Source organism: Streptomyces sp. NPDC057743 (assembly GCF_042798755.1).
Classification (GTDB): Bacteria; Actinomycetota; Actinomycetes; order Streptomycetales; family Streptomycetaceae; genus Streptomyces.
In genome coordinates this window covers 169,743-226,529 of sequence record NZ_JBHVJX010000003.1, presented here as the reverse complement: position 1 = coordinate 226,529, position 56,787 = coordinate 169,743, and the positions used below count along the sequence as shown (strand labels likewise).

The following is a 56,787-nucleotide window of genomic DNA, read 5'->3' as shown; positions in this document are numbered from 1 at the left end:
CGTATCCGGACAAGGCGTGGAGCACCCGCTGGGACCAGCAGATCAACACCATCGCCAAGGCGGTCGGCCAGCCGGCGAAGGGCACCGAGCTGATCAAGGGCATCAAGAAGCAGCTGGCCGATGCCGCCGCCGCCCACCCGAACTACAAGAACGCGACCTTCTCCTACATCTACACCTCGGGGCCGGGCACGTTGGGCGTGTTCAAGCCCGAAGAGCAGCGGGTGGAAATGGTCAAGTCCCTGGGGCTCAAGGTCGATCCGGTGGTCAACACCTTCAAGGAGACCGACGGCACCGCCTCGTCGCTGATCGGCCTGGAGAACGCGGACAAGCTGAACAAGAGCGACGTCCTGTTCACCTTCTACTCCGACGGCAAGACCCGGCAGGAGATCGAGAAGCAGTCGCTGTACGCGGCCATGCCGGCGGTCAAGAAGGGTGCCGTCGTGGCGAGTTCGGACAACTCCTTCGTCACCGCCTCCTCCATGATCAACCCGCTGACCGTGCCCTACAGCATCAAGCGCTACCTGCCGCTGATCGACGGCGCGGTGAAGAAGGCCGGCAAGTAGCGCGGGACGGGGTGCACACATGACCGCGACCATCGACACCGCGCAGCAGCGGACCCCGGTGCGCCGGCCCGGCCGACGCACCGCCGCCCTGCTGCTCCTCGCCCTGGCGGCCCTGGCCCTCGTCTGCCTGGCCAGCATCATGTTCGGCAGCAAGACCCTGGCCCCGGGCCAGGTGTGGGACGCCGTCACCGGCCACGGCGACGCCTACACCACCACCGTGGTCGAAAGCCGCTACCCGCGCACCGCGTTGGGAATCGTGGTGGGTCTCGGCCTCGCCGTGGCAGGCGTGCTGATGCAGACGGTGACCCGCAACCCACTGGCCGAACCGGGCCTGTTGGGCGTCAACACCGGGGCCGCCGCGAGCGTGGTGGCCGGCACCGCGTTCGCCGGCGCCGCCGGGCAGACCCAGACGCTGCTGTGGGCGCTGCCCGGCGCCCTGCTGACCGGCGTGTTCGTCTACGTCATCGGCACCCTCGGGCGGGGACTGAACCCGGTGCGGCTGGTGCTGGGCGGCGCGGTGCTCACCGCGGTGCTCAGCGCCTTCATCCAGGCCGTCACGCTCAGCCGCCCGCAGGTCTTCGACAGCTACCGCTACTGGGTCGTCGGCGCCCTCGGCGGCCACGACTGGGACGCCGTGCGGGGCGTGCTGCCGCTGGTAGTCGCCGGATTCGCGGTGGCCCTGTTCCTGGGCCGCGGCCTCAACATCGTTGCGCTGGGCGAGGATTCCGCCACCGCCCTCGGCGCCCGCCCGGAGCGGGTCAAGGCCGCCGCGCTGCTGACGGCCACCCTGCTGAGCGCCGCCGCCACCGCGGCCGCGGGGCCGATCGCCTTCGTCGGCCTGGCCGTTCCGCACCTGGCCCGCACCCTCCTCGGGGCCGACCTGCGGCGCCAGCTCGCGCTCAGCGCCTTGCTCGGCCCGACCCTGCTGCTGGCCGCCGACGTCATCGGACGGCTCCTGGTGCGCCCCCAGGAGCTGATGGTCGGTGTCGTCACCGCCTTCGCCGGAGCCCCCGCCCTTCTGATCGCCGTCCGTAGGATGCGAGCCGCCTCGTGACCCACTCCCTCACTCCCGCGCCCGCCGCCGCCGTTCGGCGGCCGCGGCCGGGCAGCCGAAAGTTCCTCCTTACCCTCGGGTCGAGGGTCGCTCTGCGGGTCCCGGTCCGGATGTTCTGGGTCGGCGTCGCCCTGTGCGTGGCCATCCTGGCGGCCTGCACCGCCACCCTCACCGTGGGCCGCCTCGGCATCGCCCTGCCGGACCTGCCCTCGGCGTTGACCGGCCATGCCACCGGCGTGAGCTCCTTCGTCCTGGACCGGTTGCGCGGACCGCGGCTGACGGTGGCGGTCGCCGCCGGCGCCGCCTTCGGACTGTCCGGCGCCCTCTTCCAGTCGGTGACCCGGAATCCGCTGGGCAGCCCGGACGTCATCGGCCTCGGCCCCGGAGCCGGTGCGGGTGCCGCACTGGTCGCCCTGCTCTTCCCGGGCGCACCGGTCGCGTTGGGGGCGCTCGGCGGGGCGCTGGTGGCCATGGCGGTGGTGTACCTGTCGACCGGGAGCGGCTTCCGTAACCCCACCCGACTGGTCATCGCGGGCATCGGGGTCTCGGCGATGGCCACCGCCTTCATCCAGTACATCGTCTACGCCATCGAACGCGACCAGGCCACCGTGCTCAGCTCGTACCTCAACGGCAGCCTCACCGCCCGCTCTTGGGACGACGCGGCAACCATCGGCGTGGTGCTGCTGCTCTGCGCGCCGTGCGCCGCGCTGCTGTCCCGCCCGCTGGGCATCAGCGAGATGGGCCGGACCACGGCGGCGGCCTTGGGCGCGCGGCCTGACCGCGCCTTCACTGGGGCCGTGCTGCTGACGATCGTGCTCTCCGCCGGCGCCGTCACGGTGGCCGGCCCGATCTCGTTCATCGCACTCACCGCACCCCAGATCGTCAAGCGGATCACCCGCGGCACCGGCCCACACCTGGCGCTCTCCGCACTCTCCGGCGCCCTGCTGCTCGTCCTCGCCGACCTGGCGGCCCAGAACGCTCCGGTCTTCGGCAAACTGCCCGTCGGCATCTGGACGATGGCGCTGGGCGGTGCGTATCTGGGCTACCTGCTGCTCCGCGAGTGGCGCCGCGGGGCCCTGTGACGGGCGGGCCACTAGGGCTTGTCTAGGCCGGGCGCCGTAGCACGACGCGGTGGGCGGCGGTCTTCTGCAAGAGGCCGTAGGCGAGGACCGGCAGCAGCAGATGCGGTTTGTCCGGGAGCGCCGTGCTGATCAGCACGGCGCTCGCGCTGCTGTTGTTCATGCCGCAGGCGAGCGTGAGCGACGAGGCCGCGGGCGGGTCCAGCCGCAACAGCCGGGCGGCGCACCGGCCGAGCACGAACGACAGCAGACAGACCAGCGCCGCCACGACGAGTGCCGCACCCAGCAGCAGGGGCCGCGGCCGGGCGAGGAACGAGCCCAGGGCGCCGCTGGCGTTGACGTACGTCAGGACCAGTGAGCCGGCCAGGGCCGCCGGCACGACGGTGCGCAGTCCCCGCTCCAACCAGGCCGTGGGCAGGGCGAGTCGGAGCAAAATGCCCGCGGCGCAGGGCAGCACCACGCCGGCGAGGGCGAAGCCGCCGCCCGCCGTGTGGCCGCTCGCGGCGAGGGAGTCGGCGTAGCCGCCGCTGAGCAGCGGGGACAGCAACGCGATCAGCGTGGGCGCGGTGAGCGGGCACAGGAGGGTGGAGGCGAGTACCAGCCCCACCATCGTGGGCTGGTCGCCGTCCCCCTTGCCGGTCCACACCGTGGCGCCGGCGGCGACGGGCATCGCGACGATCAGGATCATCGCGGTGACCAGCCCGCTGCCGCCGTCGGTGTCGGGCGACCGGTGCAGCAGGAACGCGACGACGGGGATGACCGCCAACGGGATCGCCAGGTGCAACGCGAGCCCCACGAGCAGCGCCCCCGGGTGTCGCAGTACCCGGCCGAGCTCACGGACGGGCACTTGGAGCCCCGCCGAGAACAGCACCAGCGACAGCAGGAACGGGGCGGTGGACAGCGGGAGTTGGGGCAGCGGACCGAGTGGCAGGGCGTGGGTGCGGCGCAGCCAGAGGCCGGGGCCCGGCAGGATCAGGGCGCCGGCGTAGGCCAGCAGCACGGCTCGGCCCAGACGGCGTCGCAGCCAGGCGGTCGCGCGGTCAAGGGGTGCGTGGGCGGTGGTCGGAGCGGGCAAGGCGGCCTTCTTCCGTCGTGGGGTCAGGGGCGGGACGGAGGGCCGCTATGTGGGGGCGAGGGAAGTGCGTGTGCATGGCGTCATGCTGCTCGTGCCGCGCGCGCGAGGGGAGCGGTACGCGGCGGCAGTCAGGATGCGTTCAGGTATCCGATGGGACGGTCGGGCACCCTGACCCGTGGGGCGCCTGTGAGGTGCCTGTGAGACTTCTGTGAGTCCGCGGCTCCGGGGACGCTCAGCCGGCCGGCAGCCGGACCGTGAAGCGTGCTCCGGGGGCGTGCGTGGCGTCGTAGGACACCTCGCCGTCGACGGCGCGGGCGAGGCGGCGCGCGAGCGACAACCCGAGCCCCGCGCCCTGGTGTCCGTCGCCGGCGTCCGCGCGCCGGCCCGGCTGGAACAGTTCGTCGACGAACGCGCTCGGGACGCCGGGGCCGTCGTCGACGATGTCGATCCGCACGGCGCCCGGGGCGTGCCGTGCGGAGGCGGTCACGTGGGAGCGGGCGTAGCGGACGGCGTTGGCCAGGAGGGGGCTGACGATGCGTTCGAGGAGCGCGGGCGCGACCCCGACCTCCAGCGCGGTGGCTTCGCTCTCGACCGTCGCCGTCAATCGGCCCTCCGCGTCGATGCGTTGGATCAGACGGTCGAGGACGGGGACGACGTCGGTGGTCCCGGGGGCCGTGGCCGGTGGGTGCAGCGCGCTCTCGCGGGCGTCGTCCAGCAGCGTGTCGCAGATCGTGCGCATCGACCGGGCGGCCTCGGCGAGCACCTCGTGGGTGGCGCGGGTCTCCGCCTCCGTGCGGGGGCGGGCCCGCCACCAGTCCAGCTCGATCACGATCCGGGTGAGCGGGGTGCGCAGCTCGTGGGAGAGCTCGCCGGTCAGTCGCTGTTCGTGGCGGAGCACGGTACGGATGCGGTCCAGGAGCGCATCCAACGAGGCGCCCAGGCGGGCGAGTTCGGCCGGCTGCGCGTCGGTGCCGAAGCGGGCGTCGGAGCGCACGGCGCTCCACTGCGTGGCCTGGTCGGTCATCGTCCGCACCGGACGCAGCGCCCGACCGACGGCGAGGCGGGTAAGGACATAGGTGCAGGCGAGCATGACCGCGTCCAGGGCCAGCGACCCCCAGAGCAGGGTGTCGGCCGAACTGAGGTAGGGGCCGAGGTCCAGGGCGGCGACGACCGTGGCGCTGCTGCGCCGACCGCTCAGGGGGCGGGAGCACAGGCGGAGGGTGGGGGCGTCGTGGGCGCGGAGGGTCGTGCACGCCGGGGCGCGCTGCGCGGCGAGTCGTTCGGCGGCCCGGGCCAGCGGGCTGTCGACCGACGTCGACGGCGGCTTTTCGAGCAGGCGGGCGCCGGCGTAGATCCACACATTGGCGTCGAGGAGGCGGTCGTTGGCGGTCTCCAGGACGCGCACCCGGGGGCCGCTGGTGTCGACGGTCGTGGCCACGGCTGCGGCCCGGCTGCGCAGTTCGCGGTCCGCCTGGTGCTGTAGGTGCCGGTCCGTCGCCGCGTTGAACACCACGGTCAGGACGGTCATCAACAGGCCGGCGGTGGTCAGCGCCACGAGGGAGAGCCGCCCGCGCAGGGTGCGGGGCGTCAGAGGGGGGAGGCGGCGGCCGAGCGTCACGACAGGTGGTGCCCGATCCCGCGCGCCGTACCGAGCGTCAGCGTGCTGCCGGCCTCGCGCAGCTTGCGGCGCAACCGCGTCAGGTACTGGTCCAGAGTGTTGTCACTCACGTGTGCGCCCTCGGGCCAGCCCGCCCTGACCAACTCCCGGCGGCGCACGGTGGATCCGTCCGCGGCGACGAGCGTGGCGAGCAGTCGGAACTCCGTCGGGGTCAGGGCGATGCGGTCGCCGCGCACGGTGGCGCTGTGGCCGACCGGGTCCAGGAGGAGGTCCCCGGTCGTGGCCGTCGGGGCCGGTGCGGCCCGCTTGAGGGCGGCGCGGAGCCGGGCGATGAGCTCGGCGAGGTGGAAGGGCTTGGGGAGGTAGTCGTCGCCGCCGGCGGAGAAGCCGGAGAGCCGGTCGCTGAGTTGGTGCCGGGCGGTCAGGAAGAGCACGGGGGCGAGGAAGCCGTTGGCGCGCATCGCCTGGCACACGTCCCGTCCGTCCGCGTCGGGCAGCCCGATGTCGAGGACGGCCGCCGCGATGTCGGCGGTGGCCAGCCGCAGGGCCGTTGCGCCGTCGGGCGCGAGCACCGGGGCGAAGTCCTCCTCGGTCAGGCCACGACGCAACACATCGCGCAGGGCGTGATCGTCCTCAACGACCAGGATCTGGTGGCGCATTGTTCTCCTGCGGCTCCTCGGCCAACCGTCGTGAGCGTGCCGGCGACGGATGGGGGCGTGTGCGGCAACGAGCGGGCGACGCGGGCACCCCGGTCGCGACTCGCCGGTCTAACGACCGTCGGCGCCCAGCGTATTGCCCGTGGCGGGGCGAAAGCCGGCTCTCCCGGCGCTGCCGGGCCACCCGTGGGCGCGCAACGGGCCGACCTCGTAGCCTCGTTGCCGGCAGTGCAAGAAGTGGGAGAAGTGGGACGAGAAGGCCGATGCGCTGCCCGCGGGGCGTCCCCGGCACCCTGTATGCCGTAGACGACAGCGCATCGGAGCTTGGAGCGGGACGAGCACCCGCCGGATGCGGGTGGGCGGGTGTCCCAGGGGGCGCCCTAACGAAGTTCGGGCGTGGAGGGGAGAGTCGGTGCCCGTCTTCACCGTCGGGAACACCGCGGAACCAGCCCCGCAGACCGCGCCCCGGTGGCCGGAAACGGAACCTTGACCGCACTATCGCGTCCCCCGGGCCCGAAAAACAGGGCGTGAAACCCGCGCACTCACACCAGGAACCCCACACACGTACCACCGGAGCACTGGTGGGAGGTTCAACTCGTCAGCGGCATAGGCGCATTGCCGTCGTGCGAAGCGGGCGCTGGAATCACATTAGGTGAGGCGCGCCCGGTGCGCGAGGGGCTGTGCAGAGCGGACTGGTAGGCGTGCTGGGCGGGGACCCGGCCGTGGCCTCACCGTCTATCCGAGCGAGCTCTTCACCACCGGAGAAGCCTTGCCGCCGGGCCGCGGCCTGGGGATGTACTGGTCGGCCCAGGCGCTGATGATGTGGGCGGCCCGCTGCGCCTGCCCCCGTGCGGTCAGCAGATGGTCCGCGCCTTCGAGCGAGACGAAGCTGCGCGGGTGTCTTGCCTCGCGGAAGATCTCCCCGGCGTTGTCGATGCTGACGGTCTGGTCGGTGGGCGAGTGCATGACGAGCAGCGGCAGGCTCAACTCGGGTATCCGGTCGCGGAGTTGTGCGCGGCGGACGTCTTCGACGAAGGCGCGCTTGAGAACCAGGGTCCGCCCGCCGACGAACCACTCGTGCGACCCCTCGCTGAGCACGCGATCCATCACCGCGTCGTACTGCCGCTCGACGTGACTGGGCTCGACGGGCGCCCCGATGGTGGCGAGCGCGCGGACGCCGGGTGCCTCGGTCGCCGCGGCGAGGGCGGCGGCGCCTCCCCACGAGTGGCCCACCAACAGGTCTGCCGGCGTTCCCCGCTCCGCCATCAGGGCCGCCGCGCGGAGCGTGTCCTGGACCTTGACGGTGAAGGAACCGTCGCCCCAGTCGCCGTCCGAGTCCCCGATCCCGAGGTTGTCGAAGCGCAGCATGCCGATCCCCTCGCGCGCCAGCTGCTTGCTGACGCGCGAGGCGGCCGGCGAGTCCTTGCCGAGCGTGAACCCGTGCACGAAGATCCCCCAGCCTCGGATCTCGCCGTCCGGCAGGTCGATGACTCCGGCCAGTTCGGGGCCGACGACGCTCTGGAATCTCACTTTTTCGGACATGTTGCGATCACCTAGGCAGGGGTTGTTCGTGTGCGGTGGAGCGAGGCCGGGCACCGGCTGGTGCTCGGCGCGTGCTCCGAGCGGGACAGCAGGAGAGCAGGTACGGAGTCGGCGGCTACGCGGAGGTCGGCTTGGTGGCGAGCAGCGCGGTGATCTCCTCGGTGAGCTGCGGGCCGAGTTCGCCCCAGCCGTCCTTGTAGCCGTAGACGCCGGCCAGGGTGCGGGCCTCGTAGTCGCCGTTCATGATCTCGATGTCGGCCGGCGTGATGAGCGCCGGGTGGGGAACGCCGACGGCCGCCGAGACCTTCATCAACTCCTTGCGCAGGGTGCGCAGGTAGACGGCGGCCCGGGTGGACTTCGAGGTCGGGTCGAGGCCGCGGGCCAGCCGCGGGTTCTGGGTGGCGACGCCGGTGGGGCACTTGTCGGTGTGGCACTTCTGCGACTGGATGCAGCCGATCGACAGCATCGCCTCACGGGCCACGTTGATCATGTCGGCACCCAGCGCGAAGGCGACCGCGGCGTTCTCGGGCAGGCCGAGCTTGCCGGAGGCGATGAAGGTCAGGTCGTCGGTCAACCCCAGCTCGGCGAAGGTGCCGTAGACCCGGGAGAAGCCCATCCGGAAGGGCAGCGACACCGAGTCGGAGAAGATCAGCGGGGCCGCCCCGGTGCCGCCCTCGCCGCCGTCGATGGTCACGAAGTCGACCCCGCGGTCACCGCGCGCCATCAGCGTGGCCAGCTCCTGCCAGAAGCCCATCTCGCCCACCGCGCTCTTGATCCCGACCGGCAGACCGGTCTCGGTGGCGAGCAGTTCGACGAAGTCGAGCATCGAGTCGACGTCGTTGAACGCGGTGTGCCGCGACGGGGAGGCGCAGTCCTTGCCGAGCGGAATGCCGCGGATCTCGGCGATCTCCGGGGTCACCTTCGAACCGGGCAGCATCCCGCCCAGCCCCGGCTTGGCACCCTGGGAGAGCTTGATCTCGATCGCCTTGACCGGGGCGCCGGCGACCACGTCCTTCAGCTTGTCGATGTTGAAGCTGCCGTCCTCGTTGCGGCAGCCGAAGTAGGCGGTACCGATCTGGAGGATGAGGTCGCCGCCGTTGCGGTGGTACGGCGAGAGGCCGCCCTCGCCGGTGTTCTGCATCGTGCCGGCCAGCGCCGCCCCCTTGTTGAGCGCCGTGATCGCCGCGCCGGAGAGCGAGCCGAAGCTCATCGCCGAGATGTTCACCACGCTCGCCGGCCGGAACGCCTTGGCGCGCCCGCGCGGCCCGCCCAGCACCTTGGCCGAGGGCAGCGGGGCCTGCGGGTCGTGCGCGTCGGGCAGCGGCGCGGCGGCGAACGTGCGCTGCTTCAGGTACGCGTGCCCCTGCATGTGCTCGATGTCGTTGTCGGTGCCGAACCCGAAGTAGTTGTTCTCGCCCTTCGCCGACGCGTAGATCCAGGTGCGCTGGTCACGACTGAACGGGCGCTCCTCGTCGTTGGAGGTCACGATGTACTGCCGCAGCTCCGGCCCGATCGTCTCCAGCAGGTACCGGGCGTGCCCGATCAGCGGGTAGTTCCGGAGCAGGGCGTGCTTCTTCTGGACCAGGTCACGAGCGGCCACCAGTGCCAGTGCGGTTGCGGTGGCCGTGGCGATGCTCCGGGCGCGCATGAACGTTCCTCTCCTCGATGCTCGACCCCCTCGCCATGCGGTGGAGCCGTCGTGTCGTGTCGTGCCGTAACGGGCGTTGGGCGGCGGGCACGACCACGTAGGCGTCAGCGTCCGTCGGAGAACGCGAGATGATATTAGGTGCTCGCCCGGAGGGCAGTGGGGGCAGGGTCGCCGGGTGGGCGGTCGCCCCGGCCCACCGAAACCGTGGGTGATCGCCCGGCACCATTACGCGACCAGGCGCAGCCGGGCGTCCGCGAGTGCCGCGTGACCGTCCGGCGTCGGATGCACGCCGTCCGCGGCGCACCGGATGGTTGGATAGGGTGCCAACTGGCCGCCGATCCCGATGACTTGGCCAAGTCGAGGGCCGGGAAGGCGAGTTCGGGACCGCACGGACTGCACAGGCTGCACGGCTGCCGGCTTCCGCGGCGGCATACGGCGGGGAGCCGGACACGACGGGGGGCTCGCGTTGGATCGCCTGGTCGGAACGCATCGAGGAGTCGGCCCTACCGCAGGCCGACCGGACGCGGTGGGCGCGTGACCGGCCGACCGGCGCCCGCGGTGCTGCCCCCCTCGCTGCGCGCCTGGCTCGGGCCGGTTGCGGTCCTCGCCGCACTGGTGGTCGTCGTGCTCGGGGTCCGGTATGCCGACCACAACAAGCCCGGCGCAGTGGACGGGTGGATCCGGGCGGCGGTGGACGGCGCGGGGCCGTCGTGGCGGTATGTCGCGCTGGCCATGGACTTCTTGGGGGAGCCCGCCGGATCGGCGGCGCTGGTCGTGGCCACCGTGGCGGGCTGCCGGTGGCTCGGGCGTCCTCGCGCAGCGGTGTTCGCGGTCGCCGGGATCGGCCTGACGGTAGGGACGGCGACGTTGCTCAAGTCCCTGGTGGGGCGCACCATTCACGGCGACAACCTGTCCTACCCCAGCGGACACACCGCCTTCCTCACCGCGCTCTTCCTCGTGGTGGCGCTGCTCGTGACCGGCCGCCTCGGCCTCGGCGGGGCGGCCGGCGCACTACTGGTGTTCGCCGCGGCGCTGGTGGCCGGTGCCGCGATGGGATGGGCCCAAGTCGCCCTGGGCGCGCACTACCCGACCGACGTCCTCGGCGGCTGGTGCACCGCGGTGGCGGTGACGTCAGCGACCGCGTGGCTGGTCGACCAGGCGGCCGACCGGCTGGTCGACCGGAGGGCCGACGCCGACCGGCACGAGCACCGCTGACGACACGCGTCACCTCATCTCACGTCACCTCACGCCAAGCGGCGGAACGCCGGCTGCACCGGCCGCCCGCCCAGCCAGGGCGTGGGGTCGGCGGCGTCCAGTGCCTTCCGGTACACCGCACATGCCTGGGCCACCACGTCGACGGTGCGGTTGATGTCGGCGTCGTCGAGCGCGCTGCTCACCACGAACGACGGGGCCAGCACTCCGCCCGCGAGGAGTTGGCGCAGGAACAGGGTGCGGTACCGCTGCGACGGCTGCCGGTTCTCGTCGAGGGTGGCGAAGACCAGGTTGCTGGCCCGGCCCCGGACGACGACATGGTCGCCGACGCCCGCGCCGGCCGCGGCATCGCGGACACCGGCGGCCAACCGCTCGCCGAGGGCGTGCAGTCGCGCGGTGATCCCCTCCTCGGCGTAGGTGGCCTGCACGGCCATCGCGGCCGCCAGCGCGTGCGTCTCCGCGCCGTGCGTGGTGGACAGCAGGAACACCCGGTCGTGGGAGTGCCGCAGCCCGCCCCGCTCCATCAGGTCGCGGCGCCCGGCCAGCGCGGAGACGGCGAACCCGTTCCCCAGCGCCTTGCCGAACGTGGAGAGGTCGGGAACGACGCCGTACAGGCCCTGGGCGCCCGCCTCGGACCAGCGGAAGCCGGTGATCATCTCGTCGAAGATCAGGACGCAGCCGTGTCGGTCGGCCAACTCGCGCAGGGCGGCGAGGTAGCCGGGCGGAGGCTCCGCCTGGCCCGCGGGTTCGAGGATCAGGCAGGCGACCTCGTCCTCGTACCGGGTCAGCAGCTCCTCCGTGGCGGCCAAGTCCCCATAGGGGAACGTCACGGTGAGCCCGGTGGTCGCCGCCGGGATGCCGGCGGACATCGGGGTGGTGCCGATGAACCAGTCGTCGACGGAGAAGAACGGATGGTCGCGGCAGAGAGCCACCCTCGGGCGGCCGGTGACGGCGCGGGCGAGGCGGACCGCGGCGGTGGTGGCGTCGGAGCCGTTCTTCGCGAACTTCACCATCTCGGCGGTGGGTACCGTGGCCAGGAAGCGTTCCGCGGCCTCGACCTCCACGACGGACGGCCGGACGAAGTTGCTGCCGCGGTCGAGTTCCCGCCGCACCGCCTCGATCACGCGCGGGTGGGCGTGCCCGAGGCTGACCGACCGCAGGCCGGAGCCGTACTCGACGTAGCGGTTGCCGTCGATGTCCCACACGTGGGCACCGCGGCCGTGGCTGATGACCGGGGCGAGGTCCTCGGGGTACTGGTCGTCGCCCTTGGCGTAGGTGTGCGCGCCCCCGGGGACCAGGTTGTGCAGCCGCTCGTTCGCCGCCCGCGACCGGGGCAGCCGGAACTCTTCGGTGGTCACGGCCGACCTCATTTCTCCGTGCTCCTGACACTGGATCGCTTTGCGTTGTCCGCACCGGGGACCTCGGCTGACCCGCTTGTCCTGCTGGGGGTCCGGGGGTTATCCCCCGGGAGATGCAGTAGGACGTCGGCGAGGCTCGGTGCCTCCCGGTCCCGCCGGGACATCGAGGTGACCGGCAGCGGCCAGGGAATGGCGAGCTCCGGGTCGTCGAAGGCGATCGTCATGTCCTCGGTCGGGTCGTGCGGACGGTCGATCCGGTACGAGGTGTCGGCGGTCTCGGTCAGCGCCTGGAAGCCGTGCGCGCACCCCGCCGGGACATACAGGGTCACCTGTGTCTCGCCGGACAGCTCGAAGAAGGCCCGGCCCAGGTAGGTCGGCGAGTCCGGCCGCAGGTCCACGACGACGTCGAAGATCCTCCCGTACGAGCACCGCACCAGCTTGGCCTCGCCGGCGCCGGAGCGCAGGTGCAGGCCGCGCAGCACGCCCCGGGCCGAGCGGGACACGCTGTCCTGGACGAAGGCGTCCGGGGCGAGGCCCACCGAGCGGAGCACGTCGGCGTCGAAGGTGCGGCAGAAGAAGCCGCGTTCGTCGGTGTGCGGCGTCGGCTCGAACAGGTACGCACCGGCGATCGCCGGCACTTCGGTCGCTTTGATGCCGGGCGCATTCATCGGGCCTCCCGTAAGGCGTGGGCGTGATGGGGCGCGGGGAACAGGGCCATGGTCAACGCGGCGAACTGGTCGTCGAGTTGGCGAGCGGCGACCGCGTTCCGCTCGGCGAGCACCCGGCGGAGTTCCGTCGCCTGCTGCTCCAACGCCCGGAATTGCTCCAGCAGCCGGTCGGCGTCGACTTCGCGGGCCGGGTGGCGGTAGGCGCAAAGCCCCATCCGGGCCATCAGCGCGTCGCTCTTCGCCGCGTAGCTGACCGCGAGCGTCGGCGTGCCGACCTTCAGCGCGCAGATCAGGTTGTGGTAGCGGATCGCCACCACGGTGTCGGCGGCCGCGGTCTCCTTCATCAGGTCGGCGAGCGAGGACGATTCGGCGGCGGTGACCAAGGGCGAGTCCACCGCGTCGAGGATCGCGGCGACCACCGGTGCGTCGCATGCGTCGCCGGTGAGCAGCCGGACCGGTCTGCCGTCCTCGACCAGCGCGCGGACGAAGCGCGTCGTCCCGTCGAGGTAGCGCCGGTGGATCTGCTCGGCCCGGGCGCGGTCGTCGTCGCTGCCGTGGAAGGCCATGACACCGACGCAGACCAGACCCGGCGGGACTGAGTCTTTGTGGGGTCCGGCCGCCTCCGGCGTCGGCAGGGCGAAGGCGAGGTCCGGGTAGACCTCGTCGCGCGCCGTGTCCACGCCCATCTCCCGCATCGCGTCGCGGGATGGGGCGTCCCGGTACGAGCGGTAGGCGGCCAGCCGCGCCGACCAGCGCACCAGGGCCCGGGTCGGCCGGCTGCCGATCGCGGCGGCGCCGACGCTGACCAGCGCCACCGGGGTGCGAAGCAGCCGGCCGGACGCGCAGAGCAGGAACAGCGCGTACGGGAAGCCCCACGGCCGCAGCGGCAGCGTGGCCTCCAAGACGCCCATGCCCGGCACGATCACCACGTCGTGCCGGCGCACCCAGGCGGCGGTGCGGACCGCGTCGACGAGCTTGCCCAGCCCCTTCGCCGCCATCGCGCCCGCGCGCGACGCGGTCCGGTACTCCCCGCGGTACCAGTGCAGCCGCGTCGCGGGAATCCCGTACCGGGCCGTGACGACGTCGGGGCCGCCGCACAGCGCGTCCACGACCGCGTCCGGGTGCGCGGCGCGGAGGTAGCCGAGCAGGGCCGCGAGCGACCCGTCGTTGCCGAGGTTGCCGGAGCCGAGCAGCCCGAACACCCCGACGCGCACCGGGGTTTGGTTCCCGGGCGTCATGCCTGCCTCCCCTCACGGCCTGCCACGAGGGCGTCGACGGAGACGCTGAGCCGGGCCGGGTCGACCGGGGCGCGGTCCTCGACCCGCTCGCCGGCGCCCGGCCGGACCCGGCTGGTCAGCCAGGCGGCGAGGTGGCGGTGGCACGCGCGCCGGTCGGCCGGGGACAGCGGCGCCCGCCGGATCGCCGAGGCGAAACCCCAGACGTACTCGGCGAGGAGACGGGGCGTCGGGTGCAGCGGGCCCGCCCGGCGCGGGTCCAGGTTGACGCACCGGGCGCGCTTGGAGGGGTTCGCCCGCTCGGCGCGGGTGGGGTGGTCGCGGCGGAAGTACAGCAGCTCCGGCACCTGGTGGAAGGGCCCGTGCAGGGTGATCTCGGCGACGAACGTGCGGTCCGCGTGGTGGTAGCTGCCGAGCGGCTTCACCCGGCGCAGCACATCGGCCCGCAGCACCCCGTAGAAGTCGTCGCCGCCCGGCTCGAACAGCAGACTGCGGAAGCGCTCCGGCGGGTGCGGCGAGTCGGTGGCCAGCTTGTACTCGTACGGGACCGTCAGCCGGCCCGCGCCGTCGATGATCGCCTGGCCGGCGTGCGCGAGGATCGCCTCAGGACGCTCGTCCAGTGCCTCCACGCAGCGCCGCAGCAGGTCGCGGGCGTAGAGGTCGTCGTGCGAGGCCCACTTGAACAGCTCGCCGCGGCACTCGGCGAACACCCGGTTGTGGTTCGGTGTGGCGCCGATGTTCCGGGGCAGCCGGAGGTACCGGATGCGCGGGTCCCGCGCCGCGTACGCGCGGCAGATGTCCTGGGTCCCGTCCGTCGAGGCGTTGTCGGAGATCACCAGCTCGAAGTCCTCGTAGGTCTGGCCGAGCAGGGCTTCGAGCGATTCGGCCAGGTACTCCTCGCCGTTGTATACAGGCAGGCCGATGGTCAGTCTTGGTGGAGCGGTCATGGGGTCCTCACTTCGGGGGTGGGGGAGTGGTGGCGCTCGCGCAGGGCGGAGTGCAGTTGCAGCCACCACACGGCCGAGCCGCTGACGGTCGCGGCGGCGACGCCCCAGGCCGAGCCGACGGTCCCGGCGGCCACCGCCCCGCCGAGCCCGCCGCCGACGTAACAGGCGGAGGCGAACAACTGGGAGCGCAGGCTGCGTTGGGCCGCGGCGAGGGCGCGCAACCCGGCCGCCGCGCCGGTGCCGAGACCGGCGCCCGCGACACCGAGCGTGATCGGCACGATGAGCTGCGCGGCGGAGGGCCAGACGCCGCCGAGCACCAGCGCGCCGAGCCGGTCCGGCACCATCAGCAGCGCCCCGCCCCAGAGCAGCGCGGCCGCGGCCTGACCGCCGCCCAACAGGAGGCAGAACCGTCCCAGTTGGTGCGGATCGCGCCGCAGCACCCGTGCCGCTTCCGGGACGGTGACCAGCGAAAGCCCCATCAGCACCGCGAGGAACGGGCCGAGCAGCAGCTCGGCGCCCCGGACCGCGCCCACCGCGCCGACCCCGACGATCGCGCCGAGCCCGTAGGCCCTCAGCTGGCTCGCGCCGCTGAGGGCGACGTTCTCGACCAAGTACCGGTAGCCCAGGTCGCGTTGCTCGCGCAGCCACCCGCGCGCCCGGGACATCCGGGGCCGGATGCCGGACTGGAGGCAGCCGTAACCCGCCGCCACCGCGGCGGACGCGCCCCAGGCGAGCACGAAGGCGGCCACGCTGCCCACCTGGGTCGCCACCACCATGGCCGGGACGAGCGCGACGCCGCAGACCACGTCGTTGACGAACGCCTTGCGCCCGGTGCCGGCGGCGAAGAACGCGAACCGCCAGGCGTCCTGCAGCAGCAGTGCCGGCAGCACGACGCCGAGGCAGGCGAACGCGGCCCCCACGCGCCCGCCGAGGGCGAGCCCGACCACCAGGCACCCCGCGCCGAGGGCGGTGCCGAGGCCGAGCGCGGTGCCCGTGGAGCGGGCTACCGCCGCGCGCCAGGACGCGGTCGGCACGCTGCTGAAGCGCACCACGAGCGGGTCGGTGGCCAGCCCGCGGGAGACGTTGAGCACCACGCCGTAGGTCACCCAGGCCAGGCTGAACACGCCGAACGCGGCCACCCCCAGCGAGCGGGCCACATAGATCCCCACGACGAAGTTGGACACGCTGGAGGCTGCCTGGTCGGCCAGTCCCCAGGACAGCCGGCCGACCATGGCCCGCTTGGCGGTCCGCCGGGCCGGGCCGGCCGGGGCCGCGGATGCCGTGGGTCGCCTCCCCCCGGTGGTCATCGGCGTCATGACGTGATCAGCCCGGCGGCGCGCAGGGCGTCGGCCGCTGCGGCGACGGTGTCGAAGGGCAGCCTGGACCGCTCGGCGACGTCCAGCAGACTGTGCTCGCCGTCGGAGAGGTTGAGCACCCACAGCATGGCCAGCTGGGTCCGCTTGGTGTCGCTGCGGCCGCCGAGCGCGTCGTACAACCCGCGGCGGCCGAGCTGCGGTTCGCCGTAGGGGCTGAGGTTGCGGTACCGCCGGTTGCGGTCCAGCACCGCACATGCCTCGCGGCAGACGGCGAGGGTGTCCGCCATCGCCTCCGGGGAGACGAAGTCCGGGTTGTCCGCCGAGGTGTGGTACTCGGGGTAGCCGGCGTACGGGGTGCGGCTGAGCGACCCCACACCGAGGTTGAATCCGGGCGAGCAGAACTGCCGCTCGTCGTAGCCGTACGGGGTGAACTCGTGGATGCGGTGCGGTCGTTCGGAGGCGGTGAGCACGTGCCGCATGACCCGGTCGATCTCCGCGTCGCCCCGTCTGCTCTGCTTGTACGTCAGTTGGCCCCGGTCTCCGGCGCAGGCCAGCACCAGGCCGTGCTTGACCCGGTCGATCCGCTCCGCGTTGCGGGCGAGCCAGGTGATCGCCCCGATGGTGCCGGGCGCGTAGAGGAACCGGTAGGTGTAGTACGGCGTTTGCGCCGCCAGCGACCGGGCCAGGAACGTCGCCACCGCGATGCCGGCCAGGTTGTCGTTGGCCAGCGACGGGTGGCAGACGTGGCAGGAGACGAGCACCTCGTCGGGGACCTGACCGCGGACCACGTGCTCGGCATAGGTGAGGTGGCCGTTCGCGAGGGTGGAGTCGATGCGCACCTCGTACGCGCCGTCCGGCAGCGCGTCCAGGGTCTCCTGGGCCAGGCAGAACCCCCAGTCCGGCGTGTAGTAGCTGGTGCGGTAGGGCACCCAGCTCGGGTGTTCCGGCAGGGTGTGCAGGTGGCCGCGCAGCTCGGCCAGTGGCATGGTCGCCGAGACCGGCACGCTGTAGCCGAGCACGTGCAGGCTGGACGCGGCGAAGTCGACGACCCGCTTGCCGGTGGCGTCGGCGATGTACGCGTCCCGGATGTTCCACTCCTGCGGCACCGTCCAGTCGAGCACCTGCGTCCCGGTCGGCACCTCGTGCACCGTGAGCGGGACGTACTCGCCGACGGTGGCCAGGGTGTCGCGCACACCGTCGCCGGTGATGCTCCGGCACAGCGGGTACAACCGCTCCACCAACGCGTGCATCGCGTCGCCGGGCCCGGTCATCGGCGCCGCCGCAGGGTGTCGTCGACCGCGCCGGCGTCGGACGCCGCGCGCAGCACGGCGAGCCGCGTGAAGCGCCGTTCGAAGTCCTCCGGGGTCAGCCCGAACTTCCGGTACGCGTCGGCGAGTTCGAGCGCACCCTGCTTCACCGTCCACGCACAGTCGAAGCCGGGGATCGCGGCACGGAAGGCGGAGAAGTCCACCCGGTACGAGCGCGGATCGGCGCCGTTCTCCCCGGTGATCCGCACCTTCGCGCCGGGCACCGCCCCGGCGACCTGCTCGGCGATCTCGGCGACCGTGACGTTGTTGGTCTCACTGCCGATGTTGAACGCCCGGTCGTGCACCGCGTCCCGCGGCGCGGTCAGCGCGGCCGCGAAGGCCCGGGCGATGTCGGCGGCGTGCACCAGCGGGCGCCAGGGGGTGCCGTCGGAGAGCACCAACACCTCGCCGGAGAGCAGCGCGTGGCCCACCAGGTTGTTCAGCACGATGTCGGCGCGCAGCCGGGGCGAGTAGCCGAAGGCGGTGGCGTTGCGCAGGTACACCGGGCTGAAGTCGCCGTCGGCCAGCGCGTGCAGGTCGTCCTCCACCCGCACCTTGGACTCCGCGTACGGCGTGACCGGGCGCAGCGGGGCGTCCTCGGCCACCAGGTCGTCACCGCCGGCGGCGCCGTAGACCGAACACGTCGACGCGTACAAAAAGCGCCGCACCCCGGCGTCGCGGGCCAGTTGGGCGAGGCGCACGGATGCGCGGTGGTTGATGTCGTAGGTGAGTTCCGGCGCCAGCGATCCCAACGGGTCGTTGGAGAGCGCGGCCAGGTGGATCACGGCGTCCACCCCGGCCACGTGTGCGGCCGTGACGTCGCGCAGGTCCACCCGGTGCCCCTGCGGGTCGGCGGGGGCCGGGCCGAGGACGCAGTCGGCGAACAGGCCGGCGTCCAGGCCGACGACCTCGTGCCCGGCGGCGGTCAGGACCGGGGCCATCACGGTGCCCAGGTAACCCTGGTGTCCGGTCAGCAGTACGCGCAAGGTTCATTCCCCCAGGTTGAGAGCGAGTTTGGTGACGGCGAACGCCTCGGCGTAGCGCGCATGGCATTCGATGCCGCGGATGCGGGCAAGGCCGAGGAAGGTCTCCCGGTCGTACCAGGGCCGGTGTCGCTGCGAGGGGTAGTGCTCCTGCAGCAGCCGCACCTTCTCCTCGGCGATCTCGGGCGACAGCGGCTGGTACGCCGCCGGACGGCCGAGATCGCCGTCCCACTTGACGATCTCGTAGCCGAGCACGAGGTGGTCGCGGAACGCGGTGGGTATCAGGCGGGCCAGGCCGCGGTGGTCCTGGTGCGCGTCGTCGGTGCGCGGGGCCAGGATCACATCCGGCTCGGTCCCCGCGCGCAGCTCCTCCACCGCGGCCTTGGCCTCGTCCCAGTGCACGGGCAGTCGGCCGTCCGGCAACTTGTCGACGGTCAGCCGCAGTTCGGCGCCCGGGCAGAAGGCGGCGAGCGCGGCCTGCTCCTCCTGCTCCCGCTCGGTGCCACCGCCGGAGAGCACCAGCGCGTCGACGCGGAGGCCCGGCTGCGCGTGACACAGCGTCAGCAGCGTGCCACCGGCGCCGATGGCGATGTCGTCGCAGTGCGCGCCCACCGCGACGATCCGGTCCAGGGGCCCGGCCCCGAGGCGGATCACGCGGTCCCCACGGCGACGGCGGCGCGCTCCCACACGGCCCACGGGCGCTCGCCGCGGGCGTACCCGGCGTCGAGCGCGGCCCGCTCCTTCACGGTGTCGGTCGGCTTCCAGAAGCCGCGGTGCTGATGCGCCACCAACCGTCCGCGCTTGGCCAGTTGGGCGCATCCGTCGGCGACCAGGTCCCCGTTCTCCGGTATGTGGTCGAAGACCTCCTGGCGGAGCACGAAGTAGCCGCCGTTCTCCCACAGCGGCAGTTCGCTCACCGCGGTGATGCCCCCCACCAGGCCGTCCTCGCCCAGGTCCACGCAGTGGAACGAGGACTGCGGCGGCACCACCATCATCGACGCACCGGCGTCGCGCCGGGCGAAGGAGTCGATCATCTGCGGCAGCGGGGCGTCGGTGAGCACATCGGCGTAGTTGGCGAGGAACATCTCGTCGCCGTCCAGGTGGTGTCGCACCCGGCGCAGCCGCTCCCCGATGGGCGACTCGATGCCGGTCTGCGCGAACGTGATCGTCCAGTCGGCGATGTCGGTGGACAGCAGCTCGGTCCGGCCGCCCCGCAACACGAAGTCGTTGGACGTCGTCTCTTCGTAGGTGAGGAAGAAGTCCTTGATGTGGTGCGCCCCGTACCCGAGGCAGAGGATGAACTCCGTGTGCCCGAAGTACGCGTAGTAGCGCATGACGTGCCAGATCAGCGGCCGCGGGCCGACCATCGCCATCGGCTTGGGCGCTTCATCGTAGGCGCCGGCTCCGCTGCGCATCCGCAGCCCGTAACCGCCGCAGAACAGAACGACCTTCATGCTGCGACCTCCTTCACGACGCGACCTCGACGACGCTCAGTTCCGGGATGGGGAAGACCAGCCGGCCGCCCCAGGCGTGCACGAAGGACAGCTGCTCGACCAGTTCGGCCCGCAGGTTCCACGGGAGGACGAGGACGTAGTCCGGCTGGTCGGCGGCTATCCGCTCGGGCGGCAGGATGGGGATGCGGGTGCCCGGGGTGAACCTGCCGTGCTTGTAGGGGTTGCGGTCGACCGTGTACGGCAGCAGGTCCGGGCGGATGCCGCAGTGGTTGAGCAGGGTGTTGCCCTTGCCCGGGGCGCCGTAGCCGACGACCGTCTCGCCGCGCTCGGCCGCCTCGATGAGGAACCGCAGCAGATCCCGGCGCACCTTGGCCACCCGGGCGGAGAACTCGGTGTACCCGGACAGCTCCTGCAACCCGGCGGCCTTCTCCCGGGCCAGCACGTCAGCCACTCGGGACGACGGCTCGCCGGCCACCTCGGCCGGTCGGGCCCACAGCCGGATCGAGCCGCCGTGCGTGGGCAGCAACTCGACGTCCACCAGCGCGAGTCCGCCGCTCGCCAGCGCCCGGGCCGCGGACGCGACCGTGTAGTACTGGAAGTGCTCGTGGTAGATCGTGTCGTACTGGTTCTCCTCGATCAGGGTCAGCAGGTGCTGCACCTCGATGGAGACCCAGCCGTCGTCGGCGACCAGGGCGCGCAGCCCCCGGGTGAACCCGACCACGTCCGGGATGTGCGCGTACACGTTGTTGGCCACCACCAGGTCCGCCGGGCCGTGTTCGGCGCGGACGGCCGAGCCGGTGGCCGGGTCCAGGAACGCCGTGCGCGTGGGCACGCCCTTCTCCCGCGCCGCGGCACCGACGTTCACCGACGGCTCGATGCCCAGGCAGCGGATCCCCCGGTCCACCAGGTGCCGCAGCAGGTACCCGTCGTTGCTCGCCACCTCGACCACGAACGCGTCGGCACCGAGCGCGAGTTGCCGCACGGCATCGGCGACGAACGTGCGCGCATGCGCCACCCAGGACGTCGAGAACGAGGAGAAGTACGCGTACTCACTGAACGTCTCCTCCGGCGTGATCAGCGGCGGGAGCTGCGCCAGCCAGCAGTCGGTGCAGACCCGCAGGTGCAGCGGGAACGCCGGCTCCGGCCGGTCCAGTTGGTCCACGGCCAGAAAGCTCTCACACGGCGGCGTCGCCCCCAGATCGACGACGCTCACCATCGCTTCCGAGCCGCAGAGTCGGCATCGTGTCATCTACTTCCCCCCATTGACTCCGTCCGCCCCGCGATCGCGGAGCGGTACGCATCCACCAGGCGCGCCAGGCCGACGGCCGGACTGAAGTCCCGCTCGTAACGGCGTCGGGCCGCCCGGCCCATCTCCCGGTTGCGGCCCGGCTCGGCCGCGATCCGGCGTATGCAGGACGCGAGCGAGGCGGGCTCGCCCGGCCGGTGCAGCAGCCCGGTGCCCCCGTCCTCGACGAGTTCGACGAAGGCGCCGTGACCGGCGGCGACGGTCGGCACCCCCGCCGCCATCGCCTCGACGACCACCAGGCCGAACGCCTCCAGCCACGTCGAGGGAGCCACCACGGCGACCGAGCGCGCAAGGGCCTGCCGGCACCGGGCCGGGTCCAACAGGCCGACGTAGCGCACGTCGTCACGGTCCGCCGCCCAGGCGGCCACCGCTCGCTCCAACGGCCCCGTGCCGGCGATCACGAGCGGGGCGCCCACCCCGCCGCTCGCGGCGAGCGCGTCCCACGCGGCCATGAGCAGCCGCACGCCCTTGGCCTCCGCGAGCCGACCGAGATAGAGCAGATGCTCGCCCGGGCCCGTGCGACGGACGCCCGGCTCCGGCACGAAGTTGTGCTTCACCGCCAGCCGTTCGGCCGGCATGCCGGCCCGCACCAGGACGTCGCGCTGCGCCGCGGAGATGCACAGGAACCGCTCCACCGCGGACCACCACCGTCGCCGGTTGACCGACAGGCTGACCGCGAGCGGCACCGTCGCGAGCCGGGAGCCCCGGTAGCAGCCGTGCCGGACGGCGGGCAGCGGCGTCGCCCCGACGCACTCGGTGCACGGCCGGCCGTCCCGTTGCAGCGTGCCCGGCGGGCAGACCTGGGTGTAGTTGTGCAGCGTGGCCACGGCGGGCACGCCGGCGTCGGCGCAGGCGGCCAGCACCGCGGGCGACAGGAGCGGGAAGACGTTGTGGATGTGCACCACGTCAGGGCGCAAGGTGCGCAGCTGGCCGGCGAGTTCCGCGCGGACCGCCGGGTTCCACGGCACCAGCAGTGGCACCGCGGCCTTGCCCAGCAGGGACCGGGCGGCGATGTCGTCGCTGCGCCGCTCAAACACCTCGACCCGATGGCCGGCCGCGCGCAGCAGCGCCGCTTCCTGGTCGACGACCTTGTTCTCCCCGCTCGGCTGCGCCGAGCCATAGCGGTTGTGCACCACGAGGACGCGCATGGTCAGGCCACCTCCGGTCGCCGGGCCCGCCGCGGGGCGCGGCGTCGAGTAACGTCGGGCGTCGGTACGGGCGTTGCCGCGGCAGGCGCCGTCAGCAGCGAGGCGGCGACCGCCAGATGCAGCAGGTACGGCGAGGCGTCGCCCAGCCCGGCCTCGGTGTACGACGCGATCGCGCAGTAGCTGATCAGGAAGAGCGCGCAGGCCCTCGGCAGCGACGGCGGCCGCAGCAACGCGACGCCGCCCAGCACGAGAAGGATCGCCGCCACGAGGGCGATGCCGATCAGACCCTGCTCGTTGTAGACGGCCAGCCAGCTGTTGTCGATCGGCAACCCGCCGAACGACTTGTCGCCCAGGCCCACGCCGAACAACTGCTCCGAGACCGTCCGCTCCGCTGCCAGCAGGGCGTCCCAGACCTTGGCCCGACCGGTGAGGCTGGAGAAGTTCTCCTGGCTCTGCCCGCGCAGGAACCACGCCTCCAGCACGGGACCGAGCGCCACCGCGGCCACCGCGGCGCCCAGCACCGCCCAGCCGAAGAACCGGCGGGCGGCCGCGCTGGTCAGGAGGAGCGAGCCGATCGCCAACGCCAGCCCGAGGAACAGGCCGAGCGTGGCCGTCCGGGTATGGGTCAGCGCGAGCAGGACCGCTGACGGCACGATGACGACGGCCGCGCTGGCCCGGTCGGTCCGGCGGCCCAGGACGAGCAGCACGGTGAGCCCGATGATCACCGCGGCGTACTGCCCGATCTGCGGCGGGGTGAGCGGCCACAGCGCGCCGACGAGGCGCCCGCCGTAGAGGTCGGGCAGGGCCGCCCCCGGTGAGACCACCAGGCCGGCGGCCACCGACCCGAGCACCGCGAAGTACATCCGGACGTGGTGCCGGACGAACGTCAAGCCGCCGTCCCACCAGCGACCGAGCAGCCACAACGTGCCCACGAAGAGGCCCAGTCGGACGCAGCGGAACAACGCGCCGAACCCGGACGCCAGCTGCGCGCTGGAGAGCACGCTCGTCACCAGCAGCAGGGTGAGCAGGAACAGGAAGGCGCTGGGGCGGACGCGCAGGCGGCGATTGAGGACGAGCGCCAGCGCGAACGCGGTGACCAGCGCGCCCATGGTGACCAGTTGGATGAGGGAGCGGGGCAGCGGAACGATGGTCTTCGCCCCGGCGGAGCCGAGCGTGTTGAGGACCAGCAACCCCCAGACGATCCCGACGAGTTTCGGCGCCCCGGCCATCTCAACCACCGGCCCGTGGGTCGAGGGTGCTGCCCGCGTCCTGCTGGTACGGCGTGCCCTGCCACTGCCCGGAGTCCAGCACCCGGCTGGGATCGTGGGCGACGAATCGCCACGGTCCGAGGTAGACGTTGTCGTGCCAGCGGTTGTGCTGCTTGCCGGTGATCGCCTCGGCCACCCGTTCCCCCTGGTACGGCGACCAGTCCGGGTACGTGCCGTAGTTGGCCAGCACCGCCATCCGAGCGCACGTGGCCGGGCACGGGACGACGGACTCGTCCAGCACGAAGCGGTTGCCGTGGATGTCCACCCGCTGGGTCTTCCACCGGCAGTCGCCGTAGAGCGGTGCGCGGGCGATCGCCGGCGCCGCGCAGCGAGTGATGTCGTGCACCAGCAGGGTGCAGGCACCGGACGAGGTGTTGGCCGGGCTGTTGCAGAACCGGTCGGCGTTCTCCCACAGGGTGATCCCGTTCCAGTTGTTCTCCAGCACGTTCCGGTAGATCTCGATCTTGTCGGTGCGGGCCCGGATCCGTGGTTCGCCACCGGACTCGGACAGATAGACGGCTCCGAACGGAAAGCCGTCGCCGCGGTCGGCCGCCCGGCGGCCCTCGACCCAGTTGTTCCGCCGGATCGTGTTGGTGCGGATGACCGCGTTGTAGCTGGTCTCGTAGATCAGGGCGGCACCGTCGTTGCCCTCGATCAGGTTGCCCTCGATGCGGAAGTCGTTGTTGTTGGTGTCCGCCCACAACCCCGCTCCGCGGTTGTCGTGCACCCAATTGCCGTGTACCTCGGCGTGGTTGACGGCCCAGAACTTCGCGCCCCCGGTGCAGCCGCAGCCCGGCCGGCGCCGTTCCCAGTCGTCGGTGTTGTTGCCCGCGATCTCGTTGCCCTCGACCACCAGGTCGCCGGAAGGGCCGCCGTTCTTGTACGCGTTCAGGCCGTACTGCCCGTTGTCGCGCAGGCAGTTGGCGCGGACCCGCTGGTGGGCACCGGCCATCAGCCCGGCCCCGGAGTTGTCCCGGATCGTCGCGTGCTCGATCACCCACCCGTCGGCCGAGTCGTGGTTGACCACGCCCTCGTTCTGCGGCGCGACGAAACTCCGCACGGTCAGATAGCGAAGGGTGACGTCGCGGGCGGAACCGCCGAACGCGTACTGGTTCTTCGCCTGGCCGTCGAGCACCGCGCCCGGCGCACCGAGATAGCGGTCCCCTTCCTTGGGGATGACCTGGGCGTAGCGGTCCGGGTCGAGCCGGTGCCTGCCCGGGCGGAGCCAGAACGTGGTGTGCGGGGGGTTGTTCTTGGTCTTCGTCGCCACGTCACCGACCACCGCGGGATCGACCGTCACCGCGCCCGCCGGCGCCCGGGTCGGCCCGGCCGCGGGTTCGGCGCACACCCGGGCCACGGACGTGGACGGCGCCCCGGGCGCGGTGGGCGCGGCGGTCGGCCTCGCCCGGGTGTCGTGCGTGCCCGCACAGCCGGCCGCCGCCAGCAGGGCCAGCGTCAGCGGTGCCGCCGCCCACGCCCGGTGCCGCCAGTTCATCCCCACGCGCCCCCCTAGCCCCGGAACGTGAGCACGGTGGCGAAGCCCGCCGAGCCGTCGACGAAGCCGGTACCGACCAGCGTGGTGGCGGGTTCCCTGCGCCCGAAGCCGGCGGAGTACCAGCCCAGCATGGGGTATCCCCTGCTCGAAGAGCTCGGGGAAGGATCGGTCTCGCCGCGGTGCGCCCGCCAGCGCAGCTGCCCAGGCAGGTCGAGCACCGCCCGGCGGTCCTCGCCGTCCCGGGTCCAGGTGAGCACCGCCCGGGTGCCCGCCAGGTCCGCGGTGATCGCCGGACCGAGGTGGAACGCCAGGCGCGCCGCGGCCCGGTGCCGGCCGCGCACCTCGTCCACGATCCTCAACTCCGCGCGCGCGGCCGTCAGTTCCACCCGACGGCGGTGCACGAAGCCCCGGTACCCGTCGTGCTCGGCACACCAGCGGGCCGTCCCACCGGTGGCGGCGCCCGACGCGTCCGCGGTCAGGACCCGGCTGCGGGCGTGCCGGGTCCACAGGAACGGGCCGCCGGAGTCGGACTGGTCCTTGCCGTCCAGTTGCAGGGTGTTGTGGCCGAGGGTCGACCGGAAGTACTGCCGCCACGTGGGCTGCCCGTGGTAGCAGTACGTCCCCGGGTCGGCGAGCACATCGACCCCGTCGTGCCGGACCTCCACGGACAGCGCGTCCGCGTGGGCGTGTGCGGCGATGGACAGAAAGCCGTGCGGGCCACCGTCGCAACGGCACCAGACCTCCGCCGGTCCGCGCAGGAGGGTCATGCCGGCGTCGGCGAAGTGCGCCGGCCGGCTCGCCGGGCGGGCCACCTCCCGCGCCTCGGGCGTGATGAGCGCGGCCAGCAACGGGGTGCGCACATCGGTGCCGGTCACCGTCGGCCACCAGGCGAGCCGACCGAACACGGCGTCCCCGGTGGCCAGTAGAGAGGCCCAGCGGTCGGTGCCCGCGCCGTCCACGACCAGACCGTGACCGTCGTCCGCGTCCCCCTGGCGCGGCGGCCGCAGCCGGTTGTCCACGACGGCCGCGAGCGCGTCGGTCATCCGCAGCAGCACCAGCCGGACGGTCGCGGGGACCGGCACCCCGGCGGCGCCGGCCTCGGCAAGCGCGGCCAGGCCGAGCTCCAGCACGAGCCCGTGGTACTCCGTCGCCAGCTCGCGATTGAGGCCGGAGGGGAAGGTGTTGCCACGCAGGTGCCGTTCCAACGACCGCAGCGCCTCGGCCCGCCAGCGCTCCGACGACGGGAACCAGCCGAACGCGCAGGCCGCGGCGAACTGCCCGGCGGCCTCGGCGAGGACGTGGTTGTTGGCCGAGGACCCCCGACTGGGGAAGGCGGCCAGCCAGCGCTGGTGGTGCCAAATCTGCTGCAGCGCCACCTGGTTACCCTCGAACAGCCCGGCCGCGCCCGGCCAGCCGTCGAGCAGCCGGCGGATCCACACCCAGGACAGCAGCCGGATGCCCAGCTCGATCCCGCTGAGCCACTGCACGCCGCGCAGCGGTGGGTTGGCCGCCCACCACGACCGCAGGTGCTCGGCCACCCGCTCGGCGTACCGCTCGTCCCCGGTGACCGCGTAGGCGGCGGCGAGCACGGTGAGGTACTGATGCCGGGACAGCTCCCAGATCTGCTTGATGTCCCCGACCGCGTCCTCGTTCCGGTACGGCACGTCGAAGGCGTAGCCCCAGGGAGCCCGGCGCCCGGTCTTCGGGTCGTACCGCCAGTCCGGGTCGGCCAGGTCGTCGCGGACCACCCCGAAGAACTCCGCGTGCCCGGCCATCAGCCGGTCCGCCTCGGCGAGGAGACGCTTCGCGGCGTCCGGCGGCACCGCGGCGATCGCCCCGGCGGGCAGTACCGCGGTGAACCGGGCGCCGGTCACGCTCGGGCAGTGCGGCCGCGCCGACCGCCACCGCCGCCTGCGCACCGCGTCGCCCACCCGGCCGCCGACCTCAGCCGGCCCCATCCGGGATAGCCGCCGCAGATACCAGCCCGCGCTCATGCTCATCGCGCCCCCGCCAACGTCACCGGCGCGCCGGTGGCCAGACCGGTCCGCACGGCGAGGGTGGCCGCCGTGGTGGCGACCAGCGACTCCAGCGGCACCGGCATCGGCCCGCCGGTGCGCACGGCCCTGAGGAACGCGGCCAGTTCGGCGGACTGGCCCTTGTCCCGAGCCCTGGGCAGCCGGGAACTGACCCACCGCTTGCGGCGGCCGTCGTATACCGAGGCACGCACGAAGTCGTCGAGCCGCAACACCTTGCCGTCCGCGACCAGATCCAGCGTCTCCTTGGGGAAGCCGGCTGCGCCGGTGGTGAGGTAGCTGACGGTGGCGGTGGAACCGTCCGGGTAGCGCAGCACGATCTGCAGGTTCTCGTTGCCGGCCGTGACGACCGCGTACACCGAGACCGGGTCGGCCCCCAGCAGCCAGCTCGCGGTGTCGATGAAGTGCCCGCCCTCGCCCTCGAACCGCGTGCCCTCGGTGCCCTGTTGGAGGTACCAGCTGCCGTGCTGCAGCCGGCCCGCATTGACCAGGTAGCGCAGGCTTGCCGAGCCGGTCCGGGCGCCGAACCGCTTCCTGGCCTGGTTCAGCAGCGGCGCGAACCGGCGGTTGAAGCCCACCTGCAGCCGGTCGTTGCCGGACTCCTCCACCGCGGCGAGCACGCCCGCCAACTCGTCCTCGGTGAGGGCCAGCGGCTTCTCGACGAACACCGTCTTGCCGGCCAGCAGCGCCTTCCGGGTCAGTTCGGCGTGCGAGCTGTGCCGGGTGACCACGAACACCGCGTCGAGGGACGCGTCGCCGAGCACGGCGTCGAGGTCGGTGGTCGCCCCGGCGAAGCCGAACTTCCGCTGCGCATTGGCCGCGGACAGCGCCGTCGTGGTGACGACGGTCGACAACTCCACGCCGTCGCGCCGGGCCAGGTGCGGCAGCAGCATGGACGTCGCGTAGTTCCCCGCACCGACGAACGCCAGCCGCACCGGCGTCTTGGCGACCCGGGCCGGCCTCCGCCGCACGGTCACCGTGGGCATCGTGACCGTCGGGACCTCGGCTTCCACCTCGTGTCCGGGGTACCGGAACAGCACGGCCACGGCCGTCAACTCGCCGTCCTTCAGGCGCCGGTAGGTCTCGGCGGCGTCGTCGAAGGCGGCGACGTGCGAGACCAACGGCTCCACGTCGACGCGGCCGCGGGCGACGAGATCGAGGAAGCACGCCAGGTTGCGGCGCTCGGTCCACCGCACATAGCCGATCGGGTAGTCCCGCCCCTCCAGCTCGTACTCAGGGTCGTAGCGCCCGGGGCCGTACGAACGGGAGAACCGGACGTCGAGCTCCTTCTCGTAGTAGGCGTTCCACGGCAGGTCCAGGCGGCACTTGCCGATGTCGACGACCCGGCCGCGGTCCCGGCAGAGCCGGGCGGCCAGCTCGACGGGTTGGTTGCTGCCGCCGCCGGCGGCCAGGTACACCTGGTCCACGCCGTGACCGCCGGTGAGTTCGGCGACGGCGGCCTCCACGGCCGCGGACGCGGGATCGCCGCAGGCCGTGGCGCCCAGGCGCTCGGCGAGCCCGCAGCGCGCCGGATCGGGGTCGACGCCGACGACGCGGACTCCCGAGGCCACGAGGAGCTGCACCACCAACTGCCCGATCAGCCCGAGGCCGATGACCAGCGCCGCGTCGCCGAGCCCCGGCTCGCCGCGGCGCACGCCCTGCATCGCGATCGAACCGACGGTGCCGAAGGCGGCGTGCCGCGCCGCGAGGCCGTCCGGCACCGGGGCGTAGAGGTTCCGCGGCACCCAGTTCAACTCGGCGTGCAGCGCGTGCTCGTTGCCGGCGCAGGCCACGAGGTCGCCGACCTTCACGTCGTCGATCCCGGTGCCGACCCGCTCGACCACCCCGCACAGCGAGTAGCCCAGCGGCGTGTAGGAGTCCAGCTTGCCCATCACCTTGCGGTAGGTGGCGGGCACCCCGTTGGTGGCCACGCTCTGCATGACCTTGGCCACTTGGTCCGGCCGGGAACGGGCCTTGCCCAGCATCGACATGCCGGCCTCGGACACCTTCATGAGCTCGGTCCCGGTGGATATCAGCGAGTAGGCGCTGCGGACCAGCACACCGCCCGGCTTGCACCCCGGCACCGGCACATCGAGCACCGTCAACTCGCCGCTCTTGTAGTTCTGCACGACCTGTTTCACCCGAAGTCCCCTTGTTCCTCAGCCGTCTACATGCCGTCGAGCGAGCGCTCGGATCGGACCCCGGAGGTAGCGCCGCGATACCAGTACTCAAGGGTCAGCACATGCCACAGATGCTTGGAGTAGTCCCGTTGCCCGGCGGCGTCCTCGGCGACCATGCGCGCCAGGGCATCGCGGCGCAGCAGCCCGGAGTTGACGAGCACGCCGTCGTGCACCACCTCGCGCACCAGCGGCGCCAGGTCCCGGCTCATCCAGGCCCGCAGCGGGGCGCTGAACAGGCCCTTGGGCCGGTAGACGACCTCCCGGGGCAGGACCGAGGCGGCCGCCTCCTTGAGGACGGCCTTGCCCTGCCGCCCGACGATCTTGCGATCCCCGGGCACCGCGAACGCCGCCCTGACCACCTCGACGTCCACGTACGGCACCCGCACCTCCATCGACGCGGCCATGCTGGCGCGGTCCGTGTAGGCGAGGTTCAGGCCCGGCAGGAACATCCGGGCGTCGCCCAGGCACATGCGGTTGACGAAGTCGTCGAGGTCGTTGTCGTGATAGATGTCCGCGTGCTCGGCGAGCACCTCCTCGACCGCCCCGGCCAGGTCCGGATCGAGCAGGGCGAGCAACTCGTCCTGGTCGTACAGGGTGTAGCTGCGCCGGAACGCGGTCTCCTCCGGCAGCTCGGCGAAGGAGAGGAACCGCTTCGCGAAGCGCACCGACCGGTACCCCCGGCGGGACGTGGCGACCGGCAGCCGGTCCACCGCCCGGGACAGGCCGCGCCGCAGGGGCCGCGGGACGCGCTGGTAGCGCAGCGCGATCAGGTTGGCCAGGTGCTTGCGGTACCCGGCGAACAGCTCGTCGGCACCCATACCCGAGAGCATCACCTTGACCCCGGCCTCCCGGGCGGCCGAGCAGATCAGGAACGTGTTGATCGCGGCGGGGTCGCCGATCGGCTCGTCCAGGTGGTGGGTCATCCGCGGCAGCAGGTCGAGCACGTTCGGAGCGATCTCGATCTCGTGCAGGTCGATGCCGAACCGCCCGGCCACCCGCCGGGCATGGCGCAGGTCGTCCGGCATCGCCTCGAACCTGGCGTCCTCGGCGCGGAACCCGATCGTGTAGGCGGAGATCCCGGGCCGATCGCGGGCCGCCAGCGCGGTCAGGTAACTGGAGTCCAGCCCGCCGGAGAGGAAGGTCGCCACGGGCACGTCGGCGCGCAGGTGACGCCGGGTCGACTCCTCGACGACGGCCGCGACATCCGGCCGTTCGCCGGCCAGGGCCCGCTCCCGGCCCTCGGCGGCGACGTCCCGCAGCTGCCAGAACCGGCCGCGCTCCACCCGGCCGTCGGGCCGGCACCTCAGCCAACTCCCCGGCGGCAGCTTCTCCGCTTCGCGGAACGCACACCGTGAGTCCGGCACCCAGTAGTACAGCAGCGAGGCCACCAGCGCCGCATGGTCCACCCGCAGCGAACCACCGGCCGCGGCGGCGAGCGCCTTGAGCTCGGAGGCGAACGCCAGGCCCGCACCCCGCCGGAGCAGGAACAGCGGCTTGATGCCCAACTGGTCGCGGGCGAGCACCAGTTCACCGGTCCGCTCGTCGAAGACCCCGAACGCGAACATGCCGCGCAGCCGAGGCAGGCAGTCCGTGCCCCAGCGCCGCCACGCCTCCAGCAGCACCTCGGTGTCGGAGGTTCCGCAGAAGCGCACCCCGGCGGCCGCCAACTCGGCCCGCAGCTCGGGTGCGTTGTACAGCTCGCCGTTGTAGGTCAGGGCGAGGCCGCCCGAGACCATCGGCTGGGCGCCGGTGTCGGACAGGTCGATGATGGCCAACCGGCGGTGCCCCAGACAGACTTCGGCGTCACCGACGGGGTGGTCGTACCGGCCGGCCCCGTCCGGACCGCGGTGGGCGAGGGCGCCGGTGAGCCGGTCGGTGACGACCTTCCCGTCCGGCCATCGGTAAGTCCCTGCGATGCCACACATGTCCTACCGAACCTCCTGGTCGTTGTTGGGGACCCGCGTCCACATCGGTTGCAGCTCGACCCGCCGCCGGCCTCCCCCCACTGCCTCAACGGCGTGGGAGGTACCCCCATCGTTCTGCCGGGCCGGCCGCTCGCTCAGGCCGCGCAGCGCGGTCCCCAGCCCGTCCCACAGCGTGCCGTCGGTGCGGTCCCGCGGATCGGGGTCGATCAGCACCACGCCGATCACCGCGATGTGCTGGTCGGCGAGTTGGCGCGCCACGGTGTGCAGCCAGGCGGCGCTGCCGTGCCCGGCCCGCACGACGAGCACGGTCTGCGTACCGAGGTACTGGAGGTCGGTCCACGCGGTGCCGGTAGCGACCGACCCGACGCCGAACCGGCGTTCCTCGTGCGCCCCGGCCGCGGCACGCTCGCCGCTGACCACGGTCGGACCTCCCGGCTCCGGGCGGCGGCCCGCGAGCCGCGCGCCGGGCAGACCGTCGACGATGACCACCGGCCCGTCCGCCGCCAGGGCCCCGGCGAGGTCCAGGGCGAGCACGCCCGTGCTGCGCGCACAGCCCAGTTCCAGCAGCGACACCGGTTCCGTGGAGCCGCGCACGGTGCGGGCCAGGGACGTGACGAGCCGTTCGCGCGCCGCCCGGGTCCGACGGCGCCGCCACAACCGGCCCGAGCGGCGGGGCAGCTCCGCGATGACCGAGGCGCCGAGGTTCGCCGCGATGTCCCGGCGCAGCACCGGGCGGTCCGCCACCACCGTGCCGACCGCGGCCACCGCGAGTCCGAGGGCGAGTCCGAGGGCGAACCCGATCGCGGCGTTGGTGGCCGCGGCCTTGGGCAGGGAGTGCCGCACCGGGTGCGGGGCGTCCACGACCTGGGTGCCCGCGATGAGTTGGGGCGTGCCGAGGTGTGCCTCCGCGGCGCGTCGGCCGAAATCGGAGATCCGCGAGGTGAGTTCGGCCCGGCGGGCGAAGAGCGACTCCAGGTCCGCCGACGCCTTCGGCCCGCTCTTCGGCGACCCCGCTCCGATCGCCTTGTTGAGCTGGGCGAGTTCGTCCTGTGTGCGGTCACGCTGGTCGAGCAGGGACCTGGCCTCGGCGTCCGCGGCGCCCTGTATCCGCCGCACATGGTCCGCGACAAAGGCATCGGCCAGCGCCTTGGCGCGGGCCACCGCCGCCGCGTCGCTGTCGCCCGTCACATCGATCTGCAGCAGGTTGTTGGTCAGGCCGGTGCCCTGGTAGTCCCGCAGGAAGTCCTCCGGTTTCTCCGAGGACTTGAGGGAACGCAGCGCCATACCGGCGATCCGTGTGGTTCCCAGCAGCGCGACGTCGGTGCGGATCAGCGTTCCGGGGTCGTTCGGCTGGTCCTCCTGGTGTGCGACCAGCACCTTGGCCACCGCGGTCGGCGGCGTCGGCAGCAGGACCGCCAACGCCGCGCCGACCAGCAGCCCCAGCAGCGCCATGGAGCACCACAGGCGCCGCAGCCTCCGCACCGCCACCACCAGCGCGTGCAGGTCCAGCAGCGGAGCGGCGGCCGGCGACTGGGGCGTCGTACGCGTCGTCATCCGGCGCCCCCCGTCGCATCGGCCCGCACCGCGAGCGCCGGCGCGGCGGCATCCCGAGGACGGCCGGCAGACCGCGTCGGAAGGGCCCGGACCACGGAGGCGACGACGACGCCGACGACCTCGTGCTGGGCGTCCACACACGCCTCGGCGATGCCGGCCAGCTCCTCCCGGGTCCAGTTGCCCGCGCTGAGCACGACCAGGACACCGGACTCGTGGTCGAGGTCCGGCACCATCGGCCGGTCCACCGAAACCCCCACCACCCGCAGTGCGGGGTACCCCCGGCTCGAAGAGCTAGGGGAAGCATCGCCCTGGGCCTCCGCGACGAGCCGCCCGGCGGCCCGGCGGGCGATCTCGTCGCCGTACGGGACGATGACCAACAGTCTTCGTGGAGAAGGCAGTTGATCCCGCAGCCGGGCACACACCCGCCGGTAGCGGAACTGCCTGCCGGCCTCGTCGGCGGATGTCCGCGGGGTGGGGAGGTCCCACCGGACGTCGAGGCCGAGCAGCCACCGGATCCGGGCCCGCGGGCCACGGCCTGCCGGCCGGTGCGCGGACCGTTCGTCGGGTACGTCGACGGTACCCAGCAGCGCCGAACCGAGCGCCGCGGCGATCTCCGGTTCGGCGCGCAGGCGCCGACTCATGCGTGCGGCGGTGAGATGGCCGACGACCGCGAGCAGGAAGAACAGCACCGCCCCGGCCGCGATGAGTTGCCGTCGCGTCGGTGGTGCCTCGCCGGCCGGTCGGGTCGCCGGCCCCATGACGACCATGGTGGCCTTGGTGGTCGCGGGGGCGGCCTGGTCCAGCTTGTTGCTGGCCTCCTGCAGCGCGGTGCGCAGCTTCGCGAGCTCGGTGCGGGTCTGTACGCTCTCCACGGTCCGCCCCGGATCGGCCGCCTCGGACAGCTCGGAGATGCGGCGGCTGGTCTGCACCACCGCCTGCCGCAGCGCCTCGGGCCGCGCCGCCGCCTCGGGGTCGGCGCTGTCGCCCGCGAGCCGCGCGGCGAACGTGACGAACTGATGGACCAACTGGTCGGCGAGCTGCTGCGCCCGCCTTGGGGTGTCGGCCGTGCCCGAGACCGTGATGATGTTCCCGTCGGCGGCCTTGGCGCTCACCCGATCCCGTAGCCCGCTGCCCCCGGTCCAGCCGAGCGTGGCGGCCGCGCGGTCGACCACCGTCGAACTGGTCGCGATGTCCACCTGGGTCAGCAGCTCGCGCTCCTCCCACTGCCCCGGCAGCAGGACCGATGCCGATGCCGTGTAACGCGGCGGAAGCAGCAGCGAGATGCCGTAGCCGACGAGGGCACCCACCATGGCGAGGGCGGTGAGGAGCCGCCAGCGCCGACGGATTATCCGCCCGATCGTGACCAGGCGTATCGAGTCATCGCTCAACGGCGGGGCCTCTTCCCCGCCCGGTTCGGATCGCCCGCCGACACCGGAGTGCGGTCACGGCAGGCAGCTGAGTACGCGGCGAGCAGCGACGCCTGCGAGTTCCGCCAGGAGAGCGGCCCATTGATCCGCTCCTGGCCGATCGTGCCCATCCGGGCCCGCTTCTCCGGATCGTCGAGCAACTGCGCGATGAGCCGGGCGAATTCGGCCTCGTCGTCGGCGGGCGCGTAGACGGCGGCGTCACCGGCGGAGACCCGCGCCTCCCGGAGGTCGAACGAGACGATGGGTCGGCCCATCGCCATGTACTCCAGGACCTTGTTCATGGTCGACACGTCGTTGAGCGGATTGCGCGGGTCGGGGGAGAGGCACACGTCCGCGGTGGACAGGTAGCGCACCAGGTCGGCGTCCGGAATGCGCCCGGTGAACTCCACCTGCTCCGAGAGCCCGAGCCGCCGGGACAGTGCCACCATCGCGTCGAACGCGTCGCCGGCGCCGACGAACACCGCATGCCAGTCGGCCCGCCCGAGCCCGTCGCGCAGCTTCGCCAGGGCCCGCAAGGCGTAGTCGACGCCGTCCTGCGGGCCCATGACGCCCAAGTAGCACAGCAGATGGGGCTTGCCGCGCTTCAACTCCGGCTCCGGCGGCACCGGTTGGAACCGGTCGGTCTGCGGTGCGCTGCGCACCACGAAGACGTCCGCCGGCCGCTTGCCGCCACGGCGCACCGCAACGTCCCGGTAGCTCTCGTTCGTGGCGAGCACGATGTCCGCGGCGCGGTAGGTCCGCCGCTCCAGCGCGCACACGGCGCGGTAGAGCAGGTCCTCGCCGCGGTCGAACCGGGAGAGGTACAACTCCGGTACCAGGTCGTGCTGGTCGAAGACGAACCGCGCGCCGCGCCGCTTCAGCCACAGCGCCGGCAGGAACAGGAGGTCGGGCGGGTTGCAGGCGTGCACCACGTCGACCGGGCCGACCCTGCGGGCCAGCCGGGCCGTGTGCCACAACGCCGACCCGTACTCCCGCAGGTAGCCGGCCGGCCCTCCGGTGGCCGCGCGCAACGGGTAGCGGTGGATCCGCACCCCGTCGATCACCGCCTCCGGCTCGGTGTCCCGCTTCTCCCCCCGGGGACAGATGACGTGCACCACCCAGCCCGCGTCGCGCAGCGTCGTGCACTCCTGCCACACCCGCCGGTCGAACGGCACCGACAGGTTCTCCACCAGGACCAGCGCGCGCCGGGCCGGCGCGGCACCGCCGGTCGCGTTACCAGGCAAGGCCCAGGTACCCCGGTTCGGCCCGGCGCGCCGCGGCGTCGGGGAGGCGGATGAGGTCGACGATCACCGGGGCGCCGCCATGGGGCAGCGCCGACAGCACGGCCGGGTCCCTGGTCCCGACCAGACACACCTCGGCGTGCTCCAGCACCTCGTCGACGGAGTCCGCGAGCAGCTGTGCGAGGTGCGGCAGCCGGGTCTCGATGTACTCGCGGTTCGCGCCGAGCAGCCGGGAGAGGCTCACGTTGGCGTCGTGGATCCGCAGGTCGTACCCCTTGCCGAAGAGCGCCTCCGCCAGCTCGACGAGCGGGCTCTCGCGGAGGTCGTCGGTGCCGGGTTTGAAGGACAGTCCGAACAGGCCCACCCGGCGCTTGCCGGTGCGCTCGACCAGGTCCACCGCGCGCTGCAGATGGTCGGAGTTGGAGGGCAGCACATGGGCGAGGATGGGCACCGAGACATCGGCTCGCCGCGCCGCGTGGACCAGGCTGCGCAGGTCCTTGGGCAGGCAGGAGCCACCGAAGGCGAAGCCGGGCCGCAGATAGGCGGGGCTGATGTTCAGCTTGCGGTCGGCCAGGAACACGTCCATCACCTGGTGCGAGTCCACCCCGAGTGCCTGGCACACCGCGCCCAGCTCGTTCGCGAAGCCGATCTTGAGGGCGTGGAAGGCGTTGTCCGCGTACTTGATCGCCTCGGCCGTCGGGATCGGCACCCGGAACACCTCGCCGGGCAGGCCGTCGTAGAGCGCCGCCACCGCATCGCCGCTCGCCCGGTCGAGCTCGCCGATGACGGTCTTGGGCGGGGCGAAGAAGTCCCGCACGCTGGTGCCCTCGCGCAGGAACTCCGGGTTGACCGCGACCCCGATGTCCACTCCGGCCGTGCCACCGACGTGCTTCTCCAGGATCGGCACCAGCAGGTTCAGGCAGGTGCCCGGGAGCATGGTGCTGCGGAACACGACGGTGTGCCGCCCGCCACGCGCACCGCGCTCCGCCAGCGCGGCGCCGATCTGTTCGGTGACCCGCTCCAAGTACGTGGTGCACAGGCTGCCGTTGGGCTCCGACGGCGTGCCCACGCAGACCAGCGACACCTCGCTGCCCATGATCGCCGCGCGGACGTCGCCGGTGGCCCGCAACGCCCCGGTCCGCACGACCTCGGCGATGAGCTCGCCGATCCGCTCCTCGACCACCGGTGCCCTGCCGTCGTTGACCAGGTCGACCTTCACCTGGTTCACGTCCACCCCGATGACCTCGTGTCCCATGCTGGCCAGGCACGCGGCCGACACGCAGCCCACGTAGCCGAGCCCCAAGACGCTTATTCTCATGACGCGTTCCTCCCCCCAGGCAGGCCCCTTCGGCCTGCGGTCCGTGCGCCGGCCGTACGACGTCGTCGCCGCTCGCGCATCAGTAGGCCCCCTGTCCCTGGAGCACCGCGCGCAACGTCTTCCACAAGATCACCGCATCGAGGGCGAGCGACCAGTCCTCCACGTACCGCAGGTCCAGTCGGACGGCCTCCTCCCACGGCAGGTCGCTGCGCCCGCTGATCTGCCACAGGCCGGTGAGCCCGGGCTTGACCAGCAGCCGCCGTCGGATGTCCGGGCCGTACGCGGCGGACTCCTCCGGCAGCGGCGGCCGCGGACCGACGAGCGACATCGATCCGGTCAACACGTTGAAGAGTTGCGGGAGTTCGTCGAGGGAGTACCGGCGCAGCACCGTGCCCACCCGGGTCACCCGCGGATCCCGGCGGAGCTTGAACATCAGGCCCGCGCCCTCGTTGCGGTCGGCCAGTGCGGCCCGCGCCCCGTCGGCCCCGGCGACCATGGTGCGGAACTTGACGATGGTGAACTCGCGGCCGTCCTTGCCGACCCGACGCTGGCGGTAGAACGCCCCGCCCCGACTGTCCACCAGCACAAGCAGTCCGACGAGCACCATCAGCGGCGCGAACAGCATCAGCAGGAGCGCCGCACCCATCCGATCGACGACCTCTTTGACCGCCCGGTGCCCCCCGGTGAAGGTCGGCATGCTGACCCGCAACAGCGGGATCCCGAGCACCGCGTCGACATGCAGCCGCGGTCCGGCCACCTCCATCAGCACGGGTGCCACGACCATCTCGGCGTCGCTGCCTTCGAGGTTCCAGGCCAGCCGCTGCAGCCGGTCCGGTGACCAGTGCGGATCCGGCGTGACCGCGACAACGCGGTAGCCGTCGCGGTGGACCTGGCCCGCGACGTCCGTCAGCCGGCCGACGACCGGCACTCCGTCCAGTTGGTCACCGTCGCCCCCGAGACCGTCCGGCGTGCACACCGCCTCCACCCGCCAGCCGAGATGCGGGAACTTGCGGGTCCGGGCGATCAGGTCGTGCACGGTGGCCGGGCTTCCGGCAGCGAGCACCGGCCGCAGGCACCGCCCTTCCTTCCGCTGTCTGTGCAGCCACAGCCGCAGCAGATACCGCGCGGTCATGGTGACCAGCGCGATCGTGGGGATCGCGACGAAGATCCAGAGCTTGATGTTGCGCGAGGCGAGGGCTATTCCGCCGAGTGCCAGGACGACGGTCGCCGTGAACAGCGCACGGCCGAGCCGGCGGAACTCCTCGGCGCCCTGGCCGAGTACGGCCGGAGCCCACGACCGGCTCACCGCGAGCGCCCCCAGCACCAGCAGCTCGGTGCCGAAGGCGAGGATTCCCCACTTCTCGTGCCAGTTCGCCGCGTCCCGGGCCCCGAAGAACTTGCCGATCGCCGCCACGACGAAGGCGGTGGCCACCGTATCGCTGGTGATCACGGTACGGCGGTAGCGCTGCTCCCAGTCGTTCGCCGGCTGGTTGACTGCCCCGTTCTCCGGACGCCCGCGCGCCGATAACAACGGGCTGACCAATTCCCCCTGTTGCACAGATCCCCCCCCAGGTCGTCAGTGGTCTCACCGCACTCGCCCCACACGCCTCGTCCCCTCAAGGAGGCCCCCGCGCCGCGCTGTTCCTCCCCCAAGAGGCCGGCCCTCCGCCGCATGACGTCCCGGCTGTTGCGGCGCAACGTGAACGCCCCACCCAAGCGGCAGCGGACTCGCATGTCGTGCCGGACTCCCGAGGTACGTGGAACCCGCCGACCCCTCGGGCTCCCACACCCAAGGCCCCCAAGGCCCCCTCTCGGGCTCCAAGAAAACGCCCCCGCCCACGTTTGACACCGACGACACGACTGCCGGATATCGGCAACGCTGGCCCTAAAGATCACGATTTGTCGCCTCGTGTCATGTGAAGCAGCGTCAATCTAGACCATCGAGGCCCGTCTGAAGAGGGGGATGTGTGTAACTCGTGGCCAAACCTTGAAGGTTGATCCACCAAACGGTCACCACATGAGGTGCCTTGCCGACGAAGGCACGCACGTGACCTGTGACGACGGGAGTTCCCGAGGGCTGCCACAGCAACGCCCCGCTAACAGAAGCAACTTGACGAGGAATTAGGCGATGGCTGGCGATGTTCAGTACATCTGTGCCGAGCCTGCGCATGGCGAGAAAGGCGCAGTCGACAGTGACGAGAGCGACGAGAGCGACGAGAGTGACGTGTGGTGCCGGCTGCCAGGCGCCGTCGCCGACAGCGCCGGCGAATGCGGCGGTTTCGGCGTATTCACGTTCACGACGGGGGAGTCCTCGGTGTTGGCTGCACGGTGGCGCGTTGTTCTCCGGCGCGTGTGCGCTCCTCGTGTCGCCATCGTCAGTGGTCGGCCAGGGTGGAGGCGCATGTCGACCGTGCTCTCGACACACCAACTCCCTTGCCCGGGAGTCGTGTTGTGGCGCGATGTGCGTGCGGTTGTGAAGAGTTCGGGTATGACTCTCGGGATTCGGTCACGGGAGCGGAAGACTCGGCGGGATCACTCGGCGCTTTCGGACAGGCCGAGCGCCGACCTACGCGAGGGGAGACCGATCAATGATGTGCACTCCGGTACGGAGCAGAGTGCGGAGGGCTGCGCTCGTGCTCTCGGCCGTCGTGGCCCTTGCCTTCGGCGCGACCGCCACGACCGGCGCAGCGGCGTTCCCCGCACCCGCGAAACAGCGGCCGACCTCGGTGGCGTACGTCGAGGTGAACAACAACAGCATGCTGAACGTCGGCAAATACACCCTCGCCAACGGCGGCGGCAATGTCTTCGACGTAGCCGTGATCTTCGCGGCGAACATCAACTACGACACCAACACGAAAGCGGCGCAGCTGTACTTCAACGAGAACGTGCAGCGCGTCCTCGACAACGCCGCCACGGAGATACGGCCGTTACAGCAGAAAGGCATCCACGTCGTCCTCTCGGTGCTGGGCAACCACCAGGGCGCGGGATTTGCCAACTTCCCGTCCCAATCGGCGGCTTCGGCATTCGCAAAGCAACTGTCGGACACCGTGGGCAAGTACGGCCTCGACGGCATCGACTTTGACGACGAGTACGCGGAGTACGGCAACAACGGAACCGGCCAGCCGAACGACAGCTCGTTCGTGCACCTGGTGACGGCGCTGCGTGCGAACATGCCGGACAAGATCATCAGCCTCTACAACATCGGCCCGGCCGCGTCGCGTCTCTCCTACGGCGGCGTCGACGTCTCGTCCAAGTTCGACTACGCCTGGAACCCGTACTACGGCACCTGGCAGGTCCCCGGCATCGCGCTGCCCAAGTCGAAGCTGTCGCCGGCGGCCGTCGAGATCGGCGGGACCTCGCAGAGTGCAGTCGCCGACCTCGCCCGCCGCACCGTCGGCGAGGGGTACGGCGTCTTTCTGACGTACAACCTCGACGGCGCCGACCGCAGCGCCGACGTGTCCGCGTTCACCAAGGAGTTGTACGGCAGTGACGCCGTCTACACGCCGTAGGGCGACCACACGCACCAGCGCGCGGCGCTCCCGCGGGGCTTGCCGCATCCCGTAGGGCAACGATCCGCGCAGACCGCGCCTTTGACAATGATGTCGGGGCGCGGTGCGCGGTGACCATTCACTTTCGTGCCCCCGCGATGCGGCTGCTGCGCTACTGCCGGGCGCGGACACGGCCTGCCGGTTGCCGATCCCGTGGTTCTGGAGGCCACGGCGCACATCGACACGTGGCGCGAGGAGCTGTTCGCGTTCCTGGACCCGCTGTGCGAGCAGGCAACCTGCACGTGCTGCCCGCCGACGAGCACACCCCCTGGCCCCGACTCCTGCTCTCGGTGCTCGCCGGATGGCCCGCTCGCGGATCGTTGGGCTGGGCAGGCCGACGGCGAACACGTCGAGCTACAAAAGGAGTTGGCGGCGCTGTCGCTCCGTATGATCTGCGGGTTCGCGCTCGGCGGCGCGGAAACCGACACCGACCGCAGCGACCTGATCGGGGCGCTTGTCGAGGCTGGGCAGAGTCCGGCGCGGATCCGGGACACCGTGGTGGTGACGCTGCTCGCCGCCCACCATCGGAAGGGTGGGTGAGGCCGCCAGCAGCCGACCTGCCGGTGACCGGTCGGTGCGGGCCCGGTCTACCGGTTCGCGGCTTCGCGAGAGGCGATCCGGTTCGTGCGACCGACCGCGCGGCCCACGGCGTTGCGCACCGCGAGGCCCGGCCGGGTGCGGGGCACCATGAGCCTGGAGAGCGGGCCGACGCGTCGCTGCCGCGGGCCTACCTCACGGCGGAGCCGCGACTCGTAGGCGGTGAAGGCGCGGGCGTGATCACTGGGATGGGCGGCGAGTTCTTCTGCGAGGGCGTACGCGCCCGCCATCGCCATGCTGGACCCGTCGCCGAGCAGGGCTGTCGCTGCCGCTGCGTCCCCGAGCAGTACGACCCGTCCGCGGGACCACGAGGGCATCCGGACGGTGGTCAGGGGGTCGAAGAACGGAGCCGGGTGGTCGAGGAACGCCGCCACGAGTTCCGGTGCCCGCCACCGCACGTCGGCGTAGGCGTCGGCCACGGTCTGCTTGTGAAGGGCGATGTTCTTGCGGTCGTGGGGCGCTAACTGCGCGGCCCGGAAGGTGAAGATGGCGAGCGGAGTGGTCCGCGAGGGGTGGAGGACCAGCATCCGGTTCGGCGCGGTGAGCATCGTCATCTCGTTCGGGTCCTCGATGGCGTCGGGTTCCAACGGGACGGTCGCGCCGTACAGGCCCAGGTCGCTCACGAACTGCCGCTCGGGTCCGAACACCAGGCGCCGTACGGTCGAGTGCATCCCGTCGGCACCGACGACCAAGTCGAAGCGCCGTGGCGCGGACCGCCGGAAGGTGACGTCCACCCCGCCTTCATCCTGGTCGAGAGCGGTGACCGTGTCGTCGAACAAGAACTCGGCCTCGGTCTGCGCCGACCGGTGGAGCACCTCGGACAGGTCGGCTCGGGTCACCTCGACCGTCGGGTTCTTGTCCGAGGTGAGCGGGAGTTGCAGGATCCGCCTGCCGCCGGGGTCGAGCAGGGTCAGCGACCGATTGCGGGTGGCGAGCCCGCGGAGCTGCGGAAGGATGCCCATGCGCTCGGCGACCGGGATCGCGGGCCCCTTCACGACGATCGCGCTACCGCCGGAGCGCAGCTGCCGGGCGTGTTCGACGACGGTTGGCCGGTATCCATTCCGGGACAGCCAGTACGCGAGTGCGGGCCCTGCGATTCCGGCACCGACTATCAGCACCTCGGGTTTCTTCATGACGATGACCTCTCGGAGTGTCGATGACCGGGTCCGCGGCGAGTGCCGGGGGCGGGGTTCGGGGAGCGGCGGCACGGAGCAGCGCTATCCGGTCAAGGTACGATCAGTTTCGTACCTCAGTGGAGCACATCCTTCAGGTACGATACAAGTCGTACCTGAAGGGGGTGCCGCGTGGCCGGGAGGAACCTGGTCGGCCCGGAGGCCGATGCGCTCGATCTGGGTGCGGTGTTTCGCGCCCTCGCCGACGAGCACCGGCGTTCGGTGATGAGGGAGTTGGCCGCCGACCGCAGCGACAGCGAGCGGGGCTGCAACTCGTTCAATCTGCCGATCTCGAAGCAGACCCAGACCCACCACTTCCGGGTCCTGCGCGAGGCAGGTCTCATTGACGAGATCGACTACGGCAACCGCAAGGGCATCCGACTACGACGAGCGGACATCGAGAAGAGATTCCCCGGCCTGCTCACGCTCCTGGGCGCAGAGCCCCCGGGCGGTACTGCTCCTCGCTGAACACAGCTGAGCACACCGGAAGGAGTCCGAGTCGGCCCTGAGCCGCGAGCTCGACCGGCTCCAGCTCGCGCCCGGCTCGCAGGTAGCCGAGCACGACGCGGAAACGAATGGATCGGTGCCGCTTCGACCACCGTCCCGCGCTCGTGATCGGCGCCGAGCACTTCCGCGCGCTCCCTCACGCCAACACCCACTGAGGTTTCCTCAACCTCCGTGCGGAGCAGGGCCACTGGGAGTGAGGGCGGGGTCCGGGCGTGGAGAAGCTCCTGGTAGACGGTGCGCTTCCTCGCCCGTGAGTTGACCGCACGTCGCCTTGCGCAAGGGACACGCTGGCGCCGGCTGGCGCCGAACGGCAGGCACTGCTCGTGCCGGCTCATCTACGATGCGGCCTGGCGCGGGCCAACGTGATCCACGGGCCGCACCCCGTGGACGTACAAATCTAAAGGTCGGGGCGCTGGCGAGGATCCCGCCATCGCACAGCACGGTGGAGGTCCGGCCTCGCCTGTCGTCGGCCAGCTCGTGCTTCCACCGCACCCGCGGGTCTGCCGATGTCGAGGGCGACGAGGTCGGTGCCGGCGCGGGGCGCCCCCGGGGTGTGATCGATGGAGGTGTACAACACCCCGTCACGGCCACCGGGCATCGAAGTCTCGGGGCGCAGGCCGACCGGGTTTCCCCAAGCCGCCCGCAAAGGCGACCTTTCGTACATGGACGCCCGTGCGGGCAGGAACCAGCTGATCGAAGGGGAGATCAGGCGTAGGCGTCCTCGACAACGACTTGCCGCACCGTACGCAGCGTCGACTGGAGACATTCCAGATCGGTCGAGCCCAGGGCCAGGCGGATCGCCTGCGGTGTGTGCATCGAGGTGGTGAACGGCTCGGCCGTGGATACCGAGATGTGCTGCCGCGCGAGGGTAGCGGTCAGGCGATCGGCGCGTGCCTCGTCGGGCAGTGGCAGCCACGCGAAGTAGGACGAGGGGTGACTGATCAACGGCAGGCCCGCCAGCTCTTGTCCGGCGAGTGCTTGGCGGGCCTTGGCGTCGTCTCGTTTCTGCGCCTCCAAGTGGTCCACCGTGCCGTCCTCAAGCCAGCGGCAGGCGATCGCGGCGGTGAGGGCCGGGGTGTTCCAGGTGGTCGCCCGAATCGCGCGTTCGAGCGACGGCACCACAGACGGCGGTGCGACGACGAAGCCGACCCGGAGGCCGGTAGCGACGCTCTTGGACAGCCCCGAGACGTAGACGGTGAGGTCCGGCGCGGTTGCAGCCAGAGGCGGTGGAGGGTCCTCCACCAAGTAGGCGTAGGAGGCGTCTTCGATGATGACCGGACCGTGCTGTCGAGCGATCTCGACGAGGCGGGTTCGGTCAGTCGCCGGCATGACCCAGCCCAGAGGGTTGTGCAAGGTGGGCATGGCGTAGATCGCACGCACGGGGCGGGTCGCGCACACCTTCTCAAGGACCTCAAGATCCGGTCCGTCGGCCGTTGCGGGGATGGGCTCCAGGTCGAGATGAAAGGCATGCGCGAGCACCTTGAAACCCGGGTAGGTGAGTGCGTCGACCGCGACCACGTCGCCGGCATTCAGCGTGGCCATGACGGTGATGGCCAGGCCGTGCTGCGCACCGTTGACGATGAGGATCTGATCCGCGTCAGTGGTGATACCCCGACGCCTCAGATGCCGCGCGATCGAGGCCCTGTCCTGGGGACGCCCTCGATGCGGTTGGTAGCGCAGCAGCGAGTCGATATCACCAGAGGTGGCCACCTCTCGCAGAGCCTGCCGAAGGAGATCGGATTGCCCGGGCAGCGACGGATAGTTGAAGTTGAGGTCGACCGCATCCGTAGCGACGACCTGCTGATCGATGCCGTGACCCGCGGGAACCGCGATATCACGCACGAACGTACCGCGGCCCTGTTCCCGGCTCACCAGCCCCATCGCTTCCAACTCGGCGTACACCCGGGTCGCGGTCACCACGGCGATGCCCTCACGAGCGGCGAGCCCACGGTGTGTCGGCAGTTGTGCACCCGCGGCGAGCCGTCCGGTCCGGATGTCGGATGCGAGCGCGTCGACCAGCATTTTGTACCGCGGGGCTGCCATGCACCGGATTGTATGCATGACAATTCTTTGACTGTCCTGTTCGTGGGTCCTTACCGTCAAGATCCACCCACCGAACCACCAGGAAGGACAGCCGCCGTGCACATCGCCATCCTCACCTTCGAGGGCTACAACGAGCTCGACTCCCTGATCGCACTCGGTGTCCTCAACCGGATCAAGTCCGACGACTGGCGCGTCACCATCGCCACCCCCAGCCCCCAGGTGACGTCGATGAACGGGGTGGTCATCGAGCAGATGTCCACCCTTGAGGAGGCGTGCGCCGCTGACGCCGTCATCGTCGGCAGTGGCATCGCCACCCGCGAGGTCGTCGAAGACCCAGCGATCATGGGCATCCTGCGCCGCCTGGACCCGTCGCGCCAACTCATCGCGGCACAGTGCTCGGGCGCGCTCGTCCTGGCCAAGCTCGGCCTGCTCAACGACATCCCCGCCTGCACCGACCTGACCACCAAGCCCTGGGTCGTCGCCGCCGGCGTCGAGATACTCAACCAGCCCTTCTACGCCAAGGACAACATCGCCACCGCCGGCGGCTGCCTGGCCTCGCACTACCTCGCTGCCTGGATCATCGCCCGCCTCCAGGGCAACGACGCCGCCGAAAGCGCACTGCACTATGTCGCCCCGGTCGGAGAGAAAGAGGAATACATCGAGCGCGCCTGGCGCAACACCACCCCCTACCTGCCCGCTCCCACCCCGGCGTTCGTCTGAACAACCAGTCGCAGGCCCGCTCGTCCACCATGATGCGACGTGGGGGATTCGGCTTCGCGTGGCAGGCGGCCCACCGTCGCCTTTCGCCACCCGGTCGGACACGTTCTCGGTGGCTGGCCGACCGTCACGGTGAACCGGCGGGCGAACTCGGCGCGGGACAAGGCCGTTACGGCGCCAGGCTGGACTCTGTCACGGCTGCCGCACCGTCCCTCACGGTCACACGGTCTGGAGGGCCAGCCGTAGGCAGCCTGCGAGCGCCGGGTGTTCGATGACGAGCGTGGTGCAGGCCGCCTACAACCTCCCCAAGGACGCCGGCACGAGCACCCACCGTCGCGATCGTCGACGCGAACGACGACCCGACGCCGAGAAGGGACTGGCGTCCTACCGCACCCAGTACGGCCTGCCGGAGTGCACCACCAGCAACGGCTGCTTCAAGAAGATCGACCAGGACGGCGGCACGAACTACCCGGCACCGGAAGCCGGTTGGGCCGGCGAGATCTCCCTCGACGTCGACATGGTCAGCGCGTCCTGCCCGCAGTGCCACATCCTGCTCGTCGAGGCCAAGTCCGCCAACATGGACGACGTCGGTGCGGCCGTGAACCAGGCCGCCAAGCAGGGCCCCATCCTGGCGCCTGATTCGCCCACCAGCACCACGCCCAGCCCACCGCCAACCGCTCCGCAGCACTGCCCGTCGCCGGTGCCCAACTCCTCGTCCAACTCGCCCTGGTGGGGTTGGTCGCCCTCGGTGCAGCCCTTACCCTCGACGCCCGACTGACCCCCGCCACCCTCCTCGCCGTCACGGTCGCCGCCACCCGCTTCGCCGAGCCCGACGGCCGCTGCGCGCGCATGTGGGCCGCCCCATCGGCGGCGCGGGACTGGCGGGTCCCCGGCGGCGGTCATCTGTCCGGCGACGTGCCCAGCGCGGCCGTGGGTGTCGCTGCCGCACCACTCACATGAATCACCGTTCATATGGACATAGATTTCATTTTCATTTAGCCTCGGTGTTCACGGCCCGCACTGGCCGCTGAATGAGGTGACTGCTCCATGAACGCTCTCGCTCCCCGCCCGGTGGAGCGCGGCCGCCTGGCCGGCCGGACCACGCGACAGCGCTCCGCCGTCATAAGGGTGCTCGACCACTGTGCCGACTTCGTCTCGGCGCAGGCCCTCCATGAACGCATGGCCACCGCGGACCTCCCGGTGGGGCTGGCCACGGTCTACCGCACGCTCCGCGAACTCGAACGGGCCGGATGTCTCGACGTCGTACGTGACGAGACCGGCGAACGCCGCTACCGCAAGCGGCCGGACGACGGGCACCGGCACTACCTCATCTGCCGCGCCTGCGGCCGTAGCAGACCGGTGGAGTCGCAGGCGGTGGAGGAGTGGGCCGAGCGCACCGGCCGGATCAGCGGCTACGCGGCCGTGGAGCACATCGTCGAACTCACCGGCATCTGCAGCCGCTGCCGGCCCGATACGCCCGAGCGACCCGATGGAGGAGACGGATGAAGCCGATCGGAGCCTGGCGGCCTCCAGGACAGCACCCCCGCACGGCAGAAGTGAAGGAGTCCGTACGACAGTTGCTCGGCCTCGGGGAGGACACGGCCTTCGTCGTGCGGGAGTTGGCGTGCAGCGATGAGGACTGCCCACCGCTGGAGACCGTCATCGCCGTACTGCCCATGGACGGCACGCCCCGCCGCTGGACCCTGCACCACCCCGTAACCGACCTCACCGAGGAACACCTGCGGGCGCTGCTCGCCCGCGAACCCGAAGGAGCCTGAACCACCATGTCCGCCAAGCGAGATGACCGGGTGCCCGTCACCGTACTGACCGGATTCCTCGGCTCGGGCAAGACCACCCTCCTCAACCGCATCCTCACCGAGAACCACGGACTGCGGATCGCCGTCATCGAGAACGAGTTCGGTGAGGTCGGCATCGACGACGCACTCGTCCTCGACTCCGAGGAAGAGATCTTCGAGATGAACAACGGCTGCATCTGCTGCACCGTGCGCGGCGACCTCATCCGCATCCTGGGCGCCCTGATGCGCCGCCGGGAGAAGTTCGACCACATCCTGATCGAGACGACCGGTCTGGCCGATCCGGCTCCCGTGGCCCAGACGTTCTTCATGGACGACGAGATCGCTGCTCGGCTCCGTCTGGACGCCATCGTCACCCTCGTCGACGCGGCGCACGTCCTCCCGCACCTGGACGAGCAGAAGCCGGACGGCGTGGAGAACGAGGCCGTCGAGCAGATCGCCTTCGCCGATCGCGTCGTCCTCAACAAGACCGACCTGGCCGACGAGCAGACCGTCGCCGAAGTCATCGCCCGTATCCGGGCCATCAACGCTCCGGTCGAGATCATCCCGGCGCGCCATGCCGAGGTGGAGCTGAGGCGCATCCTGGACGTCGGCGCCTTCGACCTTGCACGGGTCCTCAAGGACGATCCGCAGTTCCTCACCGACACCGAGCACCAGCACGACACCAGCGTCACCTCCGTCGGCATCGAGATCGACGGCGAGGTCGATGAAGGCCGCCTCAACGCCTGGCTCGGCGCGCTGCTGCGGGAAAAGGGGGCCGATATCTTCCGTTCCAAGGGCATCCTCGCCCTCGCCGGATGGGACCGGCGCTATGTCTTCCAGGGCGTCCATATGCTCTTCGTCGGTGAGAACGGAGCACCGTGGCGGGACGGCGAAGCGCGCCGCAACCGCCTGGTCTTCATCGGCCGCAACCTCGACCGCGAGGCCCTGACCCACGGCTTCGCCCGCTGCGTGGCCACCGCCGGAGCCGCCGTATGACCACCCTGACCAACTCCACCACCACGGTCGGTACGGCGTGGGAGATCGCTGTCGACGATGCGCCCGTTGCCCTCTCCGCCGCCGGGGACCTCGTCGCGGTGGCCGGGGCCGAGGGAAGCGTCGTCATCGCCGAGGCCGCCACAGGTAGGGAGGTCGGCCGGCTCGAACTCCCCGGCGGCGCACTCTCGGTGGCGATCGCCCGCGACGGGCAGCATCTCGCGGCCACCGGGCCCACCGGCTACGCCCTGTGGAGCCGATCGGGCGTCTCGGCACTCACCGTCGAGACCGGTGCCTGGTCGTCCACCGCGGCCTGGGCGGACAACGGCCGGGTCGCCGTGGCCTCCGGCCGCCGCGCCCTCGTCCTTGAACCGGCAGGCGAAACCCTCTGGTCCACCGAACCCGCCGCCTCCACCGTCACCGACCTCGCCTGGCTGCGCAACGGCCGCCGCCTCGCGGTCGCCGCATACGGAGCGGTGCGCGCCCACGAGCCGCACACCGAAAAGCCCGTCGTCACCTACCCGTACATCGGCTCGCACCTCGCGCTCGCCGTCGCGCCGACCGGCCGCTGGATCTGCAGCGGCAACCAGGACGCCTCCATCCACATCTGGCGCACCCGGGACGGCAGCGAACTGACCATGTCCGGCTACCGGGAGAAGGTCTCGCGCCTCGCCTTCGACGACACCGGCTACTGGCTCGCCGCCGACGGCGCGCCGGATGTGACGGTGTGGGACTTCTCCGGCAAGGGCCCGGCCGGCACCGCACCACGCTCGCTGCGCTGCCACGAGACGGTCACCGCTCTTGTGTGGCGGCCCGGCGGCGCGGGCCACCTGGCGAGCGGCGGCCAGGATGGCACCGTGGCGCTGTGGCGGGCCACCGCCGGCCGCCCCCAGGCGCGCCTGCAACCGGCCCGCACTCTCGACGGCGATGCGGCGGTGACGGCTCTCGCCTGGTCCGGCCCTGATCTGCTGCTCGCCGCCCACCGGGACGGCCGGGTACGCGCGCACCGGCTGCCGTCCCGGACCTCCCTGTGAACGGCCCGGACCGCAGTACGAGGATCGGCGCGGCCCGCGACCGCCCCTGCACGCTGGTGGTGTGCCGCGGCTGCTGCTGCGGGAACCCCCGCAAGCACCCCGGTACCGACCACGAGTGGCAGCTCACCCGACTCCGCGCCGCCGCGGCCGAGTCGGGCGGGCGCCTGGCGGTCCGTACGAGCGAATGCCTCGGGCCGTGCGGGCAGGCCAACATCGTCGTCGTCCAGCCCTCCGGGGAAGGTCGTCGCCGGGGCGGCCGGGCCATCTGGATCGGCTGGGCGCTCGGCGACGACAGCACGGACGACATCCTCACCTGGGCGACGGCCGGAGGGCCGGGCGTGGCCGATCCTCCACCCACCCTGGAGATGCAGTTCGTGCCCACGCCGGGCGAGGCCCAGGCGCGTTCCCGCGCCCGCGCTCGCGGACGCCGTGCACGCCGGTGAGCCGACGCGTGGCCCGTCCGCACAGGTCAGGGCCGCTCGTCTCGACAGCGCCACGGCTGCCGCGGTCGCTGCCACCCTCCAGGCCCTGGCCACCACGTCGCGGCTGATGATCCTCGCCACCCTGCGCGATAAGCCGCATCCGGTCGCCGACCTCGCCGCCACCATCGGCATGGAACCCTCCGCCGTCTCCCATCAACTGCGCTTGCTGCGCACGCTGGGCATGGTCGCCCGCCACCGCGAAGGGCGCCGCATCGTCTACACCCTCTACGACGATCACGTCGCCCAACTCCTCGACCAGGCTGTCCACCACAGCGAACACCTCAGGCTCGGCCTGGTGGAGACGCCATGAGGCCGAACCGGCTCCGCGGCTGTTCCGTACGCAACCGACTGATCGGTGTCGTTCTCCCGGCAGACCTTGGCGAACGGTCCCCAGCGCAGGCGGGCGCGGGTGTCTTGGGCGTCTTCGAGCTGGCGGTCGACGCCGGCTTCGAGGCCGAAGTGGTCAGAGGAGACGCGCAGGTAGGCGCCGGCGCTTGGGGGCGTATGCCGCCAGGTGGTCGTGGAGGTTGAGAGTGACCTGGCCGCCGCGGGCATGGGCGGGGACTTCGAAGTCTTCCCAGACGGTGTGGGCTGCTGTTGGCACGGTGTTGGCTCCTGGCGCTCGATGGCTCCCGATACCGGGCACACTTTCTGCCGAATTCAGGGGGGTTTGGTGGTGCCGTGGATCCGCTGTACGGTCCGCGGCCGCCGGTGTGGATACTGATCACCATGCGAGTTGACTTCGATCCTGCACACATGCCCCGCAACGAGTTCTACAAGCTGCTGACCGCCACGGTCGTGCCGCGGCCGATCGCCTGGGTGTCCACCGTTTCCGCGGACGGGACGGCCAACCTGGCACCGCATTCCTTCTTCAGCATCGCCAGCGTGACGCCGCCCGTGGTGCAGTTCAGCTCCGTCGGCCGCAAGGACACCCTCCGCAACATCGAGGCCACCGGCGAATTCGTGGTCAACTTCACGCCGGAGGAACTCTTTACGCAGATCAATGACACGGCTACCGACTTCCCGCATGGCGTGAGCGAGTTCGAGGCGGCGGCGATCGATGCCGAGCCGAGCCTGCGGGTGAAGCCGCCGCGGGTCGCGGCCTCGCCGGTGGCACTGGAATGCGAACTGCATAGCACTCTCCGGATCGGCGACGGGACCGTGGTGTTCGGACGCGTTCTGCATGCCGTCGTCTCGGACGACGTCCTGGTGGACGGACACCCGGAAATCAGCAAGTTGCGCCCGCTGTCGCGACTTGGCAAGAACGAGTGGGGGACGGTCAGCGGCGTGCGCGACCTCGCCCGCATTCGGCATGAGGACTGGCAGGGACCGGCAGCCGACCGCTAGGCAGCGCTGGGCGCTTACCTAGGCGAGAGGCGTCCGGAAGCGCGGGCGAACGAGTGAGGATTTGGCGCCAGATCATTTGGCGCCAGTTCACTTGAAGGGGCTTTCGGAGCTCGACAAGCTACGGGAGACTGGACCGTGACGGTTTCCCAACGCGAAGAAAACCGGCGGCAGTTGATCGACAACTGACGAGTGTCGGAGGTCGGCAGCTGGCGGTCGATTTCGGGAGTGACGTGTGGACGGTCACGGTGCTGGACGGACGGTATTCGGCCGGGGAACATCCCCTGATCTTGTTCCGTCACCAACGAATGACTCCCCCGATTCACTTCGGGCCGACGCAAACCCCCTCGCCCGCGCGGATTCCGATTCCCCGGAGCACTCGCCAGGCTCCGGGGGCGGTGACGAACGGGCATGGGGGCGGCCGTTCACAAGGCCGTTGAGCCGACGGCGCGTTCTGCGCGGAGTGGTCACCACAACGGTCGTCGGAGCGATGACCGCCGCGGCGACCGCCCCCGCGGCCGCCGCGCACAAAGACGCGTACGCCGCGACCGACGACGGCCGGCGCCCGCTTCGGGTGATGACGTTCAACCTGCGGTTCGCATCTGATAGTCGCCCGAATTCCTGGGGCGAACGCAGGCCGGCGATGCGCCAACTGCTGCGTCAGGAGGCGCCCCACCTGCTCGGCACGCAGGAAGGGCTCTACGGGCAGTTGCAGGACATCGCGGCCGATCTCGGGGAGCACTACGCCTGGATCGGCACCGGGAGAGCCGGCGGAAGTCGGGACGAATTCGCGGCGATCTTCTACGACGTGCGACGCCTCGCCCCCGCCGAGTATGACCACTTCTGGCTTTCCGACACGCCCTACCTGATCGGGTCGAAAACCTGGGGCAACACCGTGATCCGGATGGCGACTTGGGTGCGGTTCCGGGATCTGGGGAGGCGTGACGTCCGGGGCGAGGAGAGTGACGAATCCGCACGGGGCGGAGGAGGGGAAGGCGGACGGAGCACCTGGGGCTCTGGCGAGTTCTACGCCCTGAACACCCACCTCGATCACGCCGTGCAGTATGCGCGGGAGCGCTCGGCAGCACTGATCAACGACCGAATGGGCAAACTGAATCCCGCGCTGCCGCGGATCGTGACCGGAGACTTCAACGTCGCGGCGCACAAGAACCCCGTGTACGAGGCGATGCTCGGGGGCGGGCGACTCGTCGACAGCTGGGACGCGGCAGGCGAACGGAGCGCCCAATACGGAACCTTCCACGGGTATCGGCCCTTGGTTCCGGGCGGAGATCGGGTCGATTGGATCCTCACCTCGCCGGCAATGCGAACGCGGCGCGCATCGATCAACACATATGCCAGGAAAGGGCAGTTCCCCAGCGACCACCTGCCAGTACAGGCGCTGGTCGAGTGGTGAGACGCGCCGATACCGAAGGCCCGGCATTCCCACCACGCGGCTGCTCGCTGGACCTGCTGCTGCCCGTCGCCGACCCGTCGTTGACTTCGACCAGCGTGGGAGGAGGGGCGGGAATCGGAGCGGTTCTCCGGCATACCTTGCTCCGGAATACCTTGCTCCAGGAGGGAGTTGAGACCGGTGGGATGCCCCGTGCGTGGCCGCGCCCTCCTCGGGCGTCCGCCGAGCGATCCGCAAGGCGATCGTTCCGCCGGGGCGAGCGAAGGAAAGGTGCGAGATGAGGTCCGTCATCCGGACGGCTGCCGGCGGCGGCCCTGAGGTCCTGAAACTCGTCGAACGCCCGGTGCCCGAGCCCGGGCCCGGCGAGGTACGTGTGCGTGTGCAGGTCTCGGGCGTCAACCCCACTGACTGGCGCAGCCGCAGGCGCGCGTTGCCGCCAGGCATGAGCGAGCAGGTGCCCCATCAGGACGGCGCCGGGGTGATCGACGCCGTCGGACCGCAGGTTGACCCCGCGCGGGTCGGGGAACGGGTGTGGATCTGGGAGGCCGCCTGGGAACGCCGCTGGGGAACGGCGCAGCAGTACACGCTCGTCCCCGACCGACACGCCGTTGCGCTGCCCGACCACGCCTCGTTCGAGCTCGGCGCCGCCCTCGGCATTCCGGCCCTGACCGCCCACCGCGCACTGACCGTTCACGACGGCGGATCGGGACGTGTCGCGCCCGGTGCCCTGCGGGGTGCGACCGTGCTGGTGGCGGGCGGCGCGGGTGCGGTCGGCAACGCGGCCATCCAGCTTGCCCGTTGGGCCGACGCCCGCGTGGTCACGACCGTCAGCAGCCCCACCAAGGCTGCTCTGGCGGGCGCGGCCGGCGCCCACCAGGTGGTCAACTACCGTACGCAGGACGCGGCCGCCGAGATCCTGGCCTTCGCTCCCGAGGGCGTCGACATCGTCGTGGAGGTGGCACCAGGCACCAACGCCGCTCTCGACATCGCGGTGGCCGCGCCGGGTGCCGTAGTGGCCTACTACGCGGGCGGCGCGGACGAGCGGCTGTCCGTCCCGGTGCTCTCCTCCCTTCCGGCGAACCTGCGTTGGCAGGGCGTCTTCGTCTACACCGTGCCGACCGCGGCCAAGCAGCAGGCACTCACCGACGTCGCGGCAGCCGTGGACGCGGGCGCGCTGCGGGTGGGGGCGGAGGCCGGACTGCCGCTGCACCGCTTCGCACTGGAGCGCATCGCGGACGCCCACACCGCACTCGAACGGGGCATGGTGGGAAAGGCCCTGCTCGACATCCCTTGACTGTGACTGTGACGAGCGTGCCCTGCCTGGTCGGCTAGTTCGTTGGTCGGCTAGTCGGTTGGTTGGTGGGCGATCCGACACGAGAACGTGCGGCGCTGCACTACGCAGTGTCTCGCCGGACAGGTTGCATACACACTCAGCTTGGGCTGCGGTCGAGTTGCGCTCCCACGTCGGCGTGGGTGCCGGAGCCCGGCGTCGCACCCTCTCCGGCTTTCGAGCTGGTTCGGGTCAGCGTTGGTCTCGGCCCTGGTCTTGATGCCGACGTCGGTGTGGTGAGGACGGCGAGGCAGCCGACGACCAAGGCGATGCCGGTCCAACCCGGCGGCGGCAGGTGTTCGCCGACCACCAGGACGGCCAGGACGGCCGCGACGGCGGGTTCCAGCAGCGAGAGGGTGGTTGCGGTGCTGGCCGGGATGTGTGCCAGGCCCCAGCCGAACAGGACGTAGCCGATGAACATGGGCACCAGGGCCATGTACGCACCGACCGCGGTGTTCGACCAGGAGTCGAGGAGCGGGGCGCCGGTGGCCAGCAGTACGGGCAGGAGCAGGACTCCGCCCAGTCCGAAGACGGCGCCCATGGACGCGCCGGAGGTGACGCCGCGGCTGATCAGGCGGTGGGCGGCCCAGGAGTAGAGGGCGTAGGTGGAGCCGGCGACCAGGCCGAGCCCGATGCCGAGAACGGTCGCGCCCGCGGAGTAAGTGCCGGGTGCAGAGTGTGAGTTGGTCGCTTCGGCCGCGCACAGCAGCACCGTCCCAGTCAGCCCCAGGGCGGCCCCCGCCATCCAACGGCGCGTCAGGCGGCGGCCGTCCGCGACGCGTTCGATCACCGCGGAGGCGAGCGGGGCCGAGCCGATCGACACCACGGTCCCGGCGGCGACCCCGGCCAGATGCATGGAGGTGTAGAACGCGAGGGGGTACGCGCCGACCGCCAGTGCGCCGAGCAGTACCACACCGCGCTGGGCCCGGAGCCCGGGCGCTTCCCGTGCGATACGCGGAGCGGCCACGAGGGCTTGGAGCAGGCCGCCCAGCCCCATGGCAACGGCCCCGATCGCGAGCGGCCCCACGGCCGGAGCCAAGGTTGCGGCGGTGCCTGTGGTGCCCCACAGCACCGATGCCAGGAGTACGCACACCGATCCCATGCCCACCGAGCCGGTGGAGCGTCCGACGGGCCGCGTCACAGTCGGTCCAGCAGGTCCGCCGCCATGGTCCGAGCGTGTTCCAGGCGCGTGCCTGCGCCTTCCAACCCGGCCCGCGCCATCGCGCCTTCCAGCAGGAACGCCAGGTGCTCCGCCACCTTGCCAACCTCCGCACGCCGGCCAGGCAGCAGCTCTTCGACGTGACTGGCGAGCAGGGACTCGACTTCCTCCTTGTGTCGGCGGACGAGCGCCCGCCCCTCGTCGCCGGCCGGCAGTTCGGCCGCCGCGTTGAGCAGACCGCACCCGCGGAAGCCGTGCTCGTAAGCGAAGGCGGCGTGGTCGGCGTACGCGTCGAAGACGGCCAGAACGCGGGCGCGAGGGTCCTTGACCCCTTCCAGGCGCCGGCGGTAGAGGCCCAACCATTCCTCGTGCCGCTCGTCGAGGTAGGCCCGCACCAGGTCGGCCTTGGAGGAGAAGTTGTTGTAGAGGCTCATCTTCGCCACGCCCGCCTCGGCGGTGATGGTGTCGATGCCGGTGGCGGACACGCCGTCTGCGTAGAAGCGGCGTGCCGCGGCGGCGAGCAGCCGCTCACGCGCGGCTCCCCGCCGCCTGCCGGACGGTTGCGCGGCCGAGGTGCCTGCTTCGCTCATCGGGCATCGCTCTCCCCATTTTTAGGTAGACAGGTCTACCTAATATAGCCAGCCCCGAGGGGCGCCGCGACCACCTACTACGGAAGCGGCACAGAGCCCTGCTGCCCCCCTGGCCAGCCAACGCAGCAGACGGCCCACATGCCTCGGCTCGCGACGCAGCGCACCAGTCCCACCTGCGAGGGACCATCGGACACAGACACCGAAAACACAGGCACACGGTGCACAGCCAGCCAGCCAGCCAGCCAGCCGGCCCAAGCCTCCGACCGCTTCATGGCGCACCTCGCCGTGTGGGAAGGCACCGGCGACGACGCGCCCGAAACGCTGTGGGTCGAACTGGTCACCGACCAGCAGTACAACGGCTCCCGCTGCCGCAGCCAGTAACCAGCCAGGATGCCCGGCCGACGCCCCGTCCGGGACACCTCCGCCTGGTCATGGATTCGTACGGGGGAGGGGGTGGGCGGCGAAGAAGGCCATCACGGTCTGCGCGGCGTTGAGCGAGTGCGTCGTGTCGCCGGGGCCGCTGGGCTTGGTGGCGCCCGCCCAGGTGTGTCCGCCGCCGATGATGCGGTAGTTGACGACGGTGTTCCCGTGGGCGCAGCTCGACCACGTGGTCCGGACGACGTCGGGCGCGAGCTTCCGGTCGGTGGCCTGCCCCGTGCATTGGTCACGCTGGCGCCACAGTTGGATCCAGTCATCGGTCGAGTACAACCCGCGGGCCGGCTGTCCGTCGTAGGGGATGACCGGGTCGGCGGTGCCGTGCATGTTGAGGACTGGGAGGGGGCGCCCGCTCGCGGTGCAGTGGCTGTGCTCCTGGTAGAACGCCGCCGAGATCGTCGCGACCGCCGCGACTCCATTGATGCGACACGCGGCCGACGCGGCGAACCCGGCGCCGTCCGACTTGCCCGTCATACCGATACGGGTGGCGTCGACGCACGGTGACTTCGCCAGCCAACGCACCAAGTCAGTGGCGAACTCGTAGTCGTGCGCCCAGGCACCGATGTAGGGGGTGGCCTCCCAAGAAGGCTTTCCGCCCTTGCCATTGAGGCCCTGGGCGTAGAGGACGACGGCGTCGGCGCCGTCGAGCTGCGAGTACGCCGCGAATCGGCCGTCGGTCTCGCCCCGCCCGTGGAAGGCGATGACCGCGGGCTTCTTCGTCCGCGGCGAGAAGTTGGCCGGCACGTGTTCGATGAACGTACGGGTCTGCCCGCCGACGTTCATGGTCCGCGTGGTGGAGGAGTTCGGCGCGCTCGTACAGGCCGACCCGCCGTTGACCGGCCCGGCCGAGGGGGTTTGGCCCGCAGTCGCGGCCCTGGTTCTGGCGGTGCCAGCGGTGCCAGCCGTGCCAGTGGCGTGAGCGGAGGATGAACACGCCGTCAGTGAACCTGTCGCGAGCGCGGCGGCGAGCCCGACGGCCAGGCAGGCCGCGGACCGGCGGTGCGGATGCCGACGCAAGCCCTGTCGCAAGCGAATTCGCA

General features: G+C 71.5%; 49 protein-coding genes and 1 pseudogene (1 of these 50 cut by a window edge). 18 read left to right on the top strand and 32 right to left on the bottom strand.

The genetic code is table 11. From position 1 onward, the window contains the following. The 3 genes in view from ACFVFQ_RS04695 to ACFVFQ_RS04685 are tightly spaced (at most 19 nt apart) and all read left to right on the top strand, a layout consistent with a single transcriptional unit that may run on beyond the window. Positions 1-563: the 3' portion of an iron-siderophore ABC transporter substrate-binding protein gene (locus ACFVFQ_RS04695; RefSeq protein WP_383408606.1), read on the top strand. 475 nt of this gene lie to the left of the window's left edge; only the last 563 of its 1,038 coding nucleotides appear in the window; its start codon lies off the left edge, out of view; the stop codon is at positions 561-563. A gap of 19 nt (positions 564-582) precedes the next feature. After that, positions 583-1,617, top strand: a complete 1,035-nt coding sequence (locus tag ACFVFQ_RS04690) for a FecCD family ABC transporter permease (RefSeq protein ID WP_383408603.1) — start codon at positions 583-585, stop codon at positions 1,615-1,617. Beyond that, complete coding sequence (locus ACFVFQ_RS04685; protein ID WP_383408600.1) at positions 1,614-2,699, top strand: FecCD family ABC transporter permease; 1,086 nt, start codon at positions 1,614-1,616, stop codon at positions 2,697-2,699. The genes ACFVFQ_RS04690 and ACFVFQ_RS04685 overlap by 4 nt, the downstream gene beginning before the upstream one ends. A gap of 22 nt (positions 2,700-2,721) precedes the next feature. Here the strand turns inward: ACFVFQ_RS04685 and ACFVFQ_RS04680 are convergent, their stop codons facing one another. The 5 genes from ACFVFQ_RS04680 to ACFVFQ_RS04660 form a co-directional block, all read right to left on the bottom strand. Next, positions 2,722-3,771 (bottom strand): sodium-dependent transporter, encoded by a 1,050-nt coding sequence (locus ACFVFQ_RS04680; RefSeq protein WP_383408597.1) that lies wholly within the window; start codon positions 3,769-3,771, stop codon positions 2,722-2,724. Positions 3,772-4,003: 232 nt separating this feature from the next. After that, positions 4,004-5,389, bottom strand: a complete 1,386-nt coding sequence (locus ACFVFQ_RS04675) for a sensor histidine kinase (protein ID WP_383408594.1) — start codon at positions 5,387-5,389, stop codon at positions 4,004-4,006. After that, on the bottom strand, positions 5,386-6,048 hold the full coding sequence (locus ACFVFQ_RS04670; RefSeq protein ID WP_383408591.1) for a response regulator transcription factor: 663 nt from the start codon (positions 6,046-6,048) through the stop codon (positions 5,386-5,388). Before ACFVFQ_RS04670 ends, ACFVFQ_RS04675 begins: the two co-directional genes overlap by 4 nt. Positions 6,049-6,780: 732 nt before the next feature. Beyond that, on the bottom strand, positions 6,781-7,587 hold the full coding sequence (locus ACFVFQ_RS04665) for an alpha/beta hydrolase family protein (protein WP_383408586.1): 807 nt from the start codon (positions 7,585-7,587) through the stop codon (positions 6,781-6,783). 115 nt (positions 7,588-7,702) lie between these two features. After that, on the bottom strand, positions 7,703-9,235 hold the full coding sequence (locus ACFVFQ_RS04660; RefSeq protein ID WP_383408581.1) for an FMN-binding glutamate synthase family protein: 1,533 nt from the start codon (positions 9,233-9,235) through the stop codon (positions 7,703-7,705). A gap of 534 nt (positions 9,236-9,769) precedes the next feature. On the opposite strand from ACFVFQ_RS04660, the gene ACFVFQ_RS04655 reads away from it, so the two are divergent. After that, positions 9,770-10,450 (top strand): phosphatase PAP2 family protein, encoded by a 681-nt coding sequence (locus ACFVFQ_RS04655; RefSeq protein WP_383408576.1) that lies wholly within the window; start codon positions 9,770-9,772, stop codon positions 10,448-10,450. 29 nt (positions 10,451-10,479) lie between these two features. Here ACFVFQ_RS04655 and ACFVFQ_RS04650 read toward each other — a convergent pair whose 3' ends face one another. From ACFVFQ_RS04650 to ACFVFQ_RS04550, 21 genes and pseudogenes are all read right to left on the bottom strand, one after another. Further along, positions 10,480-11,805: a glutamate-1-semialdehyde 2,1-aminomutase gene (locus tag ACFVFQ_RS04650; RefSeq protein WP_383408573.1), complete on the bottom strand. Its 1,326-nt coding sequence runs from the start codon at positions 11,803-11,805 to the stop codon at positions 10,480-10,482. A 119-nt stretch (positions 11,806-11,924) separates the two neighbouring features. Next, a pseudogene (locus tag ACFVFQ_RS04645) lies at positions 11,925-12,458 on the bottom strand (dTDP-4-dehydrorhamnose 3,5-epimerase family protein); the annotation flags it as partial. Positions 12,459-12,469: 11 nt separating this feature from the next. Continuing rightward, on the bottom strand, positions 12,470-13,711 hold the full coding sequence (locus tag ACFVFQ_RS04640) for a polysaccharide pyruvyl transferase family protein (RefSeq protein WP_383408570.1): 1,242 nt from the start codon (positions 13,709-13,711) through the stop codon (positions 12,470-12,472). Further along, complete coding sequence (locus ACFVFQ_RS04635; protein ID WP_383408567.1) at positions 13,708-14,655, bottom strand: glycosyltransferase family 2 protein; 948 nt, start codon at positions 14,653-14,655, stop codon at positions 13,708-13,710. The genes ACFVFQ_RS04640 and ACFVFQ_RS04635 overlap by 4 nt, the downstream gene beginning before the upstream one ends. Beyond that, positions 14,652-15,971, bottom strand: coding sequence for a hypothetical protein (locus ACFVFQ_RS04630; RefSeq protein ID WP_383408564.1), 1,320 nt, complete (start codon positions 15,969-15,971; stop codon positions 14,652-14,654). The genes ACFVFQ_RS04635 and ACFVFQ_RS04630 overlap by 4 nt, the downstream gene beginning before the upstream one ends. Next, positions 15,968-17,242 carry a DUF4910 domain-containing protein gene (locus ACFVFQ_RS04625; RefSeq protein WP_383408561.1) on the bottom strand — a complete coding sequence of 425 codons (1,275 nt, stop codon included), beginning with the start codon at positions 17,240-17,242 and terminating at the stop codon, positions 15,968-15,970. Before ACFVFQ_RS04625 ends, ACFVFQ_RS04630 begins: the two co-directional genes overlap by 4 nt. After that, positions 17,239-18,264 carry an NAD-dependent epimerase/dehydratase family protein gene (locus tag ACFVFQ_RS04620; protein WP_383408558.1) on the bottom strand — a complete coding sequence of 342 codons (1,026 nt, stop codon included), beginning with the start codon at positions 18,262-18,264 and terminating at the stop codon, positions 17,239-17,241. Before ACFVFQ_RS04620 ends, ACFVFQ_RS04625 begins: the two co-directional genes overlap by 4 nt. 3 nt (positions 18,265-18,267) lie before the next feature. After that, a complete protein-coding gene (locus ACFVFQ_RS04615; RefSeq protein WP_383408555.1) occupies positions 18,268-18,915 on the bottom strand; it encodes a PIG-L deacetylase family protein in 648 nt (215 codons plus the stop codon). After that, positions 18,912-19,715, bottom strand: coding sequence for a glucose-1-phosphate cytidylyltransferase (locus tag ACFVFQ_RS04610; protein ID WP_383408552.1), 804 nt, complete (start codon positions 19,713-19,715; stop codon positions 18,912-18,914). The genes ACFVFQ_RS04615 and ACFVFQ_RS04610 overlap by 4 nt, the downstream gene beginning before the upstream one ends. A 13-nt stretch (positions 19,716-19,728) precedes the next feature. Further along, the gene (locus ACFVFQ_RS04605) at positions 19,729-20,964 is read right to left on the bottom strand and encodes a methyltransferase domain-containing protein (protein WP_383408550.1); all 1,236 of its coding nucleotides are present in this window, start codon (positions 20,962-20,964) and stop codon (positions 19,729-19,731) included. After that, positions 20,961-22,169, bottom strand: coding sequence for a glycosyltransferase (locus ACFVFQ_RS04600; RefSeq protein ID WP_383408547.1), 1,209 nt, complete (start codon positions 22,167-22,169; stop codon positions 20,961-20,963). Before ACFVFQ_RS04600 ends, ACFVFQ_RS04605 begins: the two co-directional genes overlap by 4 nt. 2 nt (positions 22,170-22,171) lie before the next feature. Further along, positions 22,172-23,398, bottom strand: a complete 1,227-nt coding sequence (locus ACFVFQ_RS04595; RefSeq protein ID WP_383408962.1) for an O-antigen ligase domain-containing protein — start codon at positions 23,396-23,398, stop codon at positions 22,172-22,174. Position 23,399: 1 nt separating this feature from the next. Further along, positions 23,400-24,932 (bottom strand): right-handed parallel beta-helix repeat-containing protein, encoded by a 1,533-nt coding sequence (locus tag ACFVFQ_RS04590; protein ID WP_383408544.1) that lies wholly within the window; start codon positions 24,930-24,932, stop codon positions 23,400-23,402. Positions 24,933-24,946: 14 nt separating this feature from the next. Further along, entirely contained in the window at positions 24,947-26,932 is a 1,986-nt protein-coding gene (locus tag ACFVFQ_RS04585; protein ID WP_383408541.1) for an alginate lyase family protein, read from the bottom strand. Continuing rightward, a complete protein-coding gene (locus tag ACFVFQ_RS04580; protein WP_383408539.1) occupies positions 26,929-29,106 on the bottom strand; it encodes a bi-domain-containing oxidoreductase in 2,178 nt (725 codons plus the stop codon). Before ACFVFQ_RS04580 ends, ACFVFQ_RS04585 begins: the two co-directional genes overlap by 4 nt. 26 nt (positions 29,107-29,132) lie before the next feature. Then, a complete protein-coding gene (asnB, locus tag ACFVFQ_RS04575; RefSeq protein ID WP_383408536.1) occupies positions 29,133-31,070 on the bottom strand; it encodes an asparagine synthase (glutamine-hydrolyzing) in 1,938 nt (645 codons plus the stop codon). Positions 31,071-31,073: 3 nt separating this feature from the next. Next, positions 31,074-32,624 (bottom strand): Wzz/FepE/Etk N-terminal domain-containing protein, encoded by a 1,551-nt coding sequence (locus tag ACFVFQ_RS04570; protein ID WP_383408533.1) that lies wholly within the window; start codon positions 32,622-32,624, stop codon positions 31,074-31,076. Continuing rightward, the gene (locus ACFVFQ_RS04565) at positions 32,621-34,012 is read right to left on the bottom strand and encodes a Wzz/FepE/Etk N-terminal domain-containing protein (RefSeq protein ID WP_383408530.1); all 1,392 of its coding nucleotides are present in this window, start codon (positions 34,010-34,012) and stop codon (positions 32,621-32,623) included. The genes ACFVFQ_RS04570 and ACFVFQ_RS04565 overlap by 4 nt, the downstream gene beginning before the upstream one ends. Beyond that, a complete protein-coding gene (locus ACFVFQ_RS04560; RefSeq protein ID WP_383408527.1) occupies positions 34,009-35,274 on the bottom strand; it encodes a glycosyltransferase family 4 protein in 1,266 nt (421 codons plus the stop codon). Before ACFVFQ_RS04560 ends, ACFVFQ_RS04565 begins: the two co-directional genes overlap by 4 nt. Next, entirely contained in the window at positions 35,264-36,589 is a 1,326-nt protein-coding gene (locus ACFVFQ_RS04555; protein WP_383408524.1) for a nucleotide sugar dehydrogenase, read from the bottom strand. Before ACFVFQ_RS04555 ends, ACFVFQ_RS04560 begins: the two co-directional genes overlap by 11 nt. 79 nt (positions 36,590-36,668) lie before the next feature. Then, positions 36,669-38,147 (bottom strand): sugar transferase, encoded by a 1,479-nt coding sequence (locus tag ACFVFQ_RS04550; protein ID WP_383408522.1) that lies wholly within the window; start codon positions 38,145-38,147, stop codon positions 36,669-36,671. 1,033 nt (positions 38,148-39,180) lie between these two features. Here ACFVFQ_RS04550 and ACFVFQ_RS04545 point away from each other — a divergent pair. Then, positions 39,181-40,098: an endo-beta-N-acetylglucosaminidase H gene (locus ACFVFQ_RS04545; RefSeq protein WP_383408959.1), complete on the top strand. Its 918-nt coding sequence runs from the start codon at positions 39,181-39,183 to the stop codon at positions 40,096-40,098. A 192-nt stretch (positions 40,099-40,290) separates the two neighbouring features. Further along, complete coding sequence (locus tag ACFVFQ_RS04540) at positions 40,291-40,677, top strand: hypothetical protein (protein ID WP_383408519.1); 387 nt, start codon at positions 40,291-40,293, stop codon at positions 40,675-40,677. A gap of 47 nt (positions 40,678-40,724) precedes the next feature. Here ACFVFQ_RS04540 and ACFVFQ_RS04535 read toward each other — a convergent pair whose 3' ends face one another. Further along, positions 40,725-41,867 (bottom strand): FAD-dependent monooxygenase, encoded by a 1,143-nt coding sequence (locus ACFVFQ_RS04535; protein WP_383408516.1) that lies wholly within the window; start codon positions 41,865-41,867, stop codon positions 40,725-40,727. Positions 41,868-42,038: 171 nt separating this feature from the next. Between ACFVFQ_RS04535 and ACFVFQ_RS04530 the strand changes: the two genes are divergently transcribed. Then, positions 42,039-42,374, top strand: a complete 336-nt coding sequence (locus ACFVFQ_RS04530; protein WP_383408513.1) for an ArsR/SmtB family transcription factor — start codon at positions 42,039-42,041, stop codon at positions 42,372-42,374. Between the two features lie 744 nt (positions 42,375-43,118). On the opposite strand, the gene ACFVFQ_RS04525 is transcribed toward ACFVFQ_RS04530, so the two are convergent. Further along, positions 43,119-44,456, bottom strand: coding sequence for a PLP-dependent aminotransferase family protein (locus ACFVFQ_RS04525; RefSeq protein ID WP_383408510.1), 1,338 nt, complete (start codon positions 44,454-44,456; stop codon positions 43,119-43,121). Between the two features lie 96 nt (positions 44,457-44,552). Between ACFVFQ_RS04525 and ACFVFQ_RS04520 the strand changes: the two genes are divergently transcribed. The 8 genes from ACFVFQ_RS04520 (at position 44,553) to ACFVFQ_RS04485 (ending at position 49,788) form a co-directional block, all read left to right on the top strand. Continuing rightward, the gene (locus ACFVFQ_RS04520) at positions 44,553-45,176 is read left to right on the top strand and encodes a DJ-1/PfpI family protein (RefSeq protein WP_383408507.1); all 624 of its coding nucleotides are present in this window, start codon (positions 44,553-44,555) and stop codon (positions 45,174-45,176) included. Between the two features lie 268 nt (positions 45,177-45,444). Beyond that, positions 45,445-45,951, top strand: a complete 507-nt coding sequence (locus tag ACFVFQ_RS04515) for a hypothetical protein (protein ID WP_383408504.1) — start codon at positions 45,445-45,447, stop codon at positions 45,949-45,951. 269 nt (positions 45,952-46,220) lie between these two features. Beyond that, positions 46,221-46,679 carry a Fur family transcriptional regulator gene (locus tag ACFVFQ_RS04510; RefSeq protein ID WP_383408501.1) on the top strand — a complete coding sequence of 153 codons (459 nt, stop codon included), beginning with the start codon at positions 46,221-46,223 and terminating at the stop codon, positions 46,677-46,679. Then, positions 46,676-46,951 carry a hypothetical protein gene (locus tag ACFVFQ_RS04505; protein WP_383408498.1) on the top strand — a complete coding sequence of 92 codons (276 nt, stop codon included), beginning with the start codon at positions 46,676-46,678 and terminating at the stop codon, positions 46,949-46,951. The genes ACFVFQ_RS04510 and ACFVFQ_RS04505 overlap by 4 nt, the downstream gene beginning before the upstream one ends. A 6-nt stretch (positions 46,952-46,957) precedes the next feature. Further along, the gene (locus ACFVFQ_RS04500) at positions 46,958-47,965 is read left to right on the top strand and encodes a CobW family GTP-binding protein (protein ID WP_383408495.1); all 1,008 of its coding nucleotides are present in this window, start codon (positions 46,958-46,960) and stop codon (positions 47,963-47,965) included. After that, entirely contained in the window at positions 47,962-48,996 is a 1,035-nt protein-coding gene (locus ACFVFQ_RS04495) for a WD40 repeat domain-containing protein (protein WP_383408492.1), read from the top strand. The genes ACFVFQ_RS04500 and ACFVFQ_RS04495 overlap by 4 nt, the downstream gene beginning before the upstream one ends. After that, entirely contained in the window at positions 48,993-49,439 is a 447-nt protein-coding gene (locus ACFVFQ_RS04490; protein WP_383408489.1) for a (2Fe-2S) ferredoxin domain-containing protein, read from the top strand. Before ACFVFQ_RS04495 ends, ACFVFQ_RS04490 begins: the two co-directional genes overlap by 4 nt. Then, on the top strand, positions 49,426-49,788 hold the full coding sequence (locus ACFVFQ_RS04485) for an ArsR/SmtB family transcription factor (protein WP_383408486.1): 363 nt from the start codon (positions 49,426-49,428) through the stop codon (positions 49,786-49,788). The genes ACFVFQ_RS04490 and ACFVFQ_RS04485 overlap by 14 nt, the downstream gene beginning before the upstream one ends. A 153-nt stretch (positions 49,789-49,941) precedes the next feature. On the opposite strand, the gene ACFVFQ_RS04480 is transcribed toward ACFVFQ_RS04485, so the two are convergent. Beyond that, complete coding sequence (locus ACFVFQ_RS04480) at positions 49,942-50,082, bottom strand: hypothetical protein (protein ID WP_383408483.1); 141 nt, start codon at positions 50,080-50,082, stop codon at positions 49,942-49,944. Positions 50,083-50,207: 125 nt separating this feature from the next. Here ACFVFQ_RS04480 and ACFVFQ_RS04475 point away from each other — a divergent pair, with 125 nt between their 5' ends. From ACFVFQ_RS04475 to ACFVFQ_RS04465, 3 genes are all read left to right on the top strand, one after another. Beyond that, positions 50,208-50,825, top strand: coding sequence for a flavin reductase family protein (locus tag ACFVFQ_RS04475; RefSeq protein ID WP_383408957.1), 618 nt, complete (start codon positions 50,208-50,210; stop codon positions 50,823-50,825). A 487-nt stretch (positions 50,826-51,312) separates the two neighbouring features. Continuing rightward, positions 51,313-52,236, top strand: coding sequence for an endonuclease/exonuclease/phosphatase family protein (locus ACFVFQ_RS04470; RefSeq protein WP_383408481.1), 924 nt, complete (start codon positions 51,313-51,315; stop codon positions 52,234-52,236). A 274-nt stretch (positions 52,237-52,510) separates the two neighbouring features. Next, entirely contained in the window at positions 52,511-53,527 is a 1,017-nt protein-coding gene (locus tag ACFVFQ_RS04465) for an NADPH:quinone reductase (RefSeq protein ID WP_383408478.1), read from the top strand. A gap of 136 nt (positions 53,528-53,663) precedes the next feature. On the opposite strand, the gene ACFVFQ_RS04460 is transcribed toward ACFVFQ_RS04465, so the two are convergent. From ACFVFQ_RS04460 to ACFVFQ_RS04450, 3 genes are all read right to left on the bottom strand, one after another. Beyond that, positions 53,664-54,665 (bottom strand): DMT family transporter, encoded by a 1,002-nt coding sequence (locus ACFVFQ_RS04460; RefSeq protein WP_383408954.1) that lies wholly within the window; start codon positions 54,663-54,665, stop codon positions 53,664-53,666. Between the two features lie 35 nt (positions 54,666-54,700). Beyond that, positions 54,701-55,312 (bottom strand): TetR/AcrR family transcriptional regulator, encoded by a 612-nt coding sequence (locus ACFVFQ_RS04455; protein ID WP_383408475.1) that lies wholly within the window; start codon positions 55,310-55,312, stop codon positions 54,701-54,703. Between the two features lie 429 nt (positions 55,313-55,741). Continuing rightward, positions 55,742-56,530, bottom strand: a complete 789-nt coding sequence (locus ACFVFQ_RS04450; protein ID WP_383408472.1) for an alpha/beta hydrolase family esterase — start codon at positions 56,528-56,530, stop codon at positions 55,742-55,744. Positions 56,531-56,787: the final 257 nt, after the last annotated feature.

Bases quoted from the DNA above. Each gene is read 5' to 3' on its own strand.
- ACFVFQ_RS04690 (WP_383408603.1), top strand. From the start codon at position 583: ATGACCGCGACCATCGACACCGCGCAGCAGCGGACCCCGGTGCGCCGG.
- ACFVFQ_RS04670 (WP_383408591.1), bottom strand. From the start codon at position 6,048: ATGCGCCACCAGATCCTGGTCGTTGAGGACGATCACGCCCTGCGCGAT.
- ACFVFQ_RS04665 (WP_383408586.1), bottom strand. From the start codon at position 7,587: ATGTCCGAAAAAGTGAGATTCCAGAGCGTCGTCGGCCCCGAACTGGCC.
- ACFVFQ_RS04660 (WP_383408581.1), bottom strand. From the start codon at position 9,235: ATGCGCGCCCGGAGCATCGCCACGGCCACCGCAACCGCACTGGCACTG.
- ACFVFQ_RS04640 (WP_383408570.1), bottom strand. From the start codon at position 13,711: ATGACGCCCGGGAACCAAACCCCGGTGCGCGTCGGGGTGTTCGGGCTG.
- ACFVFQ_RS04635 (WP_383408567.1), bottom strand. From the start codon at position 14,655: ATGACCGCTCCACCAAGACTGACCATCGGCCTGCCTGTATACAACGGC.
- ACFVFQ_RS04630 (WP_383408564.1), bottom strand. From the start codon at position 15,971: ATGACGCCGATGACCACCGGGGGGAGGCGACCCACGGCATCCGCGGCC.
- ACFVFQ_RS04625 (WP_383408561.1), bottom strand. From the start codon at position 17,242: ATGACCGGGCCCGGCGACGCGATGCACGCGTTGGTGGAGCGGTTGTAC.
- ACFVFQ_RS04610 (WP_383408552.1), bottom strand. From the start codon at position 19,715: ATGAAGGTCGTTCTGTTCTGCGGCGGTTACGGGCTGCGGATGCGCAGC.
- ACFVFQ_RS04605 (WP_383408550.1), bottom strand. From the start codon at position 20,964: ATGACACGATGCCGACTCTGCGGCTCGGAAGCGATGGTGAGCGTCGTC.
- ACFVFQ_RS04600 (WP_383408547.1), bottom strand. From the start codon at position 22,169: ATGCGCGTCCTCGTGGTGCACAACCGCTATGGCTCGGCGCAGCCGAGC.
- ACFVFQ_RS04595 (WP_383408962.1), bottom strand. From the start codon at position 23,398: ATGGCCGGGGCGCCGAAACTCGTCGGGATCGTCTGGGGGTTGCTGGTC.
- ACFVFQ_RS04590 (WP_383408544.1), bottom strand. From the start codon at position 24,932: ATGAACTGGCGGCACCGGGCGTGGGCGGCGGCACCGCTGACGCTGGCC.
- ACFVFQ_RS04585 (WP_383408541.1), bottom strand. From the start codon at position 26,932: ATGAGCATGAGCGCGGGCTGGTATCTGCGGCGGCTATCCCGGATGGGG.
- asnB (WP_383408536.1), bottom strand. From the start codon at position 31,070: ATGTGTGGCATCGCAGGGACTTACCGATGGCCGGACGGGAAGGTCGTC.
- ACFVFQ_RS04570 (WP_383408533.1), bottom strand. From the start codon at position 32,624: ATGACGACGCGTACGACGCCCCAGTCGCCGGCCGCCGCTCCGCTGCTG.
- ACFVFQ_RS04555 (WP_383408524.1), bottom strand. From the start codon at position 36,589: ATGAGAATAAGCGTCTTGGGGCTCGGCTACGTGGGCTGCGTGTCGGCC.
- ACFVFQ_RS04545 (WP_383408959.1), top strand. From the start codon at position 39,181: ATGTGCACTCCGGTACGGAGCAGAGTGCGGAGGGCTGCGCTCGTGCTC.
- ACFVFQ_RS04535 (WP_383408516.1), bottom strand. From the start codon at position 41,867: ATGAAGAAACCCGAGGTGCTGATAGTCGGTGCCGGAATCGCAGGGCCC.
- ACFVFQ_RS04525 (WP_383408510.1), bottom strand. From the start codon at position 44,456: ATGGCAGCCCCGCGGTACAAAATGCTGGTCGACGCGCTCGCATCCGAC.
- ACFVFQ_RS04515 (WP_383408504.1), top strand. From the start codon at position 45,445: ATGACGAGCGTGGTGCAGGCCGCCTACAACCTCCCCAAGGACGCCGGC.
- ACFVFQ_RS04510 (WP_383408501.1), top strand. From the start codon at position 46,221: ATGAACGCTCTCGCTCCCCGCCCGGTGGAGCGCGGCCGCCTGGCCGGC.
- ACFVFQ_RS04505 (WP_383408498.1), top strand. From the start codon at position 46,676: ATGAAGCCGATCGGAGCCTGGCGGCCTCCAGGACAGCACCCCCGCACG.
- ACFVFQ_RS04500 (WP_383408495.1), top strand. From the start codon at position 46,958: ATGTCCGCCAAGCGAGATGACCGGGTGCCCGTCACCGTACTGACCGGA.
- ACFVFQ_RS04495 (WP_383408492.1), top strand. From the start codon at position 47,962: ATGACCACCCTGACCAACTCCACCACCACGGTCGGTACGGCGTGGGAG.
- ACFVFQ_RS04475 (WP_383408957.1), top strand. From the start codon at position 50,208: ATGCGAGTTGACTTCGATCCTGCACACATGCCCCGCAACGAGTTCTAC.
- ACFVFQ_RS04470 (WP_383408481.1), top strand. From the start codon at position 51,313: ATGACCGCCGCGGCGACCGCCCCCGCGGCCGCCGCGCACAAAGACGCG.
- ACFVFQ_RS04465 (WP_383408478.1), top strand. From the start codon at position 52,511: ATGAGGTCCGTCATCCGGACGGCTGCCGGCGGCGGCCCTGAGGTCCTG.
- ACFVFQ_RS04460 (WP_383408954.1), bottom strand. From the start codon at position 54,665: ATGGGATCGGTGTGCGTACTCCTGGCATCGGTGCTGTGGGGCACCACA.
- ACFVFQ_RS04455 (WP_383408475.1), bottom strand. From the start codon at position 55,312: ATGAGCGAAGCAGGCACCTCGGCCGCGCAACCGTCCGGCAGGCGGCGG.
- ACFVFQ_RS04450 (WP_383408472.1), bottom strand. From the start codon at position 56,530: ATGAACGTCGGCGGGCAGACCCGTACGTTCATCGAACACGTGCCGGCC.